Consider the following 57,671-nt stretch of genomic DNA (forward strand, 5'->3'; position numbering starts at 1 on the left):
CGAGGCGTGGCCCGAGCTGCTCGACCGGGCGCGCGCGCTCGCTCCCGACTGGTCGCTGTGGCAGGTCGACGGCGCCGCCGCCCGCGCGGCCGCGGTGATCGCCGAGGTGGCCCGGTGACGGGGCACCAGCCCGCGCCGACCGTCTCGACGGTCGCGGTCACGCTCTGCTCGGCCGCCCGTCTCGACCACCTCCTGCCGCAGCGCGAGGCCTTGGCGCGCCTCCGGCCGCCGGTTCCCCACGTCGTCGTCTGGCTCGACGAGGCACCGGCGCCCGCGCTGCCCGAGCTGTCGGACGCGCACGTGCTGCACGTCCCGCCGGGGCCCGACGGCCTGCGCCTCGCGGCCGGTCGCAACGCCGGTGCCGAACAGGCGATCGCCCTCGGCGCGTCGCTCGTGGTGTTCCTCGATGCGGACTGCGTGCCCGGCCCCGACCTGGTCGCCCGGTACGAGGCCGCGGCGTCGGCACACCCCGACGCGCTGCTCTGCGGGCCGGTGACGTACCTGCCCGAGGACCACGTCGGCCTCGACGACGACTCGCTCGACGCCGCGACGCGGCCGCACGCGGCGCGCCCCTCGCCCGAGGCCGGCGAGACGGTCGTCGCGGGGCCCGACCAGTACCCGCTGTTCTGGTCGCTCTCGTTCGCCCTCGCGGCCGACACCTGGGCGCGGACGGGCGGCTTCGAGCCCGGCTACGAGGGCTACGGCGGCGAGGACACCGACTTCGCCTTCACCGCCCGGTCGCTCGGCCTCCCGCTCGTCTGGGTCGGCGGTGCGCACGCCTACCACCAGTGGCACCCCACGACGTCGCCGCCCTGGCAGCACCTCGACGACATCCTCCGCAACGGCCGTCGGTTCGCCGAGCGGTGGGGCGAGTGGCCGATGGGCGGCTGGCTCGAGGCGTTCCGCGAAGGAGGCGCCGTGCGCGTCACCGAGGACGGCGGCTGGGAGCGCGTCACGGCCTGAGGCGTCGCAGCCTCCCTCGTCGCACGACCCGCTCCTCCTCGTCACGTGTCGCGTACCCCTCCCGGACCGCCCCCGTCCAGGGGCCACGGAGAAAGGTGACACCAGGCCCGGGGGGACGCCCGGCCACGACGCAAGGAGGAACCATGTACTTCCACGCACAGACCTGGATCAACGACATCGCCGACGGCGAGCCGGACCCCGCGGCCGCCAACGCCCTGCAGGAGGGCCTCGGCGGGCAGTTCGGCGAGATGCGCACCATGATGCAGTACCTCTTCCAGGCCATGAATTTCCGCGGGCCGGCGGCGAAGCCGTACCGCGACCTCATCCAGGGCATCGGCACCGAGGAGATCAGCCACGTCGAGCTGATCGGCACGACCATCTCGCGGCTGCTCGACGGCAGCCCCGACTACACGGGCAAGCTGACCGACCCGCTCGACACCCCGGGCGCCGGCGGGGCCACGCCGTCGAACATCGCCCTGGACACGGGCAACATCCACCACTACCTCGTGGGCGCCCAGGGCGCGCTGCCGGTCGACTCGGTCGGGAACCCCTGGTCGGGCAGCTACGTCTACAACTCGGGCAACCTGCCGCTCGACCTGCTCTACAACCTCATGCTCGAGTCGACGGGCCGGCTACAGAAGAGCCGCATCTACGAGATGACGGACAACCCCGTCGCCCGCAAGACGGTCGCGTACCTGATCGTCCGCGACCAGGCGCACGAGAACGCCTACGCCAAGGCGCTCGAGACGCTCGGCGTCGACTGGGGCAAGCTGCTGCCGATCCCGAAGACCAACGCGGAGGCGTTCCCCGAGGTCAAGGAGCTGGTCGACCTGGGCCTGCAGAGCAAGCAGTACACCTTCGACCTCGACGGCAAGTCGGAGGCCGGCAAGATCTTCCAGGGCACGTCGCCGTCGGGCGACGGCACCGATCTGTCGTCGACGGAACAAGCGCCGAAGGGCGCGCCCTCGACGATCTCGCCCGAGCGACTCGAGGAGTTCTCCCCCGGCCTCGACAAGGACCTGCTGGCCCTGATCCAGCAGACCGCCGAGATGGAGCTCGCCGACATCGAGAGCTTCTACGGCCCGACCGGCAAGTAGCTGACGGGCACGTAGCCGCCCGTCCACCGTCACGGGGAGCCCCGGGGAAGCCCGGGGCTGGCCGCCGTGCCGGCGCCCGGCCGAGTCGTCAGAAGACGGCGACCGTCATCCCGGCCGTCGCCGCCGGACGGTCCATGGCGGCCAGGGCGCCGGGCAGGGCGTCGAAGCCGATCGTGACACCGATCGACTCCTCCGGCCGCAGCCGACCCGCGACGACGTCGGCGATCATCGCGGCGTACTCGCCGACCGAGATGCCGTGGCTGCCCAACAGCTCGAGCTCGTCGGCGATGACCCGGCCCATCGGGATGACGGGGGCGGCCTCGTCGTCGAGGAGGAGCCCCACCTGGACGTGCCTCCCCCGGGGCCGGAGGGAGCGGACCGAGGCGGTGGAGGTGGCGCGGCTTCCGTAGGCGTCGAGCGCGACGTGCGCACCGCCTCCGGTGAGGGTCCGGACGGCGTCGACGGCCTGCTCGTCCATCGGGACGACCTCGGCGCCGAGGGCGGCCGCCCGCTCGAGTGCGGCAGGCGAGATGTCGACGGCGATGACGCGGGCACCGGCGGCGACCGCCACCGCGATCGTCGAGAGGCCGACCCCGCCGCAGCCGAAGACGGCCACCTGTTCGCCCGGCTGGACCCTGGCCCGGTCGTGCAGCGCGTGGTAAGCCGTCCCGAAACGGCAGCCGAGCGCGGCCGCGGCCTCGAACCCGACGGCGTCCGGCAAGGCGATCACGTTGACGTCGGCGTGCGGCACGACCACGGACTCGGCCCACGAGCCGGCGAGGGTGAAGCCGGGCTGCTCCTGACGCGTGCACACCTGCGTTGCGCCCGCGCGGCACTCGTCGCAGGTGCCGCAGGCGAAGACGAAGGGCGCGGTCACGCGGTCCCCGACCGAGACCCGGGTGACGTCCGGGCCCACGGCCCTGACGACGCCGGCGAACTCGTGACCGGGGACGTGTGGAAGGTGCACGGAGTCGTCGTGCCCCTTCCAGGCGTGCCAGTCGCTGCGGCAGACGCCGGTCGCGGCGACCCTGACGACGACGCCGTCGGCCGGCGGGACGGGCTCGGGGAGCTCGACGATGGTCGGGACGGACCCGAAGTGGTCGTACAGGACGGCGCGCATCCCCTGATCCTGGCACCGTCGGGCGACGGCGACCGCGACGGGCGCCGGACACTCGACGCCACCCGCACTCCACGCCACTCGGCCCTCTCCTGCGAGGCGCCGCGAAGCGGGTCAGGATCAGCTCGTGGGCATCTCCCTCGTCGTTGCTCGCTACTCCACGACCTGGAACGTGCTGCTCGGGCCGGCACAGCTCCCGGTGTCGTCGCAGTCGCCGAGGTCCCAGTTCGTGACCGCTGCACAGGCCTCGCCGAGGGGGAACTCGGTGGGCAACGTCAGCTCGACCTGGAAGGACCCGTCGAAGGTCTCCGTCGTGGTGACTGACGACAAGGGGTCGCCGTCTCCTCCGCGACCCGCCCCGACCTTCCATCCGTCGGTCGGCGGCGCGGTGTCGCAGGTGTCCTCCGAGGAGATGGTGACGGTCCCACCAGGGACCGCCCTCACCGGACTCACCTCGATGCGAGGGACGCACGGGCCGTCCCCGAGATGAGCCTGCGGGGACGGGCATGCTGCCCCGCTGGCGAGCACGACGAGGACCAGGGCTGCGGTGACGGGCGTCCTCGGGTGCATGGCCCCGAGCTAGGGTGCGCGTGTCCTCGTCGGCCAGGGCTCGCGACCCGTCCGCCCCAGACCCGCTGCCCGACCCCGCACGGTTCGTCGGCACGGATGACACAGGGGACGTGACCGCTGGGCAGGTCGTCGACGCCGTCACGCGGCGTGGGGACTGCCGGGGCGTCGGTACGGAGGTGTGCCGGGGGCTACCAGGGCTTGCTGCGCCCGATGAGACTCCCGAGGAGAGCCAGGCCGGAGACGGTCGGAAGGAACCAGAGGAATGCGACGAACCCCTCTGTCCCGGTCATGCTCAGGCCTGACGTCCCAGCTGCCAGGAGGGCGAGTCCGACCACGGCCCGCCAGAGGGTCGGGTGCGGTCGCCGTGGCTGGTCCGTCGACGGGTGGAACATCCGTCGTGCGCCCTCTCTCGGGTCGACAGGCCGCCCCGCAGGCAGGCCGGGGCCGTCCACCTCGGTGGCCCGTCCGTCGATCCAAGGGCCAGCACCGACTTCGGGACAGCGGTCGTTCACTGCTCGCTCGACGGACGAGTAGTCCGCTGGCGCGCCTCGGTACATCGTGTCGACGAGGCTGACGTCGAACTCGACGTGGCCGTCCGGCCACAGGGCGTCGTGACGGACCCTCCGGACGGGTCGCCCGGACCGACGCGCGGGCACGGTGAAGGCCGCGGCGCGAACGGCGACAGGTCGCGGGGTCATGGGACGATCTTGGTCCATCACCGAGGCGCCGGCGATGTCCGGCTGAACGCCTCAGCGCCGACTGAGGCCGGTGGGAGGTCACTGCCTGGTCCGCGAGAGCCGGGTGGTCCGGAGGACGAAGAAAGCCCCGGCAGGCCGGGGCTTCGTCGTGCTGGGGGAAGAACGTGGTGGGCGATACCGGACTCGAACCGATGACCTCTTCCGTGTGAAGGAAGCGCGCTACCAACTGCGCCAATCGCCCCTGATCGGGACTCGTCGATACTAGTGGATCTTCTGGCCCGGACGCCATTCGAGGAGGCCGGCAGCGCCTCCGGCAGCGCCTCCGGCGAGGTGTCGAGGAGGCGGCCAAGACACGAACATCTCTCGATTTGTTTTCTGTCCGGGGTCTGGGTAGTGTTCTTCTTGTTCGCAGCGATGCGAAACGAAAGAAACATCGCAGCAATGCGAAACGAAATGCGGATGTGGCGCAGTGGTAGCGCATCACCTTGCCAAGGTGAGGGTCGCGAGTTCGAATCTCGTCATCCGCTCGAGTGTACAGCTCACCAGAGGGAGTCCACCGATGGTGGCTCCCTCTGGGAGTATCTCATCTGGTGGAGTGGCCGAGAGGCGAGGCACCGGCCTGCAAAGCCGTTCACGCGGGTTCAAATCCCGTCTCCACCTCCATGGACCACCCTCTGGGTCTATGATCGATTCGTCTCCTCGAGACGATGACAACTGAACAAGCATGAGCGATTGGCGCAGCGGTAGCGCGCTTCCCTGACACGGAAGAGGTCGCTGGTTCGATCCCAGTATCGCTCACACAGAGAAGGCCCCCGAGAGATCGGGGGCCTTCGTCGTTCCCAGGCTCGTGCCGTCATCGGGCTCCTGTCCTTCGTCGACCCGGTCCACGCTGCCGACGGCTCCCCCGCGTACCCGGCCCGCGCCTCCTCGGTTGCCTGCACCCCTGAGAACCGCGCACACCCTGCGGCGCGCTCGAGGGTGTGCGCGGGTTCGGCGGGTGCGGACGCCTCCGCGCCCGCGCGCGGCCCGTCGGCGACCGCGCGAGCGGCGCGCAGGGGCAGCAGGAGCAGCGCCACGCCCTCCGGACGCACAGGACGGCCCCGGTCGCGAGGACCGGGGCCGCCTGGGAGGTGCGGTGAGGCGGAGCGCTAGGCGCGCGCGTTCTCGAGCACGTAGCCCTCCTCGCCGTGCAGGGCGAGGTCGATGCCGGCCACCTCGTCCTCGTTCTTGACGCGGAAGCCGATGGTCTTCTCGATCACGAAGCCGATGACGAAGGCGAGCACGAACGAGTAGAGCATGACGGCCACGGCCGAGAGGGCCTGGATGCCGAGCTGCGTGAAGGTGCCGGAGAAGATCAGGCCGGTGTCGTTGGCGAAGATGCCCAGGTAGAGCGTCCCGAGCAGGCCGCCGACGAGGTGGATGCCGACGACGTCGAGCGAGTCGTCGAAGCCGAGCTTGAACTTGAGGTCGATGGCGAGGGCGCAGACGGCACCGGCGACGACACCGAGCACGACCGCCCAGCCGGGCGTCAGGGCGGCGCAGGCCGGGGTGATGGCGACGAGTCCCGCGACGGCGCCCGAGGCGGCGCCGACCGACGTGGCCTTGCCGTCCTTGAGCTTCTCGACGACGAGCCAGCCGAGCACGGCGGCGGCAGGGGCGGCGATCGTGTTGAGGAACGCGAGGGCCGCGACGCCGTCGGCGGCGAGCTCCGAGCCGGCGTTGAAGCCGAACCAGCCGAACCAGAGCAGTCCGGCACCCAGCAGCACGAAGGGCGGGTTGTGCGGCTTGTCGGCGCCCTTGGCGAAGCCGACGCGCTTGCCGAGCACGAGCGCCAGGGCGAGCGCGGCAGCACCGGCGTTGATGTGGACGGCCGTGCCGCCGGCGAAGTCGATGACGCCCATGGCGGCGATCCAGCCGCCGACGACGTTGCCGTCGTCGTCGGTGGTGAAGTTGAAGACCCAGCTCGCGACGGGGAAGTAGACGACGGTGGCCCAGACGCCGGCGAAGATCATCCACGCGCCGAACTTGGCGCGGTCGGCGATGGCGCCGGAGATGAGGGCGACGGTGATGATCGCGAAGGTCGCCTGGAAGGCGGCGAAGGCGATGGTCGGGTAGTCGCCGGCCGGGGCGAGGCTGTCCTGGAACGCGGAGTCGAGGCCGAGCGACGCGGTGTCGATGCCGAACCAGCCCTGGATGCCGACGAACGCGTCGGAGCCGCCGGGGATCGAGGTCGGGTTGCCGAACGCGATCGCGTAGCCGTAGAGCACCCACAGCACGCCGATCAGGCCCATCGCGCCGAAGCTGAGCATCATCATGCTGATGACGCTCTTGGCCTTGACGAGGCCTCCGTAGAAGAACGCCAGTCCGGGCGTCATGAGCAGCACGAGGGCTGCGCAGATCAGCATGAACGCAGTGTTGCCTTGATCCATGGGTGGTACCTCTCGAGTTCGGGAGCCAGGGGCGCACCGGTCCCGACCCGTCCGCGTGGGTGAGCGGGCTGTGAGCACGGGGCTCGGGCGGTGCGGTCCCCAGTGTCGCGGCGCCTCGTTTCGGACCGTGTGCACCCGTGTTTCGGCGATGTAACAGGATCCGGCCCCGTGTGAACAACGCGTTTCCCGAGGCACCCCGGCAGCCGGGACGACGCCCCGGAACTGCTCGGAGAGGTCTAGGAGGAGGTCAGCGCGACGAGCCGCGACGTGGCACGGAGGTACTTCTTGCGGTAGCCGCCGGCGAGCATCTCCTCGCTGAACACCTCGTCGAGCGGCGTCCCGGTCGCGACCACGCGCACCTGCGCGTCGTAGAGACGGTCGACGAAGGCGACGAAGCGCAGGGCGTCGGTCTGGCTCGTGAGGGGCGTGACGTCGCGCAGGCCAACGGCGTCGAGGCCGCCGATGAGCTTGACGTAGCGACTGGGGTGCACGGTCGACAGGTGCTGCACGGCAGCGCCGAAGTCGTCGAGGGAGGCGGTGCCCGCGACCGCGGCGACGGCCGCGTCCAGGTCGTCCACGACGTGCGCCCGCGCCTCGACCTCGCGGCGCCGGTAGTCGTTCCCGTCGATGCGGAGGGTGCGGAACCGGTCGGAGAGCCCCTGGATCTCGCGGAGGAAGTCCGCCGCGGCGAAGCGCCCCTCGCCGAGTGCGCCGGGCGGCGTGTTCGAGGTCGCCGCGATGCGGGTGCCCGCGTCCGCGAGGTCGCCGAGCAGGCGCGTCATCATCATCGTGTCGCCCGGGTCGTCGAGCTCGAACTCGTCGATGCAGACCAGCGCGGCGCCCCCGAGCTGCTTCGCCGCCCCCGCGTAGCCGACCGCGCCGACGAGGGCCGTGTACTCGATGAAGGTGCCGAAGTAGCGCCGGCCTGCCGCGCGGTTGTACGCCGCGGCCAGCAGGTGCGTCTTGCCGACGCCGAAGCCACCGTCGAGGTACAGGCCGGGAGGCGCCTCCTCTGTCTCCGGACGACGCCGGAACAGCCCGCGCCGGGCCGGGCGCTCGGCCGCGGCCCAGAACGAGGCGACGGCCTCGACCGCCTCCGCCTGCGACGGGAACGCGTCGTCCGGCCGGTAGTTCTCGAGCGACGCCTCGGCGAACTGACGCGGCGGCACGAGCTCGGCCACGATCTCGGCGCCCGTGATGGTCGGGGCCCGGTCGACGAGCGACACGACGGTGCGGAGGGGATCGGTGGACATCGGTGCGACCTCGCAGGCGTCGGGACGGGCGCCCGCGGGAATGTCCGGGACGCGATCTGTGTCAGAGTCAGAGGGACCCGGCCGGGGCACACCGTGGGTGCGTAGCCTCGACGGGGCCGCGCGGCGATCCTATCCGCCGCCCCCACGACACCGCCCAGCCCCTCGGGGCCGACCCAGGAGGTACAGCAATGGTCGTCGAGCACGACACGTCCGCACGGTTCAGCGAGTACGCCCACCCCGAGCGCCTCGTCAGCACCGACTGGCTGCAGCAGAACTTGGGCACGCCCGGCCTCGTGGTCGTCGAGTCCGACGAGGACGTGCTGCTCTGGGACACCGGCCACATCGCGGGCGCCGTCAAGATCGACTGGCACCTCGACCTCAACGACCCCGTGCAGCGCGACTACGTCGACGGCGAGGCGTTCGCCGCCCTGATGTCGCGCAGCGGCATCTCCCGCGACAGCACCGTCGTGATCTACGGCGACAAGAACAACTGGTGGGCCGCCTACGCCCTGTGGGTCTTCTCCCTCTTCGGCCACGACGACGTGCGCCTGCTCGACGGCGGACGAGCCGCGTGGGAGGCGGAGGGCCGTGGCTACACGACCGACGCACCCGAGCCGGTCGCCACCGACTACCCCGTCGTCGAGCGGGACGACAGCCGCATCCGCGCCTACAAGGACGACGTCCTCGCGCACCTCGGCTCGCCGCTGATCGACGTCCGCTCCCCCGAGGAGTACTCGGGCGAGCGGACCACCGCGCCGGCCTACCCCGAGGAGGGCGCGCTGCGCGCCGGCCACATCCCGTCCGCCCAGAACGTCCCCTGGGGCAAGGCGGCGGCCGAGGACGGCCGTTTCCGAAGCCTGGGCGAGCTCGACGCGATCTACCGCGACGGCGCCGGCCTCACCGACGGCGACGACGTCGTCGCGTACTGCCGCATCGGCGAGCGGTCGAGCCACACGTGGTTCGTGCTGCACCACCTGATGGGGTTCGAGAACGTCCGCAACTACGACGGCTCGTGGACCGAGTGGGGCAGCGCGGTGCGCGTGCCGATCGTGCAGGGCGTGGAGCCCGGCACGGTCCCGGGGCGCTGATCGTGGTGTCGGCCCCCGAGCCCGGGGCGCTCCCCCGAGTCCTGGCCGAGACCCGCGAGGACTTCCTCGCCCTCGACGTGAAGGACCGGCTGCAGCTGCTGCTCGAGTTCTCGGACGAGCTGCCGTCTCTGCCCGCCGAGTACGAGGGGCACCCCGACCTGCTCGAGCGCGTGGAAGAGTGCCAGTCGCCCGTGTTCATCTTCGTCGAGGTGTCCGACGACGTCGTGACGATGCACGCGACGGCTCCTCGCGAGGCGCCGACCACCCGCGGCTTCGCCTCGATCCTCGCCCAGGGGCTGAGCGGCCTCTCGGTGCGCGAGGTGCTCGAGGACGTCCCCGACGACTACCCGCAGACGATCGGCCTCGGCGTGGCGGTCAGCCCGCTCCGCGTGCGGGGCATGACGGCGCTGCTCGCCCGGGCCAAGCGCCAGGTCCGAGAGAAGTCGGCGGCGTGACCCTGCGGGTGCTGCACCCGGCTCCTGCGCGGGGTGCGGGCACCGGCACGCTCGTCGAGGCAGACCCTGTCGTCGAGGCAGGCGCGGTCGTGGAGGCAGGCACCGACGAGGGGCGGGCGCGTCTACGGGAGCTCTACGCACCTCCTGCGGCCGACTGGCTGCGCCTCAACCTGATCGCGGCCGTCAGCGGCGACGCGGCGGGCGAGGACGGCACGTCCGACACGCTCAGCAACGCCGACGACCGCGCCGTGCTGGCGGCGATCCGCGACCTCGCCGACGGGGTGCTCGTCGGCGCCGCGAGCGTCCGCGCCGAGGGCTACCGGGTGCCCCGGTCCGCCCAGCTCGTCGTGCTCACGGCCAGCGGCGACCTCAGCGGACACCGGATGGACCCCGACCGCGCCGACCGTGTCGTCGTCGTCTGCCCCGCCGCGGCGGTCGACCGCGTCACGGAGACCCTCGGCGCGGACGTCGCGGCCCGCGCGACCGTCCTCGTCGTCGACGACGACCACGGCGTGGTCGCCCCCGCGACGCTGGTCGACCGGCTGCGGGGCCACGGCCTGCGCTCGCTCGTCTGCGAGGGCGGGCCCTCGCTCGCCGGGCAGCTGCTGCACGACGGCCTCGTCGACGAGCTCTGCCTCTCGACCTCTCCGGTCGTCATCGGGAGCGGTCTGCCCGTCTTCGGCCGGGAGCGCTTCGACCCGTCGCGGCTCTCGCTCAGCCAGCTGATGATGGACGACCAGAGCGCCCTGTACGCACGCTGGCTCGTGGCAGACGGCCCAGCCACTCGTCGATGACCGCCTCGAAGCGCTCGGGGTCGTAGTTCCAGATCTTCGTGTGCCGGGCGACCTCGAACACCTCGAGCTGCACGATGTCCGGCCGGGCGGCGGCGAGGGCGTGCGAGGCCGTCGACGGCACGAAGCCGTCGTCGTCGCTGTGCAGCACCAGCACGGGAACGCGCAGCTCGCCGGCCCGCTCGACGAGGTCGAGCCGGTCGAGGTCGAGGGGCTCCGCCCTGCCGCTCAGCCGTGACGCCCGAGGGGACTGCAGGAGGCGCATCGCCAGCTCCTGCACGACCCGCGGCACGCGCATGGCCGTCCCCTGGTAGCGGAGCGTGGTGCGCCAGTCGACGACGGGCGACTCGAGCACGACGCCGACGACGCGGTCGCGGTGCTCGGCCCGGGTCACCGCCTGCAGCACGGTGGCGCCGCCCATCGACCAGCCCATCAGCACGATCGACGTCGCGCCGTGGTCGACGGCCCAGCGCATCGCGGCCTCGACGTCGGCCCACTCCGCGTCGCCCAGCGCATACCGGCCGTCGGGCGACCGGGGCGCCTCGGCGTCGTTGCGGTACGACACGAGCAGCGAGGTCAGCCCGGCCCGGTGGAAGACCGGCGCCGCGCGCACGGTCTCGGCCCGGGTCACGCCGCGCCCGTGCACGCCGATCATCCACGGTCCGTCGGTGCCGTCGGGGCCCGGCACGAGCCAGGCCGGAGCCGGGCCGACGGGCGTGTCGACCTCGACGTCCTCGACCGTGAGGCCGGCGTCGCGAGGCGACCGCCAGAGCCAGCCGCCGATGCGGCCCGCCCTGGCCGTCGCCAGGTCGCCCTCGTCGACGGCCTCGACACGACGCACGACGCGACCCCGCTCCTCCTGCACCACCTCACCGAGGCGGGCGTGCCCCCTCCCGTGGTCGAACCAGAAGCTGTAGCGGCCGGGCAGGCGCGTGTCGGCGTTCGCCGCGAGGGTCACCGTCGCCGCCACGGGGTCGTGCCCGAGCACCCGGACGTCGTCAGGGCGGCGTCGCGCCGGAGTGACGACCTTCCGCGCCATGGTGACCGCGCCCGCCGCGAGGGCCAGCGACGCCGCGACCACGGTGCCGCCGACGGAGACGGAGACGACGAGGCCGGCGACGGCCGCCGGGGTGCGGCGAAGGCGCGTGCGTGGGCGTCGGGACATCGAGACCTCCGGGCGGACGGGGCGGAGCAACGGGGGCACGTGCGCGAGAGCACCTGCGGCGTGCCGCTCGGCTGTGAGCCGGGTGGGAGCCTAGTCTGCTGAGGTGTCCGACACCTCCTCGCCGCCGGTCCCGGCCGCGTTCGCCGCCGCGTCGGCCGCCGTCCGCGAGGCCCTCTCGCGCGACGACCTCGCCGTGTCCGAGATCCCTGCCCCCGGCGGCCTCGCCCCGCACGCGCTCGCCCTCGCCGGCGACGTGGTGGGCGCTTCCGGGCGGGCCGACGCCGAGCTCGGCACAGGGCGCTTCGTCCTGCTGTACGACGAGAGCGCGCCCGAGGCGTGGGGCGGCGTCTTCCGCGTCGTCTGCTTCGCGCAGGCCCCGCTCGAGACCGACCTGGCCCTCGACCCCTTCGTCGCGGACGTCGCGTGGTCCTGGCTGGTCGACTCGCTCGACGCAGGAGGCGCCTCCCGGCACTCCGCCTCGGGCACCGCCACGAAGGTGCTCTCGTCCGGCTACGGCGAGCTCGCCGCCCAGGGCGACGGGGCGCAGCTCGAGCTGCGCGCCTCGTGGACCCCCACCAGCACCGACCTCGCCCCCCACGTCGCGGCGTGGAGCGAGCTGATCTGCACCCTCGCGGGCCTGCCGCCGACCGTCGAGGGCGTCACGCTCCTCGCGTCGCGTCGCGTGGGCCGCGACTGACCCCCCGGAACGACGGAGACATGAGCGCCCCCACACCCGAGTCATCCCCGGTCGACGAGTCGTCGCCCTCCTCCCCCGCCGTCACGGTCGTCCCTGCGACGATCGTCCCGCGCGCCGCGACCGCCGACTCCGTGCACGGCGAGGTGCACGTCATCGCCGACCGCGAGGCTTACCTCGAGGCCGTGGAGGCGATCGCCGCGGGGCACGGACCGGTCTCGATCGACGCCGAGCGCGCCTCCGGCTACCGGTACTCGCAGCGCGCCTACCTGATCCAGGTGTTCCGCCGGGGCAGCGGCGTGTTCCTCTTCGACCCCCCGGCCATCGGCTCGTTCGACGAGCTGCAGGCCGTCATCGGGCACGAGGAGTGGGTGCTGCACGCCGCGAGCCAGGACCTCGCGTGCCTGCGCGAGGTCGGGCTCGACCCCGATCTCGTCTTCGACACCGAGCTCGGCGCCCGCCTCGCGGGCCTGCCCAAGGTCGGCCTCGGCGCCGTGGTCGAGCAGCTGCTCGGGGTCCACCTCGCCAAGGAGCACTCGGCCGCCGACTGGTCGACGCGGCCCCTGCCGCAGAGCTGGCTCGTCTACGCCGCCCTCGACGTCGAGCTCCTCGTCGACCTCCGCGACGCCATGGCCGAGCTGCTCGAGCGCGACGGCAAGCTCGACATCGCTCGCCAGGAGTTCGCGGCGACGGTGGCCCGGGAGGCCAAGCCGGCCAAGGCCGAGCCCTGGCGGCGCCTGACCGGCCTGCACACCGTCCGCGGCGCCCGCTCGCTCGCCGTCGCCCGCGAGCTCTGGCAGGCCCGGGACGACTACGCCCGCCAGGTCGACACGGCCGCCGGCCGCCTGGTCCCCGACCAGTCGCTCGTCGCCGCGACGAAGGCGCAGCCCGCCGACAAGCGCGCCCTCGCCGGCGTCAAGGAGTTCGTCGGTCGTGCCAGCCGCAGCGAGCTCGACCGCTGGTGGGCCGCGATCGAGCGCGGCATGGCGACCCGTGACCTGCCCTCCTCCCGCGGGCCGGCGGGCGACACCCTGCCGCCTCCCCGCAGCTGGGCCGACAAGAACCCGATGGCTGACGCGCGCCTCCGGCACGCACGCCCCGCGGTGGCCGAGATCGCCGAGGGACTCGACCTGCCCGTCGAGAACCTGCTCACGCCCGAGCTGCTGAGGCGCCTCTGCTGGGAGCCGCCGATCCCGTTCGACACCGAGACGCTGGCCGCGGCCCTCGTCGAGCTCGGCGCGCGCCCGTGGCAGGTCGACGCCGTCGCCGAGCGGCTGGCCGAGGCCTTTGTCGACGCCCACCAAGAGCCCGAGAGCGACCCCGCCGACGCTTCGTAGCAATCCGCCAAGGATTCTCCCGGCAGCAGGCCCCTCCCTAGGATCGGAGCAGTTCCGAGCACTGGAGGCACTGTGGCCGACACGACAGACGTGGTCTTCGTCGACGGGGTACGCACCCCGTTCGGCAGGGCCGGAGAAAAAGGCATGTACTGGGGAACGAGGGCCGACGACCTCGTCGTGAAGGCCATGAAGGGCCTGCTCGAGCGCAACCCGTCGCTCCCCCGCGACCGCGTCGACGACGTCGCGATCGCCGCCACGACGCAGCAGGGCGACCAGGGCCTGACCCTCGGCCGCACCACGGCCCTCCTGGCGGGGCTGCCCCGGTCGGTGCCCGGCTTCGCGATCGACCGGATGTGCGCCGGTGCCATGACGAGCGTCACGACCCTCGCCGGCGGCATCGCGTTCGGCGCCTACGACGTCGTCCTCGCGGGCGGCGTCGAGCACATGGGTCGGCACCCGATGGGCTTCGCGGCCGATCCCAACCCCCGGTTCCTCACCGAGAAGCTGGTCAGCGGCGACGCCCTGAACATGGGCTCGACCGCCGAGCGGATCCACGACCGGTTCCCGCAGCTCACCAAGGAGCGCTCCGACCGCTTCGCCCTGCGGTCGCAGCAGAAGCTCGCCGCCGCCTACGACGCGGGCCACATCCAGCCTGACCTCGTGCCGGTCGCGGTGCAGACGCCCGAGGGCTGGGGCCTGGCCACGCGCGACGAGGCGCCACGGCCCGAGACCACGATGGAGGGGCTGGCCGGGCTCCGCACGCCGTTCCGCCCCCACGGGCGGGTCACCGCCGGCAACTCCTCGGGGCTGAACGACGGTGCGACCGTCAGCCTGCTCGCCTCCCGCGGAGCCGCCGACGAGCTCGGCCTCGGCGTCAAGATGCGCCTCGTCAGCTTCGCCTACGCCGGGGTCGAGCCCGAGATCATGGGCATCGGCCCGGTGCCCTCGACCGAGAAGGCCCTGCGCAAGGCGGGGCTGACGATCGACGACATCGGCCTGTTCGAGCTGAACGAGGCGTTCGCCGTTCAGGTCCTCTCGCTGCTCGACCACTTCGGCGTCGACGACGACGACCCCCGGGTCAACCCCTGGGGAGGCGCCATCGCCGTGGGCCACCCGCTCGCGTCGTCGGGCGTCCGCCTGATGATCCAGCTGGCCCGCCAGTTCGAGCAGCACCCGGAGGTCCGCTACGGGCTCACGGCCATGTGCGTCGGCCTCGGCCAGGGCGGCAGCGTCATCTGGGAGAACCCCCACTACTCACGGAAGGCGGCTCGATCGTGAGCAGCGCAGTCGACCAGCTCACCGCCCTCAGCGCCGACGAGGTGGTGACGCACTCGTTCGTCCGCGACGTGCCGCTGCCCTCGGGCGGCGTCCTCGCCCTCGTCACGCTCGACAACGGCCGCGACCACAAGCGGCCGAGCACGCTGGGGCCCGCGACCCTCGTCGAGCTGTCCGAGACCCTCGACGGCCTCCGGGCCCGCGCCTCCCGCGGCGAGGTCCAGGCCATCGCGGTCACCGGCAAGCCGTACTTCCTGGCGGCCGGTGCGGACCTCAGCAAGGTCAGCCAGATCCCGAGCCGTGACGTCGCCCGCGAGCTGGCCCGTCTGGGCCACTCGACCCTCGGCAAGCTGCACGACGCCGGGGTCCCCACGTTCGTCTTCGTGAACGGCCTGGCCCTGGGAGGCGGTCTCGAGATAGCCCTGCACGCCGACTACCGCACGGTCGACTCGTCCGCCGCGGCCATCGCCCTGCCCGAGGTGTTCCTCGGCATCGTCCCCGCGTGGGGCGGCGCCTGGCTGCTGCCGAACCTGATCGGGATCGAGAACGCGCTGAAGGTCGTGCTCGAGAACCCGCTCAAGAACAACCGCACCCTCAAGGCCGCGCAGGCCCTCGAGCTCGGCATCGTCGACGTCGAGTTCGGCCCGGCCGCGTTCCTCGAGGACTCTATCCGCTGGGCCGACGGCGTCGTGGCGGGTCGCACGAAGGTCGCCCGGCCGAACGTGCCCGGCAAGATCGAGCGCGCGGTGAAGTGGGGCGCCGCGATCTCGATCGCCCGCAAGTCGCTCGAGTCGAAGATCGGCCGGGTGGCGCGGTCGCCCTGGGTGGCCCTCGACCTGCTCGAGGCAGCGCGGAACACCGACCGGGCGACGGGCTTCGTCGCTGAGGACGAGGCCCTCGCCGAGCTCGTGTCGGGCGACCAGTTCCACGCCAGCATGTACGCCTTCGACCTGGTGCAGAAGCGGGCGAAGAAGCCCGCGGGGGCTCCGTCGCCCGACGTGGCTCGCAAGGTCGGCAAGGTCGGCGTCGTCGGGGCCGGCCTGATGGCCAGCCAGTTCGCGCTGCTCTTCGTCCGGAGGCTGCAGGTCCCGGTGGTCATCACCGACATCGACCAGGCCCGCGTGGACGCCGGGGTGGAGCGCATCCGCCGCGAGATCCTGCAGCTGGCCGAGAAGGGGCGCATCTCGGGCGACGAGTCGAACCGGCTCACCGCGCTCGTGACCGGCACGACCGACCTCGCCGACTTCGCCGACGCGGACTGGGTCATCGAGGCCGTCTTCGAGGAACTGGGCGTCAAGCAGGAGGTCTTCGCGAACGTCGAGGCCGTCGTCTCCGAGACGACGGTGCTGGCCACGAACACCTCGTCGCTCAGCGTCGAGCAGATCGGGGCCCGCCTCGCGCACCCCGAGCGCCTCGTGGGCTTCCACTTCTTCAACCCGGTCGCGGTGATGCCGCTGATCGAGGTCGTGAAGGCACCGGCGACCGACGAGGCGACCCTCAGCACGGCCATGGTGACGGCAGCCGCACTGCGCAAGAACGCCGTGATCACCGCCGACACGCCCGGCTTCGTGGTCAACCGCATCCTGGCCAAGCTGCTCGGCGAGGCCATGCACGCCGTCGAGACGGGCACCCCCTTCGAGACGGTCGAGCGGGCCACCGCGCCGTTCGGCCTCCCGATGACTCCCTTCGAGCTGCTCGAGCTCGTCGGCCTCACCGTCGGGGCGCACGTGCTCGACACGCACCACGCGGCGTTCCCCGACCGCTTCTTCGCCAGCGACGGCCTGCACCGGCTCGCGGAGCACGGCCGCGTCTTCGAGCGCGACGCCAAGGGCCGGCGCAAGGGCTTCGACAAGAAGGCCGTCGCGCTCGTCGCCGGCGAGGGCACTCCCCTCACGGACGACGAGCTGCGGCGCCGCATCGAGGACGGCCTCGCCGACGAGGTGGGCCGGATGCTCGACGACGGAGTGGTCGCGGCAGCCGAGGACATCGACCTCTGCCTCGTCCTGGGCGCCGGCTGGCCGTTCCAGATGGGCGGCGTGACGCCCTACCTCGACCGCGTAGGAGCCTCCGAGCGGGTGCGGGGACGCACGTTCCACGACCCCCTCGTGGTCGGCCCGGAGCACGCGGTGCGCGTCCCGGCCTGAGCCGGACGTCCGGCGTCCGCCGAGGAGGCGCTCGTCCCGTCACGAGGCAGGGCCCCGACGACCTGGTCGTCGGGGCCCACCCTCGTCGTGCTCCGTGCGGCGCACGGACGCCCTAGTCCTGCTGCGCGTCCACCCGACGCGACGAGGCGTCGTCGAGCGGCCGGGCCACGGGGATCTTGCTGCCGAGGACCTGGGCCACCACGTCGCGCGCGATGTGCTGGGGGGTGAGGCCCGCCTCCTCGAGGATCTCTGCCCGCGAGCCGTGCTGCAGGAACTCGACGGGGAGCCCGAGCTCGGTGAGCGCGGTGTCGACGCCGGCCTCGCGCAGGTCCTGACGGACACGGGTGCCGATGCCGCCGACGCGCACGCCGTCCTCGATGGTGACGACGAGGCGGTGCTCGGCGGCGAGCTCGATGATCGACCGCGGCACGGGGACGACCCAGCGCGGGTCGACGACGGTCGCCCCGATCCCCTGAGCCGCGAGGCGCTCGGCGACGTCCAGGCCGACTGTGGCCATCGGCCCCACGCAGACCAGCAGCACGTCGCGCCGCTCGTCGCTCGCCAGCACGTCGACGCCGTCCGGGAGGCGCGACTCGGCTTCGTGCTCGGTGCCGACGCTGCCCTTCGAGAAGCGCACCACGGTCGGCGCATCGGTCACGGCGACGGCCTCGCGGAGCTCTTCGCGCAGACGGGACGCGTCCCGCGGGGCGGCGAGGCGGATGTGCGGGACGATCTGGAGGAGCGCCAGGTCCCACATGCCGTGGTGGCTGGGCCCGTCAGGTCCGGTGACGCCTGCCCGGTCGAGCACGAACGTCACGCCCGCGCGGTGCAGGCCGACGTCCATGAGGACCTGGTCGAAGGCGCGGTTGACGAAGGTGGCGTAGAGGGCCACGACGGGGTGCAGGCCGCCGAAGGCCAGGCCGGCCGCGCTCGTCACGGCGTGCTGCTCGGCGATGCCGACGTCGAGGACACGGCTCGGGAAACGCTCGGCGAGCTTGTGCAGCCCGACGGGCCGGAGCATGGCGGCCGTGATGCCCACGACGGTCTCGTCGCGCTCGGCGATCGAGACGATCTCGTCCGCGAAGACGCTCGTCCACGAGGGGGCGTTGGTCGTCTCGAGCGGCTCGCCCGTCTCGGGGTCGATCTGGCCGACCGCGTGGAACTGGTCGGCGACGTCGGCGCGGGCAGGGTCGTAGCCGCGGCCCTTCTCCGTGATGGCGTGGACGATGACGGGGGCGCCGTAGTCCTTCGCCTGGGTGAGCGCCTCCTCCATCGCCTTCTGGTCGTGGCCGTCGACGGGGCCGAGGTACTTGATGTCGAGGTTCGAGTAGAGGGCCTCGTTGTTCGTGAACCGGCTGAGGAAGCCGTGCAGGCCACCCCGCACGCCGCGGTAGAGCGCACGGCCGGGGTGCCCGAGGTGGTCGAAGACGGCCTCGGAGCCGCGGTGCATGTCGCGGTACGTGCTGCGGGTCCGGACGGTGTTGAGGAACCGCGCCATGCCGCCGATCGTCGGCGCGTACGAGCGGCCGTTGTCGTTGACGACGATGATCAGCCGGCGACCGTTGTCGTCGCTGATGTTGTTCAGGGCCTCCCACGTCATGCCGCCGGTGAGGGCGCCGTCGCCCACCACCGCGACGACGTGGCGGTCCGACTGCCCCGTGAGCTGGAACGCCCGCGAGATGCCGTCGGCCCACGACAGGCTGCTGGAGGCGTGGGAGCTCTCGACGATGTCGTGCTCCGACTCGGAGCGCTGCGGGTAGCCCGCCAGGCCCCCTCGCAGCCGCAGACCGCTGAAGTCCTGGCGCCCGGTGACGAGCTTGTGCACGTACGACTGGTGGCCGGTGTCGAAGACGAAGGCGTCGTGCGGCGACTCGAAGACCCGGTGCAGGGCCAGCGTCAGCTCGACGACGCCGAGGTTGGGCCCCAGGTGCCCGCCGGTCTTGGACACCTCGGTGACGAGGAAGCGGCGGATCTCGGCGGCCAGCGCGATCATCTGCTGGTCGGTGAGGTGATCGAGGTCGCGGGGACCCTTGATCGTCTCGAGGATGCTCATCGGGATTTCCTTTCCGGCAGCCCGGAGGCGGCGATCCTCAGTTTAGGCGCGGACCGCCGGGAACGCCGGGAGGCCCCCGGCGCCGTGCGGACACGACGTCGAGGGCCTCGGGGTGCGGCTAGACCAGGCTGCGGAGGACGTACTGCAGGATGCCGCCGTTGCGGTAGTAGTCCGCCTCGCCCGGCGTGTCGATCCGGACGACGGCGTCGAACTCGATCGTGCGGGCGCCGTCGGCCGAGTGCTCGGTCGGCTCCGCGGTGACGCGCACGGTCTTGGGCGTCGTGCCCTCGTTCAGCTGCTCGAGCCCGTGGATGCTGAGGGACTCGGTGCCGTCGAGGCCCAGGGACTCCCAGGTCTCGCCCGCCGGGAACTGCAGCGGGACGACGCCCATGCCGATCAGGTTCGAGCGGTGGATGCGCTCGAAGCTCTCGGTGATGACCGCCTTGACGCCCAGGAGGCTCGTGCCCTTGGCCGCCCAGTCGCGCGACGAGCCGGAGCCGTACTCCTTGCCGCCGAGGATGACGAGGGGCGTGCCCTGCTCCTGGTAGCGCGCGCTCGCGTCGTAGATGAACGACTGCGGGGCATCGGCCTGGGTGAAGTCGCGCGTGTAGCCGCCCTCGACGCCGTCGAGCAGCTGGTTGCGCAGCCGGATGTTGGCGAACGTGCCGCGGATCATGATCTCGTGGTTGCCGCGCCGCGACCCGTAGGAGTTGAAGTCCTTGCGGTCGACGCCGTGCTCGGCCAGGTAGTGGCCGGCGGGGCTGTCCGACTTGATCGACCCGGCGGGGCTGATGTGGTCGGTCGTGACCGAGTCGCCGAGCTTGGCGAGGACGCGGGCGCCGACGATGTCCGTGACCGGCGTCGTCTCGAGGGTCATGCCCTCGAAGTACGGGGGCTTCCGGACGTAGGTCGACTCCGGGTCCCACTCGAAGGTCGCACCCGTAGGCGTCGGCAGCGACCGCCAGCGCTCGTCGCCGTCGAACACGCCGGCGTACTCGTGCGTGAACATGTCGGTGTCGATCGACGAGTCGATGGTCGACTGGACCTCGGCCGCGTCGGGCCAGATGTCGCGCAGGTAGACGTCGCTGCCGTCCGGCGACGTGCCGAGCGCGTCGGCCTCGAAGTCGAAGTTCATCGACCCGGCCAGCGCGTACGCGATGACCAGCGGCGGGCTGGCCAGGTAGTTCATCTTGACGTCGGGGTTGATGCGGCCCTCGAAGTTGCGGTTGCCCGAGAGGACGGCCGTGACGGCGAGGTCGTTGTCCTGGACGGCGCTCGAGATCTCGTCCAGCAACGGGCCCGAGTTGCCGATGCAGGTCGTGCAGCCGTAGCCGACGGTGTAGAAGCCCAGGTCCTCGAGGTAGGGGGTGAGACCGGCCTTCTCGTAGTAGTCGGTGACGACCTTCGAGCCCGGCGCCAGGGTCGTCTTGACCCAGGGCTTGGCCTTGAGGCCCTTCTTGCTCGCGTTGCGGGCGAGCAGGCCGGCCGCGAGCATGACGGACGGGTTCGACGTGTTCGTGCAGGACGTGATGGCGGCGATGGCGACCGCGCCGTGGTCGAGCGTGAACGAGGATCCGTCGTCGAGGGCGACCTGGGTCGGCTTCGACACCGTCGACGGGGCGTGCGAGGTGTGCGTGTGCGAGTGGGCGTGCGACGACTCTTCGTCCTGCGCGGTGAAGCCCACGGGGTCGGACGCAGGGAACGTGCCCTCGACCGCGGCGTCGACCATCGAGTGGTCCGTCGTGGCGTAGTTGTCGAGGTCGACCCCGAACTGGCTCTTCGCGTTGGTCAGCTCGATGCGGTCCTGGGGACGCTTCGGGCCGGCGATCGACGGGACGACGGTCGCGAGGTCGAGCTCGAGGTACTCGCTGAAGACCGGCTCGACCGACGGGTCGTGCCAGAGGCCCTGGAGCTTTGCGTACTCCTCGACGAGCTCGATCTGCTCGTCGCTGCGGCCGGTGAGGCGGAGATAGTCGAGGGTGACGTCGTCGATCGGGAAGATCGCCGCGGTCGACCCGAACTCCGGGCTCATGTTGCCGATGGTGGCGCGGTTCGCCAGGGGCACCTCGGCCACGCCGTCGCCGTAGAACTCGACGAACTTGCCGACGACGCCGTGGCGACGCAGCTGCTGCGTGATGGTCAGCACCACGTCGGTCGCGGTGACGCCGGTCGGGATCGAGCCGCTGAGCTTGAAGCCCACCACCTTGGGGATGAGCATGGAGACGGGCTGGCCGAGCATGGCCGCCTCGGCCTCGATGCCGCCCACGCCCCAGCCGAGCACGCCGAGGCCGTTGACCATCGTCGTGTGCGAGTCGGTGCCGACGAGGGTGTCCGGGTAGGCCTGGAGGACCCCGCCGACCTCGCGGCTGTAGGTGACGCGAGCCAGGTACTCGATGTTGACCTGGTGCACGATGCCCGTCCCCGGCGGCACGACCTTGAAGTCGTCGAAGGCCGTCTGGCCCCAGCGGAGGAACTGGTACCGCTCGCCGTTGCGCTCGTACTCGATCTCGACGTTGCGCTCGAGGGCGTCGGCCGAGCCGAACAGGTCGGCGATGACCGAGTGGTCGATCACGAGCTCGGCCGGGGCGAGGGGGTTGATCTTGGTGGGGTCGCCGCCGAGGGCCGAGACCGCCTCGCGCATGGTCGCGAGGTCGACGATGCAGGGCACCCCCGTGAAGTCCTGCATGACGACGCGCGCCGGCGAGAACTGGATCTCGGTGTCGGGCTCGGCCGTCGGCTGCCACGAGCCGAGCGCGCGGATCTGGTCGCCCGTGACGTTCGCGCCGTCCTCGGTGCGGAGCAGGTTCTCGAGCAGGACCTTGAGGCTGAAGGGCAACTTCTGCGAGCCGTCCACCGCGTCGATGCGGTAGACCTCGTAGTCGGTGCCGCCGACCGTCAGGACGTCTTTCGAGCTGAAGCTGTTGATTGCAGACACGTGCCGTCTCCCTTGCTGGACTTCGCCCTCATCATGACCCGACGACGAGGGACCGCACCAGCGAGGTCAGCCTAAGTCGTCGACGGGCTGCGGGCGCATGTCGTCGAACTGTCTTGATGTCGAGACAAACCTAGCACCGGAGGCGGTGGGCTAGCTGACGGTGCCCTGCGCGTCGACGACGTCGTCACCGGAGGCGCGGCCGCGGTAGACGGTCCGGACGAGCAGCCACGTGACCCAGAGGAGACCGGCGTACAGGGGCACGCCCATGAGGAGCTTGAGGGTCGCGAGCGCGGTGATCTGCCCGCTCAGCAGGAGCGGGAGCTGCACCGCGAGGCGAGCCGCGAACAGCCCTGCCCAGAGCCAGGTGACCAGCACGAGGACGCGGCGCTTGGCGCGGTCCTGCCGCCACGCGCCTCCCTCGTTCGTCAGGAGGCCGACGACGACGCCGACGAGCGGCCAGCGGACCGCGATGCTGACGAGCATGGCGAGCAGCGAGATCGCGTTGATGACGACTCCCGGGACGAAGTTGCCCTCGGCCCTGCCGCTCAGCAGGGCGATGCCGGCAGAGAGCGCGATGCCGAGCACGCCGGCCAGCGCCTGCGCGACAGGACCACGCTGGACGGCCCGCGCGACGACGAACAGCACGGCGAGGCCGACCGGGATCAGGACGGACGGGAGCAGCTGGCCGGTGATCGTGAAGACGACGACGAAGCCGAGTCCCGGCACGATCGACTCGACGAGGCCCCGCACGCCGCCGATCGCCGAGAGCAGCGCGGACGCGGTGGGGACCTCGCCGGGCGCCACCTGCCCGATCCCGGCCTTCTGCGCCGCTGCCCGCAGCTGTGCGGCCAGCGACACGCGCGGGTCGTCGAGCGGCGACTCCTCCGCGGGCAGGGGTCGCTCGTCGTCGGGCCGGGCCGTCGCCCCGTCGTGCTCCACGAGGGTCAGGCCTGGTCGGCGGCGCCCGAGGACGCGTCGACCGCGCTCGGCTTGGGCATGCTGAGCGGGATGAGCTCGCGAGGAGGCATCGGGGTGGTGCCCCGGACGACGACGATGCTGCGGAACAGCTCCTCGATCTTCGCGGCGGCCTCGTCGTCGACGGTGGCGTCGCCGGCGATCACGCCGCGGAGGAACCAGCGCGGGCCGTCGACGCCGATGAACCGCGCCAGGCGCGTGCTGCCCGGGTCGCCGCCCATCAGCGGGATCTCGGCGCGGACCTCGGGGCCGAACGGGCCGTCGACCTCGGTCGTCGTGCCGCCCTGCTTCTGGATCTGCTCGCTGATCTGCTCGCGGATCTCGTTCCAGAGGCCCGTCGTGCGGGGAGCCGCGAAGGGCTGCACCTGCAGCGTCGACTTCGCGAAGTCGAGGCCGACCGCGACGACGCGCTTGCTGCCCTCCTCGACCTCGAGTCTCAGGTGCAGGCCGTCGCGCGGGACGATCTTGACGCCGCCGAGGTCGACGTACGGGCGGACCGGATTGGCCTCGGTCTCGTCGAGCGGGCCCTCGTCGGCCCGGTCGGCGGGCGCGGACTTCGAGTCGTCGAAGACCTCGACCTCGGCGTCGTCCAGGGCCTCGATGTCGACCTCGACGTCGGCCAGGTCGGCTGTCTCGACCTCGATCTCGGCCAGCTGCTGCGCCTCGCGCTTCGACTTCCTCATGATGCGGTGCCTCCGGTGGTGTGTGCGTAGCCCGTCGAGCCGAAGCCGCCCGTGCCCCGGCTGCTCTCGGGCAGCTCGTCGACGGGGACGAAGACGGCCCGGACGACGGGCACGACGACGAGCTGGGCGATCTTGTCGCCCACCTCGATCTGGTGGTCCGACTCGAGGTCGGTGTTCAGGAGCGTGACCTTGATCTCGCCGCGGTAGCCCGCGTCGACCGTGCCCGGGCTGTTGACGACGGTGATGCCGTGCTTGGCCGCCAGCCCGCTGCGCGGGACGACGAAGGCCGCGTGGCCCTCGGGCAGGGCGATCGACACGCCGGTGCCGACCAGGGCCCGGTGGCCCGCCCGGAGGACGAGCGCCTCGGACGAGAGCAGGTCGGCCCCCGCGTCGCCGGGGTGCGCGTACTGCGGGGCCAGGTCGTCCGGGGACGAGGAGGCGCCGGCTCGGTCGGCCGTGAAGAGGACGTCGAGGGTCGGGGTCACGTGTCGAGGCTAGTGCAGAAGTCTGGTCGAATGGACCCATGAACCCGTACCGCGAACGGCTCACGCCGCCGGCCACCGTCTTCGTCGCGACCGCCCTGGTCATCCCTGCGACGCTGCTCGTCTTCCTGCCCATCGACCAGCTCGTCGGGGTGGTCGTGGCGGTCCTCTTCTACGCGGCCACGGTGCTCGCCCTCGTCTTCACCTCGCCGGTGCTCCGCATCGACGACGAGGGGTTCTCCGCCGGCCGCGCCCGTCTCTTCCCGCACGAGATCGGAGAGGTGCGGGGCTTCTCGGGTGCCGAGGCCACACAGCAGAGAGGGCCCAGGCTCGACGCGCGAGCCTGGACCCTCTTCCGTGGCTGGGTGAAGCCGGTGGTGAGGATCACCCTCACCGACGAGACGGATCCCGCACCCTACTGGTTGGTGTCGACGAGACGACCCGACGAGGTCGTCCGTCTCCTTGAGGCGCTCAGGCAGCGCACTCCCGGCAGATAACGCCCAGCTTGGTCTCGTGGTCGAGCTGCGAACGGTGCTTCACGAGGAAGCACTCGACGCAGGTGAACTCGTCGACCTGCGGGGGCAGGACGACGACGTCGAGGTCGAGGTCGGAGAGATCCTGGCCGGCGAGCTCGAACGAGCCCGGGTTGTCCGCATCGTCGTCGATCACTCCGGTGGTCTTGTCGGGGGTGCGCTCCTTGAGCCCCTCGATCGACTCCGAGCCGTCGTCGTCGTTCTTGCGAGGTGCGTCGTAGTCGGTGGCCATGCCCATCCAGTTCTTCAATAGTTCGTGTACCGAAGTTCGTGTACCGAATTCGGCGGGCACAGTTTGCATCACTCGTTGTCGAATAGCAAACCCGCCGAAGGGGCCTCTCGGCCGCTCTGGAGGAACTCGCGGCACGCCCGTTCCATTCCCGGGAACACGCCCCTGACGTGGGACGCTTCTGGCCAGGACACGACGGTGGAAAGGCGTGCGAGATGCAGGATCTGAGGGTCATCGGGGTCGAGAGCGGAGCGCTCGTCGTCGCCGCCGACGGCGGTGCCGAGTACCGGCTCCCCGTCACCCCGTCGCTGAGGTCGCAGCTGCGCGCTGCGGCCCCCGACAGCACCCCGGTCGAGCGCAAGGCGCCGCCGCGCGAGATCCAGTCGCTCATCCGCTCGGGCCTCTCGCCCGAGCAGGCGGCGGAGCGCACGGGAGCGGACCTCGCCTACGTCCGGCGCTTCGAGGGCCCCGTCCTCGCCGAGCGCTCGCACGCGCTGCGCACCGCCCTCGGCGTCGCGGTCACCGTCGCCTCCGACGTGCAGCCCGACGACGACTCGTCCTCCTTCGGGGGCGTCATCGAGTCGCGTCTCGACACTGCCGCCGCGACCGACCGTCACTGGACGAGCTACAAGGACGCCGAGCACGGCTGGCTCGTCTCCGTCTCGTACGTGACGCAGGAGGTGTCGCGAGACGCCACCTGGCGCTTCGACCCCAAGGCCCTCTCCCTCGTCCCGCACGCGGGCGACGCCCGCACCCTCTCGCAGCACTCGGCCGACGTCGGCCCCCTCGTCCCGCGTCTCCGGGCCGTCGGCCTCCGCCCCGCAGACGACGAGCCCGTGACGGGGCGCTTCGACAGCGGCGCGTTCCTCGTCGAGCCCGAGGACGGGCACCTGGACGACGCCGCCCCGGACGAGCACCGTGCGGACCGCCCCGCAGCGGTCGCGCGACGGGACGTCCGCTCCCCCGCCTCCCTCGCGGCCACGAACCGCGACCCCGACGCCGCCGCCGGCGACCCGCACGCCCAGACCGCCGACCTGCTCGAGGCCCTCCGTCGCCGCCGAGGCGAACGCGAGGCGGCGCGCTTCTCGGACGACTCCTCACGGGACGACCTCGCGACCAGCTCGATCCGGGTCATCGACGTGCCCCTCGACGACTTCGACCTGCCTGAAGGCGAGACGACGCCGCCGCCTCTCCTCCCTGGTGCCTCCTCGGCACAGGGAGACGGTGGGCAGCGCCCGCGCACCGTGGGGCAGGCCCGGGGCGGTCGACGCCCGATGCCCGGACCGGACGGCGTCGTGCCCGGTCAGGGTGGCCCGAAGAAGGCCCGCGGCCGCGCCTCCATGCCGAGCTGGGACGAGATCGTCTTCGGGGCCCGCTCGGACGACGACCCCGCCTGACGCCCGTCTGAGTCCTCGCGCGGACGACGTGAGCGCGGATCAGCGGGCGAAGGCGCCGAACCGTCGCAGGGGCACCTGCGTCTCGTCACCGGACCACGAGCCGTGCTGGCCGATCATCGACCCGGCCTGCCCTCCGGAGTTCCTGCCGTCGTACCAGACGACGCCCTTCCGTGCAGCGACCAGGACGTCGCCGATGCGGGGCGCCACGACGGGATCGACGGGGCCGAACCACCCGGCCTGCACCGCCTCCTCGCGGGTGACGACCCAGGCGCGGTCCGACTCCGCCGCGCGCCAGGCCTCCAGGGTGGCGGCGCGGACCGCCTCCGACGCGTCCGGCTCGAAGTGCAGCTGCAGGCACCGGGGCTCGCCTGCCACGTGACGCACGCCGTCCACCAGCGCGGCGCGGTGCCCGAAGACGATGCGTCCCCTCTCTCCGACGTCGAGCACACCGTGGTCGGCCGTCACGAGGAGTCCCTCGTCGGGCCCGAGGGAGGCGGCGAGCCGGCCCACCTCGCCGTCCACCTCCTCGAGAGCGGCCGTCCACTCGTCGCTCTGCCAGCCGAGGCGGTGCGCGATCATGTCGAGCTCGGGCACGTAGAGGTAGACGATCGTGTCCCCGGGGGCGGCGACGAGGTCGCGCGCGCGACGGAACCTGTCCGCGATCGACTCGGCCACCTCGTAGGCCGCGCCGCGCAGGATCGCCTCCGTCAGCCCTGACCGGGCGTAGCGCGCAGGGCCGACGGCCGCGCTGCGGACGCCCCGGGCGGCGGCGTCCTCGAACACCGTGCCGCTGAGCTGCCACGTGTCGGGCCGCATGCCGGCGTCCCAGCCGGACAGCTGCTTGACGACGCGGTCGCGCTCGGCGTCGAGCACCGAGTAGCCGACCAGGCCGTGCTCGCCCGGCAGGCGGCCGGTGGTGAAGGTCGTGAGAGCGGAGGCGGTGGTCGTCGGGAATCCGGAGAAGAGGCTGCCGGAGGCGCCCGCCAGGTGGCGAGCGTGGCCACGGCGGGCCCCGAGGGCGGCGGAGCCGAGCCCGTCGACGAGCAGGACGACGGCCGATCGGGCAGGCGGGAGCGGGAGGGCCCCGACGCCGCCGGTCAGCGCGGCGAGGACGGACGGGAGGACGTCGGCCAGGCTCACCGCGCCGGGGGGACGCGCCGGTACGATGGTCGTCATCGGCACCAGTCTGGCACAGCGGGTCCGCGAGCGGACCGCCCTCCCGCCGCTGCCGCCTCCTCGCGTCGACGACCGCCCGCCCAGGTGCCTCCCGCACCTCCTGTCCCAGAGAAGTGCATGACGACGACCGAGAACACGACCGGCCCGACCGACTCCGGAGAGCGCATCGAGGACATCGACGTCTCGCTCGAGATGCAGGGGTCGTTCCTCGAGTACGCCTACTCGGTCATCTACTCCCGGGCCCTGCCCGACGCCCGCGACGGCCTCAAGCCGGTGCAGCGACGCATCCTCTACCAGATGTCCGAGATGGGGCTCCGCCCCGACCGGGGCCACGTCAAGAGCGCGCGCGTCGTCGGCGAGGTGATGGGCAAGCTGCACCCCCACGGCGACACCGCGATCTACGACGCGATGGTGCGGCAGGCGCAGTCCTTCACGATGCGCGTCCCACTGATCGACGGGCACGGCAACTTCGGCTCGCTCGACGACGGGCCGGCCGCGCCGCGGTACACCGAGGCCCGGCTCGCCGAGGCCTCGCTCGCGATGACGCGCAGCCTCGACGAGGACGTCGTCGACTTCGTGCCCAACTACGACAACCAGCTCATGCAGCCCGAGGTGCTCCCCGCGGCGTTCCCGAACCTGCTCGTGAACGGCGCGAGCGGCATCGCCGTCGGCATGGCGACGAACATGGCCCCGCACAACCTCGTCGAGGTCGTCGGCGCCGCCCGCCACCTGATCGACAACCCCGACGCGAGCCTCGACGACCTGATGGCCTTCGTGCCGGGCCCCGACCTGCCCACCGGCGGCACCATCTCCGGCCTCGCCGGGGTCCGCGACGCCTACGCGACCGGACGCGGGTCGTTCAAGACCCGCGCGCGCGTGCAGGTCGAGAGCATCACGGCGCGGAAGTCCGGCCTCGTCGTGACCGAGCTGCCTTACCTCGTCGGCCCCGAGAAGGTGATCGAGAAGATCAAGGACGGCGTCCAGGCGAAGAAGCTCACGGGGATCACCGACGTCACCGACCTGACGGACCGCACCCACGGCCTGCGCCTCGTCATCGGCATCAAGACGGGCTTCAGCCCGGAGGCCGTGCTCGAGCAGCTCTATCGCTACACCCCCCTCGAGGACGGCTTCAGCATCAACGCGGTCGCGCTCGTCGAGGGCCAGCCGCGGACCCTCGGCCTCAAGGAGATGCTCGAGGTCTACGTCGGCCACCGTGTCGAGGTCGTCACCCGTCGCACTCGGCACCGCCTCGGCAAGAAGGAGGCGCGCCTCCACCTGGTCGAGGGGCTCCTGATCGCCATCCTCGACATCGACGAGGTCATCCAGGTGATCCGCTCGAGCGACGACACGGCCGCCGCCCGCGCCCGCCTCCGCGAGGTCTTCGACCTGAGCGAGATCCAGGCCGAGTACATCCTCGACCTGCAGCTGCGGCGCCTCACCAAGTTCAGCCGCGTCGAGCTCGAGACCGAGCGTGACGAGCTGCGCGCCGCGATCGCCGAGCTGCAGGCGCTGCTCGGCGACCCGGCTCGGCTCCGTGCGCTCGTCTCGAGCGAGCTCGCCGACATCGCCGAGCAGTTCGGGACGCCGCGCCGCACCCTCCTCACCGAGGCCGCCCCGAGCATCGCGAAGCAGGGCCGCGGCAAGAACGCCCCGGTGCTCGAGATCGCCGACACGCCCACGCGGGTGTTCCTGTCCACGACGGGGCGCCTCCTGCGGGTCGACCACCAGGACCCGTCGGCGGCCACGCCCGCTCCCCCGTCGCGGCGGACTGCGCACGACGCCGTGCTGTCGTCGATCGACACGACGACCCGCGCCGAGATCGGTGCGGTGACGACGACCGGGCGGCTGCTGCGGTTCACGCCGGTCGACCTGCCGGCCGTGCCGCCCACCTCGGTGCAGCTCGGAGCAGGCGTCCCCGTGCGCGACTACCTCGGCCTCGCCGACAGGTCCGAGCGGGTGCTCGCGCTCGTCTCGCTGACGGCCGACCGCCCGATCGCCCTCGGCACCGCCCGGGGCGTCGTGAAGCGCGTGGTGACGGGACAGTACCCGCCCAAGCCCGAGTTCCCGGTGATCACGCTGAAGAAGGGCGACTCCGTCGTCGGGGCGGCCCAGGGCGCCGACGACGACGAGCTCGTCTTCGTGACGTCGAGCACGCAGCTGCTGCGGTTCCCGGCGTCGTCGGTGCGCCCCCAGGGGCCCGCCGGCGGCGGTGTCGCCGGAGTCTCCGTCGCCCCGGACGCCCGCGTCGTCTTCTTCGGCGCCGTCCCCGAGGGGCAGGAGGCGGTGGTCGCCACCATCTCGTCCGCCGCCGGCGCGCTCGAGGGCACCGACCCCGGCCGTGCCAAGGTCAGCGCGTTCGCCGAGTTCCCGGCCAAGGGCCGCGCCACCGGGGGCGTCCGGTCACATGCGCTGCTGAAGGGCGAGTCGGAGCTGTCGCTCGCCTGGGTGGGCCCTGCCCCTGCGCGAGCGGTGGCGGCCGACGGAGGCGTCCGGTCGCTCCCCGAGACGCTCGTGCGTCGCGACGCGTCCGGCACGCCCCTGGAGGCGGTCGTCGCCGCGGTGGGCGCGTCGCTGGCCCACGTCACCGACGCCGCGACGGGAGCGCCCGCGGGCACCGAGCCCGAGTGAGGACGGCCCGCCTGCCCGGCCAGCTGCCGGGTGGCCAGACACGCGGGGCGGCCTGACCGCGGGTCCGGCGGGCGGTCTGGCCGCACGGGCGGTCAGGCCGGACGGGCGGTCAGCGCAGGTCAGACGTCGATGCGCTCCCGGCTGAGCCCGGCGCCGTCGATGATGAACTCCTTGCGCGGCGCGACCTCGTTGCCCATGAGGAGCTCGAAGACCCTGGCCGCGGCCTCGGCGTCGTCGACCCGCACCCGGCGCAGCATGCGCCCCGAGCGATCCATCGTGGTCGTGGCGAGCTGCTCGGCGTCCATCTCGCCGAGGCCCTTGTAGCGCTGGATCGGGTCCTGGAACTTCTTGTTCGAGCGACGCAGCTTCGCGAGGAGCGTCTGCAGCTCTTTCTCGGAGTAGGTGTAGATCGTCTCGTTCGGCTTGCTTCCGGGGTTGATGACGACGACGCGGTGCAGGGGCGGCACGGCCGCGAAGACGCGACCCTGCTCGATCATCGGGCGCATGTACCGGAAGAAGAGCGTGAGGAGCAGGGTGCGGATGTGGGCCCCGTCGACGTCGGCGTCGCTCATGATGATGACCTTGCCGTAGCGAGCGGCGTCGATGTCGAACGACCGGCCCGACCCTGCTCCGAGCACCTGGATGATCGAGGCGCACTCGACGTTCGAGAGCATGTCGCTCACCGACGCCTTCTGCACGTTGAGGATCTTGCCCCGGATCGGCAGCAGCGCCTGGTACTCGCTGTTGCGGGCGAGCTTCGCCGTGCCCAGGGCCGAGTCCCCCTCGACGATGAAGAGCTCGCTGTTGCCGACGTCGTTCGACCGGCAGTCGACGAGCTTCGCCGGCAAGGACGAGTTCTCGAGGGCGTTCTTGCGCCGCTGCGTCTCCTTGTGGGCTCGCGCGGCGATGCGCGACTTCATCTCGGAGACGACCTTGTCGAGCACGAGGGCCGTCTGGGCCTTGTCCTCGCGGCGGGCGGACGCGAAGAGCTCGGCGAAGCGCGTCTGGACGACGTTCGCGACGATCGCCCGGACGGCGGGCGTCCCGAGGATCTCCTTCGTCTGGCCCTCGAACTGCGGCTCCGGGAGGCGGACGGTCAGCACGACGGTCAGGCCCGCCATCACGTCGTCCTTCTCGATCTTGTCCGTGCCGACCTTGAGCCGCCGCGCCGCGAGCTCGACCTGCTGGCGCATGAACTTGAGCAGCCCCGCCTCGAAGCCCGTCTGGTGCGAGCCGCCCTTCGGGGTCGCGATGATGTTCACGTAGCTGCGGAGGACCGTCTCGTAGCCGCCGCCCCACCGGAGGGCGATGTCGACCTCGCACTCGCGCTCGAGCTCGGTGGCGACCATCGCGCCGCCCTCGGTGAGGACGGGCACCGTCTCCGTGTACGTGCCCGTGCCGGTCATGCGCCAGGTGTCCGTGACCGGGGCGTCGGGGGCGAGGAACTCGACGAACTCGCTGATTCCCCCGTCGAAGCGGTAGGTGCTCTCGTGCGGGAAGCCCCCGTCGGTGAGCGACCCGGGCCGCTCGTCCCGGATGCGGAGCGTGAGCCCGGGGATGAGGAACGCGGTCTGACGGGCACGCCCCGACAGCTCGTCGGGCTGGAACGACGCACCACGGGTGAAGATCTGGCGGTCGGCCCAGTACCGGATGCGCGTGCCGGTCACGCCGCGCTTGACCTTGCCCACCTCGCGCAGCACGCTGCCCGAGACGAACGGCGTGAACGGCGCGTCCGGGGTGGGCGCGCCGTCGTCGGCGAACGTGCCGGGTTCGCCCCGGCGGAACGACATCGCCCACGTCTTGCCGCCACGGTCTACCTCGACGTCGAGCCGCTCGGACAGCGCGTTGACCACGGACGCCCCGACGCCGTGCAGGCCGCCCGACGAGGCGTAGGAGCCACCGCCGAACTTGCCGCCCGCGTGCAGCTTGGTGAAGACGACCTCGACGCCCGTCAGCCCCGTCTTCGGCTCGATGTCGACGGGGATCCCGCGGGCCGTGTCGCGCACCTCGACGCTGTCGTCCGCGTGCAGGACGACGTCGATGGCGTCGCCGTGCCCGCCGAGGGCCTCGTCGACCGAGTTGTCGATGATCTCCCACAGGCAGTGCATGAGGCCTCGCGAGTCGGTCGACCCGATGTACATGCCGGGACGCTTGCGGACGGCCTCCAGCCCCTCGAGGACCGAGAGGTGGCGAGCCGAGTAGTCCGACGTGGCGATGGTGTTCTCCTGACGCGAGGCAGAGCCGACCGGCGGGAATTCCGGAGGCGGGGATCTGGTTCCATCCTACGAGCGCCCACGGACAGTCCCGGGAGGCGCTCGCCCCCCTCCGTCACTACGCGATGAGCGAAATCGGCTCGGATCGCACCCGATACCCGGGAGCGCGTGTTTTGATGAGGACTTCACATCCGCAGCACCACCGTCAGGAGGAGCATCACATGACTCAGATGGCCACCGACCACACCGCCGTCGACGAGCTCGGCTCCCGCTACCAGCTCTCCGCCGCCGACCGATGCGACAGCTGCGGGGCCCAGGCCTACGTCCGCGTGACCATGGCCAGCGGCGAGCTGCTGTTCTGCGCGCACCACGGTGCGAAGGTCAAGGACAAGCTCCAGCCCACCGCCGTCGAGTGGCTGGACGAGAGCTCCAAGCTCCACGAGCACTGAGCTCGACGACCACGAGGCCGTCCGGGGAGCAGCACTCCGGCGGCACGACGAAGGGCCCGCATCCTCACGGAAGCGGGCCCTTCGTATGTCCGGCGACGGACACCCGGTCACATCGCCTTGAACGACCGCTCGAGGTTCTCGCGGATGACGCGCTGCGACTGCTCGGCGTACTCGTCGAGCTTCGCGTGCGCCTCCCCTGCGTGGTACGAGATGCTGCGACGCGTCAGCGCCGCCCGGAGCACCCGGTCGCTCAGCGCCGGGTTGAGGGGCAGCAACGGTCCCTTCAGCTGCGTCCCGAAGGAGGCGCCGCGCACGACGCCCTCGGCGCCGTCGGTCCCGTTGCCCCCGCCGTGCACCACACGGCCGAACGCCTCGACGTCGGCGCCGAGCTCGAGGTGGGCGGCGTGGTCCTCGAAGCCGAAGAGGGTCAGCTCGTCCCCGCCGTAGGTCGTCGTGACCTGGAAGTAGTTCGTCCGGCGGGGTGCGCCGCGACGGACCGTGGCGTCGAAGAACCCGATGCCGGGGACGGTCTCGCCCTGCTCGGTGACCACGCCCTTCGTCAGCAGCTCCATGCCGCCGCCGACCCCGATCACGGGGACGCCCGACGCGGCGAAGCCCTCGAGGGCCGGGAGGAGGCGCTGGGCGTCGGCGCTCACCGAGCGGACCCCCGAGAGCGGGCCGTGCCCGAGGAGGACGACGTCGGCCACGGTGGGCACGTCGTCGCCGACCCGGTACTCGACGACCTCGGTCTCGAGGCCGGCGCGCCGCGCACGGGCCACCAGCGTCGTGACGTTGCCCCGGTCGCCGCTGACCCCGAGCTGCTCGGGGTAGAGGTGGACGAGGCGGAGGGTGTCGGCGCTCACGCGGTCTTCTCCAGGTCGGGGTGGCCGAGGATGCGACGGGCCAGCATCATCTGCTCGTAGTTGGTCACGAAGTGCTTCGTGTGGTCGCGGGGCGAGGGCAGCGCACGCATCAGCTTGATCGCCTTCGCGATGTCCTCCTCGATCACGTGCACGGGGATCCCCTCGTGCTCGAGGCGCAGGGCGAGCTGCCAGGCCTTGGCGCCTGCGAGGACGTCGACGTGGTCGAGGCGTGAGAAGTCGATGTCGTAGATCCACGAGATGTCGGGCGTGCCCTCGTCGATCGCGAGCATGACCTGCTCGGCGCCCTGCGGCAGCGCGTCGAGGTTCAGCTGCAGGCTGGCCGCGTTCTTGAACATGATGAACTCGGCCTCGTCGGCGCCGAGCGACATGCGCTCGCCCCGACCGTAGGCCGGCTTCATCGTGTCGAAGGCACGAGCCACCGCCTCCTGGTCGACGGGCTCGCCGAGCACGACCGACGCAGTCTGCAGAGCCGCCGCCGCGTCGACGGCGTAGTGCAGCCCGCGGGCGGGGAGCCGCACGTCGACGGTGGTCTCGCCGACCCGGATGCTCGCCCGGTCGCCGTCCATCGCGACGACCTCGGCCTCGACGGGACGGGTGGAGTCCGCCTCGCGGGAGAAGTCGTTCGCGTTCTGCAGCCCGTTGGGCGCGGCGGCGACGACGTCGGGGGCGGCGCCGAAGCGCGTGACCGTCTGGCCGGGCCTCGCCTCGTAGGGCGCCAGGTGCTGGTCGTCGCGGTTCGTCACGACGGCGCGCGTGGCCAGGGCCGCGGTGTCCGTCATCATCGTGCCGACGCGCTCGGTCTCGAAGAAGCGGTAGAGCTGGTCGACCTGCACGTTGAGCATGAGCACGGTCGACGGGTGCAGCGACCGGGTCAGCTCGACCGCGAAGGCCTCGTCGACCTCGATCACGCCGATGTCGTGCTTCACGCGGCCGAACGGCGTCACCTCGCGGAGGAACGCCGAGGCGATGCCCTGCGGGAGGTTGGCGCCGGTGGGGTTCGTGAAGACGCGGAGGCCGTGGGCCCGGAGCGTCTCGGTCAGCATCATGGTGGTCGTCGACTTGCCGTTCGAGCCGAGGACGAAGACGACGCCCTGCTCGAACTGCGACGAGACGTGGGTGAGGAAGTCGGGCGCCAGCGCGAGGACGGTGCGGCCCGGGTAGGCCGAGCCGCCGCCACGGAGGCGGGCGACCGCGCGGACGAGCCGGCCCGCCAGGACGGGCACGAGGTATCGCACGGGCCTACTCGAGGTAGTCGCGGAGCGACTGCGACCGGGACGGGTGGCGGAGCTTGGCCATCGTCTTGGACTCGATCTGGCGGATCCGCTCGCGGGTCACGCCGAACGTGTCGCCGATCTGGTCGAGCGTCTTCGGCATGCCGTCGCCGAGGCCGAAGCGCATGCGGATGACGCCGGCCTCGCGCTCGGACAGGCTGTCGAGGAGCGACTCGAGCTGCTTCTGGAGCATCGTGAAGCCCACGGCGTCGGCCGGGACGACCGCCTCCGTGTCCTCGATGAGGTCGCCGAACTCGCTGTCGCCGTCCTCGCCGAGGGGGGTGTGCAGCGAGATGGGCTCGCGGCCGTACTTCTGGACCTCGACGACCTTCTCGGGCGTCATGTCGAGCTCGCGGCTGAGCTCCTCCGGCGTGGGCTCGCGGCCCAGGTCCTGCAGCATCTGGCGCTGGACGCGGGCGAGCTTGTTGATGACCTCGACCATGTGCACGGGGATGCGGATGGTGCGGGCCTGGTCGGCCATGGCGCGCGTGATCGCCTGGCGGATCCACCAGGTGGCGTAGGTCGAGAACTTGAAGCCCTTGGTGTAGTCGAACTTCTCGACCGCACGGATGAGGCCCAGGTTGCCCTCCTGGATGAGGTCGAGGAACTGCATGCCCCGCCCCGTGTAGCGCTTGGCGAGGCTGACGACGAGTCGCAGGTTGGCCCCGAGGAGGTGGCTCTTGGCCCGCTGGCCGTCGCGGGACACCCAGCGGAGCTCGCGCTCGAGCTCCTTGCTGAGGCCCGTGCTGTGGGAGAGCTTGTCCTCGGCGAAGAGACCGGCCTCGATGCGCATCGCGAGCTCGACCTCTTCTGCGGCGTTCAGCAGGGCGACCTTGCCGATCTGCTTCAGGTAGTCCTTGACCGGGTCGGCGGTGGCGCCGGTGATCGTCGTCGAGTAGACGGGCATCTCGTCGTCGTCGTCCTGCGAGATGACGAGGGCCCCTGCGGGCAGCACCTCGGGGGTCGTGGGCTTGCCGCCCTCGCCGTCCGCGTCGGTGTCGGCCGCGTCGGCGTCGACGGGCTCGGCCTCGTCGTCGCCCTCGGGCTCGGCGGCCTTCGCCGCCTTCGCGGGGGCGGCCTTCTTCGCGGCGGGCGCCTTGGCAGCCGTCGCCTTCTTGGCAGGCGCCCGCTTGGCAGGGGCCTTCTTGGGCGCCGCGGGCGCCTCCTCGGTCGTCGCGGGCTCGGTCTCGAGCACCACGCCGTCGGTCACGGTCTCGTCGACGACCGTGGTCGCCTTGCTGCGAGTAGCCATGCGAACACCTTCCACTTCATCTGCACTCGGTCTTTCGGGCAGTACTAGGACCCATGTCAAGTCCCCATGGCTGAGCGCGCCGACGAGAGTCGAGCACCTGCACGGGACATGAACGGGTCCGACTCCGATTATTGCACGTCTGATCGGCGGCGCCGACCACGGGCCGCCCTCGGCGTCAGGAACTCCGCCGACGGCGGGTCTGCCATCTCCTGTTCAGTGCAACCCACAGGGGGGCCACCTGGATTCCCTCCTCGAGGTGCAGGAGGCGCCGGGTGCGTCGGCGCTCCAGGACCAGGCAGACGACGCCTCCGCCGACGACCACGTACTGGACGAGGAACGCGACGCGGAACGACTCGAACGAGAAGAGGTCGCTCGGCGCCCCGCCGGCCACCCGTGCCGCGTCGAGCTGGTCGAGCACGACGCCGATGAGGAACATCATCACGAAGCTCGCGAGGAAGCCCCCGACGTTGACGATGCCGTTGGCCACGCCGAGGCTGCGCATCGGGTTGAACGACCGGGCGAAGTCGAAGCCGATGAGGCTGCCGGGGCCCCCGACGCCGAGCACCACCACGAGGACGACCGCGAGCCACTGCGGGGGCTGCCCCGGCCAGGCCAGCAGGACGGTCCACGTGGCCCCCAGGGCCGTGACGATGCCGAGGACGAGGTTCGAGCGCCGGAGCGGGAAACGGGCCGTGAGCAGGCCGAGGACCGGGCCGGCCACGACGCCGGAGGCGACGAGCAGCGTGAGCATGCCGGATGCCTGCGTCGCCGTGAAGCCGAGCGCCCCGACGAGGAACGGCACTCCCCAGAGCAGGCTGAAGACCGTCCCGGACGACTGCGTCACGAAGTGCGACCAGAAGCCGAGGCGGGTGCCGGGTCGCCGGATGCTCTCCCCGAGCTGACGACCGGCGTCGCGCCAGGTCGTCCCGGCCGACTCGGCGGGGCGTCCGAGCGGGGAGTCCCGCACGACGACGACCACGAGGACGACGGCGACGACCGAGAGGCCCGCCGCGCCGAGGAAGGCCGGCTGCCAGCCGCTGCCGTGCAGGACGACGGAGAGGGGCACCGCCGAGAGCACTTGGCCGAGCTGGCCGACGTTGCCGGTCCACTGCGAGATCTGGGGCAGGATCGGCCCTCGGAACCAGGCGGGCAGCAGGCGGATGACGCTGATGAACGTCATCGCGTCGCCCGCGCCCACGAGCACGCGCCCGACGATGGCGACGCCGATGTGCGGGGGCGCGAGCGCGACCACCGACTGCCCGACGACGAGCAGGACCCCGCCCGCGACGATCAGGGCCCGAGGGCCGACGCGGTCGAGCAGCACGCCGACGGGGATCTGCAGGCCCGCGTAGACGATCAGCTGCACGACGGCCAAGGTCGACAGCGTCGACGCGGAGATGCCGAAGATGTGCTGGGCCTCGACCCCGGAGACGCCGAGCGAGGACCGCTGGAGGACGGCGACGACGTAGGCCACGACGGCGGCGCCCCAGACGAGCCAGGCGCGCGACGAGTTCACTCGACGACCCTAGCTGGCGTCGTGCACCCTCGACTCCTGGCCGTGCGCGACGGACGTGGAGCGGTCGCGGGTCAGGACTCGTCGTCGCTGCGCCGGCCGGCGAGGAAGCGCTCGAGCTCGGCGGCGAGGACGTCCGCAGAGGGGACCTGGCCGTCCTGGTCGGTGAGCGGCGAGGGGAGCGGGTTGCCCTCCATGTAGGTGTCGTGGCGTTCCTCGAGCGTGGAGACGAGTCGCGAGAGCTCGTGGTTGCCCTGCACCTGCTCGTCGACCTTGGCGAGGAAGTCGCGCCCCTCCGAGCGGAGCCGGTCGGTGGGGAAGATGAGTCCCGTCGCCGCGCTGATGCTCGAGAGCGCCGCGACGGCGGCGTCCGGGAACTCGGTGTCGGCCAGGTAGTGCGGCACCAGGAGGACGAAGCCCGCGGTGGGGTGACCTGAGTCGCCGAGCCGCTGCTCGACGAGGTGCAGCGCGTTCGCGGGCGCCTGGGTCACGGGTCGCCACACCGACAGCGACTCGACGAGGTCGGACCGATTGCCGCTGACCGTGACCCCGATCGGACGCGTGTGGGGCACGGGCATGGGGATCGAGTGGACCCACGTGGTCGTCGACACCCGGTAGCGACGCACGAGGTCGACGACGGCGGAGGTGAACCGCTGCCACTGGAAGTCGGGCTCGAAGCCGGACAGCAGGAGGAAGGGCTGTCCGATGTCGTCCCTCATCAACCGGAGCGAGAGGGTCGCCGTCGCGACCTCGGAGATGTGGTCCTGGTCGAACGTGAAGACGGGGCGACGGGCGCGGTAGTCGAGGAGCTCGTCGGCGTCGAAGGAGGCGACCATCGAGTGGTCGAGCTCGCCCACGAGGAACTCGGCGAGCTGCCCCACCGCGCCCCCCGCGTCGGAGGAGCCCGTCAGGCCCGCCACGAGCGGCAGCCCCTCGGGCACGTCGGAGGAGTCGGGAGCGAGGTCGTAGAGTCCGGCGGGGTCGTGCATGTCGTCAATGCTAGGCAACCCGCCCGGCACCGGCCGCCTCCGGCGACGTGCCGAGAGCGAACACCCGCGGTGGCTACGATCGGGGGATGACCGAGCTCTTCCTGTCCACCACCCGTTCCCCCGCAGCCGAGGTCGAGGCCGACGTCCTCGTCGTCGGCGTCGTCACGGGGGCCGATGGCCCCTCGGTCACCCGCGACGTGCCCGGCCTGCCCTCGGACCTGCGTGCGCTCGGGGTCAGCGGCGCGCGCGACGAGCTCGTGAAGCTGCCGAGCACGGGCGCGGCGACGGTGACGGCCCTCGTGGGGCTCGGCGACGCCGTCGACACCGAGGCGCTGCGCTACGCGGCCGGCGCCGCCGTCCGCCAGCTGACCGGCGTCGACCGAGTCGTGCTCGACCTGCCCGTCTCGACCGAGGCGGAGGCGCTGGCGGTCCTCGAGGGCGCGGCCCTCGCCTCCTACGAGTTCGATGCCTTCCGCGGGTCGTCGGCCTCCGAGTCGCGGCGCCACGCCCGCACCCTGGTGCTCGCGACCGACCTCGACGTCGAGGAGGCGACGGTGCGGCAGGCCACCGTGGTCGCGCAGGCCGTCCACACCGTCCGCGACCTCGCCAACACTCCCCCGCAGCAGATGTTCCCCCAGGCGCTCGCCGACCACGCCGTCGAGCTCGCCACGGACCTGCCGCTCGACGTGACCGTCCTCGCCGAGGACGAGCTGCGCGCGGGCGGCTTCGGGGGGATCCTGGGCGTCGGCCAGGGGTCCAGCCGTGGTCCGCGGATGGTCAAGGTCGTCTACGCGCCCGAAGGCGCCTCGAAGCACCTCGCCCTCGTCGGCAAGGGCATCACCTACGACACCGGCGGGCTCTCGCTGAAGCCGGCCGGCAGCATGCTGGGGATGAAGGACGACATGACGGGCGCCGCCACGGTCCTCGCCGTCGTCGTCGCCGCGGCGCGGCTCGAGCTGCCCGTCCGCCTCACGGCCTGGCTGTGCGTCGCCGAGAACATGCCGAGCGGCACGGCCATCCGGCCCGACGACGTCCTCACGATCCGCGGCGGCACCACCGTCGAGGTGACGAACACCGACGCCGAGGGCCGCCTCGTCATGGCGGACGGCCTGGTCGCGGCCAGCGAGGAGCAGCCCGACGCGATCGTGGACGTCGCGACGCTGACCGGCGCCCAGGTCGTCGCGCTCGGCACCCGCACCGTCGGGGTCATGGGCAACGACGACCTCGCGAGCCGCGTGGTCGAGCTCGCCGACCGCGCCGGCGAGGCGGCGTGGCGCATGCCGCTCCCCGGCGAGCTGCGCAGCCGGCTCAAGTCCGACGTCGCCGACCTGGTCAACGCCACCCCGGGGAACACCGCCGCCGGCATGCTGCTCGCGGGCGTGTTCCTGAACGAGTTCGTGGGCGAGAAGAAGGGCACGGGAACGCCGCTGCCCTGGGCGCACCTCGACATCGCCGGGCCGTCGAACAACAAGGGCGGGGGCTGGGGCTTCACCGGCAAGGGCTCCACGGGCGTTTCCGTGAGAACGCTGCTAGAGCTGGCCCGCGACTTTTCGGCCGCGTAGTAGGGTCGAGGCGGCGGGAGCGACCCGCCGAGATCGGTCCCCCGGGCGACGCCGCCTCCTCCTCACCGAGGTGGACGCGGACGCGACGCCGACGTCACCACGACGGCGCCTCCCCCGCCTCGGGAACCTCCGAACGCACGAGGGAGTTGCTGGGTGTCGGAACAGAATTTTGACCTGGTGGTGCTCGGCGGCGGCAGCGGCGGCTACGCCGCGGCCCTGCGGGCCACCGAGCTGGGGCTGAGCGTCGCGCTGGTCGAGAAGGACAAGCTCGGCGGCACCTGCCTCCACCGGGGCTGCATCCCGACGAAGGCGCTGCTGCACTCCGCCGAGGTCGCCGACGTCTCGCGCGAGTCCGCGAAGTACGGGGTGTCGACCGACTTCCACGGCATCGACGTCCCCGCCGTGACGGCCTACCGCGAGGGAGTCGTCGCCAGCAAGTACAAGGGCCTCCAGGGCCTCGTGAAGGCCCGCGGCATCACCGTCGTCGAGGGCGAGGGTCGTCTGACCTCGCCCACGACCGTCCAGGTGGGCGAGACCACGCTGACGGCGAAGAACGTCGTCCTGGCGACCGGCTCGTACTCGCGCAGCCTCCCCGGCCTCGAGATCGGCGGCAAGGTCATCACCAGCGAGGCCGCCCTGGCCCTCGACCACGTGCCGGCACGCGTCGCCATCCTCGGCGGGGGCGTGATCGGCGTCGAGTTCGCCAGCGTCTGGAAGTCGTTCGGCTCCGACGTCACGATCGTCGAGGCCCTCCCCCACCTCGTGCCCAACGAGGAGGAGTCGATCTCGAAGCAGTTCGAGCGTGCGTTCCGCAAGCGCGGCATCGGCTTCTCCCTGGGCGTCCGGTTCAAGAGCGTGACGCAGAGCGACGACGGCGTCGTCGTGACCCTCGAGGACGGCAAGACGATCGAGGCCGACCTGTTGCTGGTGGCCGTGGGGCGCGGACCCTCGACCCAGGGACTCGGCTTCGAGGAGGTGGGCGTCACCATCGACCGCGGCTTCGTCATCACCGACGAGCGACTGCACACCAGCGTCCCCGGCGTGTTCGCGATCGGCGACATCGTCCCCGGCCTGCAGCTCGCGCACCGCAGCTTCCAGCAGGGCATCTTCGTCGCCGAGGAGATCGCGGGCCTGGCGCCCCAGGTCATCGAGGACACCAACATCCCCAAGGTCACCTACTCCGACCCCGAGGTCGCGTCCGTGGGCCTGACGGAGGCCAAGGCGGCCGAGAAGCACGGTGCCGACAAGGTGACGAGCTACGACTACAACCTCGCCGGCAACGGCAAGAGCCACATCATCGGCACCAGCGGCTCCGTCAAGGTCGTCCGCGTCGTCGACGGTCCGGTCGTCGGGGTCCACATGATCGGCGCCCGTGTCGGCGAGCTCATCGGCGAGGCCCAGCTGGCCGTCAACTGGGAGGCCTACCCGGAGGACGTCGCACCCCTCGTGCACGCCCACCCGACCCAGAACGAGGCTCTCGGAGAGGCGATGCTGGCCCTGGCCGGCAAGCCGCTCCACGCGATGTAGTCGCGTCCCCCGTCAGACCCGTACCACCCGCACACTTCCGCATCACCCGATCACACAGACACACGATGTCTTCGAAGGAGTCCCCCGCATGAGCGAATCCGTCAACCTCCCGGCACTCGGAGAGAGTGTCACCGAGGGCACGGTCACCCGCTGGCTGAAGAACGTCGGCGACCGGGTCGAGGTCGACGAGCCCCTGCTCGAGGTCTCGACCGACAAGGTCGACACGGAGATCCCCTCCCCCGTCGCCGGCGTCATCGAGGAGATCCTCGTCCCCGAGGACGAGACCGTCGAGGTCGGGACCGCGCTGGTCCGCATCGGCGACGGCAGCGCCCAGGGCGGCGACTCCTCCGACGACGCTCCTGCCGAGGAGACGCCCGAGGCCTCGCAGCCCGAGAGCCCGGCCGAGGGCGGCCAGGACGAGGCGGACGACGCCGTCGTCGCGTCGTCCGCGGCACCGGCACCCGGCGAGGAGTCGGACGCCGACGCCCCCGCGCCGGCCGACGACGTCGACCCGGCTCCGGCGGCCGAGCAGCCTGCCGACCAGGCCCCGGCCGTCCCCGCCACCGCCCCGGCGGCCGCGGCGGCCCCCGCGGCGGCAGCTCCCCCCGCAGCAGCAGCTCCCGCTCCGGCTGCGGCCGCTCCTGCAGCTGCTGCCCCGGCAGCTGCTGCCCCGGCAGCTGCTGCCCCGGCAGCCGCCGCACCGGCAGCTGCTGCCTCGGCCGACTCGTCGTCGGCTCCGACCGGCTACGTCACGCCGCTGGTCCGGAAGCTCGCGAACGAGAAGGGCATCGACATCTCGACCCTGACCGGGAGCGGTGTCGGCGGCCGCATCCGCAAGGAGGACGTCCTCGCTGCCGTCGAGGCCGCCAGCTCGGCCTCCACGACGTCCGCCCCGGCGTCGGCTCCCGTCGAGGTCTCGCCGCTGCGCGGCACGACCGTGCCCATGACGCGTCTGCGCAAGGTCGTCGCCGAGCGCGCCGTCCAGTCGATGCAGGCCATGGCCCAGCTCACGAGCGTGGTCGAGGTCGACGTCACGGCCGTCGCGACGTTCCGCGACGCGAACAAGGCGGCGTTCCTCGAGAAGACCGGCAACAAGCTGTCCTTCCTGCCGTTCTTCACCCTGGCGGCCGCCGAGGCGCTCAAGGCGCACCCGAAGCTGAACGCGACCGTCGACGGCGACTCGATCGTCTACCCGGACCACGAGAACGTCAGCATGGCCGTCGACACGGAACGTGGTCTGCTCACGCCCGTCATCAAGGACGCGTCCGACCTCGACCTGGCCGGCATCGCCGCCCAGATCGCGGACCTGGCGCAGCGCACGCGCGACAACAAGCTGAAGCCCGACGAGCTGGCCGGCGGCACCTTCACGGTGACGAACACGGGCTCGCGCGGCGCGCTGTTCGACACCCCGGTGGTGTTCCTCCCCCAGGTCGCCATCCTCGGCACCGGCGTCGTCGTCAAGCGTCCCGTCGTCGTCCAGGTCGACGGCGCCGACGCGATCGCGGTCCGGTCGATGGTCTACCTGGCCCTCTCGTACGACCACCGCATCGTCGACGGTGCGGACGCCGCCCGGTTCCTCGTGGCGGTCAAGGCCCGCCTCGAGGCCGGCGACTTCGCCGGGGTGCTGGGCATCTGACCTCGCCCTCGTGATCGCGCACGTCAGCGGCGCAGCACTTCTCTGAGACGCCAGCCGGCCTCGGTCCTCACCACGAGGACCGAGGCCGGTTCGTCGTCCGCCGTGCGGCAGGCGAGGAGCACGGTCTCCCCCAGACGCTGCACCTCCGACTCGACGACCGTGGGCAGGACCAGGTCGCCCGCCGATGCAAGGTCGGCCAACGTCAGGGAGTCTGCTGACGCCACGGGCGATCCTGCCTGGTCGACGGCCGCCAGGCACGACGTCGACGGTTCGCGGAGGCACCCGACCCGGGCCCTGAGCAGGACCGCCGCCGCCGCGACCGCGTCGTCGCCCCGCACCGCCGCCTCCTCCGTGCTCACCGGGTCGTCAGGGGCACGCTCCGGGACGGGGACGACGGTGACCGGGGTGGGCGCCGAGACGGCCGGGCCAGAGAGCGCGTCGACAGGGGACGTCGCCACCGGCCGTGCCGAGTCGGACCTGGGCACCTCGGAGCCGCCGCTCCGCGGGACGCCGGTCGCACCCACGACGAGAGAGACCGCCACGAGGCCGGCGAGGACCCAGAAGCGTGGCCTCACCGACCGCAGCCGGTCGACGACCGACACGGCCGCGACCGCCTCCCACCAGTCCGCGACGCCGTCGAGGAGCGCGGACTCGGGCAGGACGCTGGTCCAGCCGGATCTCGGCGGGTCTCCCGGCGGTGGTCGCCAGGCGACCGCCGCCCCCTCGACGCCGGTGCTCGGCACGACGGTCGGCAAGGGGACGGCAGGAGCCAGGTCGTGGACCCGCTCGACGAGCTCGTCCAGGCACGTGCCGGCGCCCGCCGGGCCCCGCAACCGGGCCCGGTCGCGAGGAGACAGCTCACGCGCCACGGCCTCGACGAGGGCCTGAGCCCCCTCCGTCGCCGTCCCGGGCTGCGTCGCCCCCGGCAGCGCCGTCCTGCCGCCGACGAGGACCGGTGCGCCTCGGTCGTCGAGCACGACGTCCTCGAGGCCGACGCCGCCCAACGCCGTCCCCCGCCGGTCCAGGTGGGCGACCGCGGAGAGCACGGGGAGCAGGACCGTGACGGCTTCCCCTGCGGACAGGGTGCCGCGACGTCGAGCCCACCTGTCGAGTCGTTCCCCGCCCACATCGTCCGAGACGACCACCAGCGCGCCCTCGTCGTCGACCAGCACGTCGACCGGGCGGAGGAGGTGCGGGTGCGGCGACGAGCTCGCCGCCGCGACGAGTGCCGGCGACGAGCGGCGCAGCACCACCCGGCCGCCGTCGGGCGCGGTGCCCTCGACGGCGCCGTCCGGACCGGGGGGCCAGGAGGACCCCGGCGCGAGCTCGTAGGGGCCGAGCGAGGAGGTGACCATGGGGTCATCGTGCTGCTCTCCGAGGGTCGGACGCGCGCCTCCTCGTCCCGGCCGGGGACGACCGACGACGGCGAGCCCCCGGGGAGGACCCACGGCGGCTCCCGACCCCGTATCCTGGTCTGCATGGCACGACGCACGTCACCGGAGAACACGTCCCCGAAGCCGCCCAGGGAACCGGGCCGCTTCACGCAGATGTGGCAGGTGTTCAAGATGACCCGCCGCGTCGACAAGTCGGCGCTGCCGCTGATGCTCCTGGCGCTGCTGCTGCCGGTCGCCGCCGGCGTCCTCGCGGGTCTCTTCCTCTCGGCAGGCAACGTCCTGGCGCTCGTGCTGTACATCGTGGTCGGCCTGATGCTCGGCATCCTGCTGCTGCTGATCGTCCTCGGACGCAAGGCCGAGAGGGCCGCCTACTCGCAGATCGAGGGGCAGCCCGGCGCCGTGGGCGCCGTCATGAAGAGCGGACTCCGTCGCTCGTGGCGCGCCGCCGAGATGCCCGTCGCGGTCCAGGGCCGTTCCCAGGCAGCCGTCTACCGCGCCGTCGGCAAGGGCGGCGTCGTGCTGATCGGCGAGGGCTCGGTCGCGCAGACCAAGAAGCTCGTCGACGAGGAGCGCCGCAAGGTGGCGCGCATCCTGCCCAACGTCCCCATCACGGTGCTGCACGTCGGACCCGACGCCGAGTCCGTGCCGCTGCACAAGATCGCCGGCCGCATGAACAAGATCAAGTCGTCACTGAACCGGAACGAGGTGCTCGCCGTGAGCAACCGCCTCCAGTCGCTCGGCAAGAACGGCCTGCCGATCCCCAAGGGCGTCGATCCGTTCAAGGTGCGGGCCGGACGACCGCGCTGACGGTCGACGCGACCCGCTGATCGAACCGGCAACGCACGGAGGCGCCNCCGCCACGCGGTCGTGCAGGCCCCTCTGGTCCTGGTCCCAGACCACCGCGGGGATGACGACCGCGAGCAGCAGGGTCCGGACGACCGGGCGCCAGAGACCGGTCCGGCCGCCGGCCATCGGGACGAGGCGCATGCCGAGGACCAGATGGCCGACGGTGCCGCCGAGGGTGACCAGGAAGAGGATCTGGACGACGCTGAAGACGACCGTGATGGCGAGCCCCTGGCCGTCGAAGAAGGCGAAGGCGACGACGTAGGCGAGTGCCCAGTCGATCGTCACCCCCGCGATCCGGCGACCGACGCGGGCGATCGAGCGCGGGCCCGTGCGCGGCAGGCCGAGGCGCTGGCCCGGCCAGTCCTGCCGGGGCGCCGCACCGCCGTCGACGGGGTCGGACGGAGGGCGGGATCGGTCGTCGTGCATGCCGCCGAGCCTACCGACGCGGCACCCGTAACATCTCTGAAACAATGGGGACACCGCGACGAAACGGCCCCGCCATAACGTCGTCGAAGGCTGCGTCCGGCAGTCTGACCGATCTGAGCCCATTGGAGAGACACCTAGATGTTCACCGATTCTTCCGAGGTGCTGAAGTTCATCACGGACACCGACGTCAAGTTCCTCGACATCCGGTTCACGGACCTGCCCGGCGTCCAGCAGCACTTCAACATCCCCGCGTCCACCGTCGACGAGGAGTTCTTCTCCGTCGGCCAGCTCTTCGACGGGTCCTCCATCCGCGGCTTCGCGTCGATCCACGAGTCGGACATGCAGCTCATCCCCGACGTCACCACGGGCTACGTCGACCCCTTCCGCGCCGAGCGCACCCTCGTGCTCGTGTTCGACATCTTCAACCCGCGCAACGGCGAGCTCTACAGCCGCGACCCGCGCCAGGTGGCCAAGAAGGCCGAGAAGTACCTCGCCTCCACCGGCATCGCCGACACGGCGTTCTTCGCCCCCGAGGCCGAGTTCTACATCTTCGACGACGTCCGCTACGAGGTGAAGCAGAACGCCAGCTTCTACAGCGTCGACAGCGAGGAGGGCGCCTGGAACACGGGCCGCGTCGAGGAGGGCGGCAACCTCGCCAACAAGACCGCCTACAAGGGCGGCTACTTCCCGGTCAGCCCCGTCGACAAGACGGCCGACCTGCGCGACGACATCAGCCTCAAGCTGATCGACTCGGGCCTCGAGCTCGAGCGCGCGCACCACGAGGTGGGCACCGGCGGCCAGCAGGAGATCAACTACAAGTTCGACACGATGGTCCACGCGGCCGACGACATCCTCAAGTTCAAGTACATCGTCAAGAACACGGCCGAGCAGTGGGGCAAGGTCGCGACCTTCATGCCCAAGCCGCTCTTCGGCGACAACGGCTCGGGCATGCACACCCACCAGTCGCTCTGGAGCGACGGCAAGCCCCTCTTCTACGACGAGAACGGCTACGGCGGGCTCTCCGACCTCGCTCGCTGGTACATCGGCGGCCTGCTGAAGCACGCACCCGCCGTGCTCGCCTTCACGAACCCCTCGATCAACTCGTACCACCGACTGATCCCCGGCTTCGAGGCCCCCGTCAACCTGGTCTACTCGGCGGGCAACCGCTCGGCGGCCATCCGTATCCCGATCACGGGCACCAACCCCAAGGCCAAGCGCATCGAGTTCCGCGTCCCGGACGCCGCGTCGAACCCGTACCTCGCGTTCGCCGCGCAGCTGATGGCGGGCCTCGACGGCATCCAGAACCGGATCGAGCCGCACGAGCCCGTCGACAAGGACCTGTACGAGCTGCCCCCCGAGGAGGCGAAGGGCATCCCCCAGGTGCCCGCGTCGCTCGACGGCGCCCTCGACGCGCTCGAGGCCGACCACGCGTTCCTCACCAAGGGCAACGTCTTCACCGAGGACCTCATCGAGACCTGGATCGCGTACAAGCGCGAGAAGGAGATCCTGCCGATGGCACAGCGCCCGCACCCCTTCGAGTTCGAGCTCTACTTCGGCGTCTAGCCGAGACCGGACGGGGCGCGACCGAGTCGGTCGCTCCCCGTCCGCCGTCGTGGCCGCCGGACGAGACAAGGCCCGCACCCTGAGGGGTGCGGGCCTTCTCCCGTCGTCGGCGGGCGTCAGGCGGGGATGCTGCTCCCGGTGAGGACGCGTCGCTGAGCCGGGGTCCGGCGACCGCCGAGGGGCCGCACCTCCCAGCCGCCGCTCGACCAGACCTCGGCGTCGAGCACGTTCCGGGCGTCGATCACGACGGGGTTGGCCGCGAGCTCGGCGAGGGCCGAGGGCTCCGCGCTGACGAACTCGGGCCACTCCGTCAGCAGCAGCACGGCGTCGGCGTCCGAGACCGCCTCCTCGATGCTGTCGGCGAAGGACAGGGTCGGGAAGCTGCGCTGGGCGGTCTGGGTCGCCTCCGGGTCCACGACCAGCACCTGGGCGCCGCGCAGGTGCAGCGCCGCGGCCACGTTGAGGGCCGGCGAGTCGCGGACGTCGTCGGTGTGCGGCTTGAACGCCGCGCCGAGGACGGCGATGCGCCGGTTCAGGACCGACCCGCCGCAGGCGTCGATGGCCTGGTCGATGACGCGCTGGCGCTGGGCCATGTTGATCTCGTCGACCTGCTGCATGAGACCGACCGCGCGGTGGGCGCCCAGCTCGTTGGCCCGGAACATCAACGCTCTGATGTCCTTCGGCAGGCAGCCGCCCCCGAAGCCCAGGCCGGCATTGAGGAACTTGCGGCCGATCCTGTCGTCGAAGCCGAGGGCGTCCGCGAGCGTCGAGACGTTCGCGCCGGCGGCCTCGCAGAGCTCGCTGATCGCGTTGATGAACGAGATCTTCGTCGCCAGGAACGCGTTCGCGCTGACCTTGACGAGCTCGGCCGTCGGCAGGTCGCACGAGATGACGGGCGTGCCCGTCGAGATCGGCTCGGCGTAGACCTCGCGGAGGATCGCCTCGCTGCGGACGTCGGTGCCGCCGAAGACGATGCGGTCGGGACGCAGGGTGTCCTCGACGGCGTGGCCCTCGCGGAGGAACTCCGGGTTCCACACGACGTCGGCCGACACCCCGGCAGGCAGCACGCTGGCCACGATCTCCCGGAGACGGGCCGCGGTGCCGACCGGCACGGTCGACTTGCCGACGATCAGGCCGTCGTGGCTGAGCGACTCGGCGACCTTGCGGGTGGCCTCCTCGACGTAGCTCAGGTTGGCGGCGTGGCTCCCCCGGCGCTGCGGCGTGCCGACGCAGATGAAGTGCACGTCGGAGAGGGCCACGGCCTCGGCGATGTCCGTCGTGAAGAGCAGTCGACCGGACTCGACGTGGCGGAGGATCAGCTCGGGCAGCCCCGGCTCGAAGAAGGGGACTCGGCCCTGGCTGAGCGCCTCGACCTTCGCGGGGTCCGTGTCGACGCCGATGACGTCGAAGCCCATCTCGGCCATCGCGGCGGCGTGGGTCGCCCCGAGGTAGCCGGTGCCGATGACGCTGATGCGGGGCTTCGTCGAGGCGGACGTCACCGCGGCGTCGACGGACTGGGGGTCGGTGCCGGCGCCGTCGGCCGGGCTGGTGTTCTTTCTCATGATGCGCTCCTCGCGATCTGGGGTGCTGCAGTCAGTGGGGCGGAGGGGGTGGGGAGGGACGAGAGCCGCGAGTCGTCGGCCGTGGTCACGGCAGCGTCCTCAGGGCGAAGTCGGTGTCGGTGCGGGCGATGCCGCGGCGGAATGCCTCGAGGGAGTCCTGCCGGGAGACGATCCGCCAGTCGTTCGTGAGGTACGAGCCGCTGGACACGGTCGTGGCCGTGAGGTTGAACCAGGAGAACCCGAGGATGTCGTCGTTCTCCGGCTTGGCGAGCTCGCTGAAGAGCGAGTCGATCCACTTCGGCTTCTGGGCGTCCTTCGTCGTGCCGAGCTCGGCCGCGCCCATCTCGGCGAGGATGATCGGCTTCGTCGTGATCTGCCGCAGCTGCGCCAGCGTCCTGCCGAAGGTGCCCTGGAAGTCGCCCGCCTGGGGCGTCTCGGGGCTGTTCCGGAGGTAGCCGGTCATCCCCACCCAGTCGACGTAGTCGTCGCCGGGGTAGAGGCTCGCCGTGTACTCGACGCCCCTGTTCTTGGTGGGCACGCCCTCGACCCGGGTGGGGGCCCAGACCCAGGCGACGAGCTCGTTCGCGCCGCGTGCCTCGAAGAGGTCGTGCACGTGCTGCCACATCTGCACGTACTCGGTCTTCTCGTTCCCGTTCACGCCCTCGGCCCACGGGTACCAGTTGCCGTTCATCTCGTGGTCGAGACGGATGGCCATCGGCAGGCCGTTGGCCGCGAGTGCGTCGGCCCAGCGCGTGAGGTACGCGTCGAAGTCGCCCTCGATGATCTTGCTCAGCTCGTAGTCCGGGTCGACGACCGCCTCGTTGCCGGCGGCGATCGGTCGGGACTCCCAGGTGAGGAACGGGAGGTCGCCCTTGGCCCACGAACGGTTCACCGCCGTGGCGTTGAACTCCTGGTCGAAGCCCTGGAAGTAGCCCGACATGTTCGGCTGCGCGCCGATCTTCGTGCTCACGTCGTCGAACTCGGACCAGCTGAAGGGCGACTGGGTCGTGTAGAGGCCGAAGTAGCGCGACTCGGGCGAGACGATGTCCGCGAGGGACGGCGCGGTGATCGGCACAGGGCCGGTCGTCCCGCCCCCGCCTGAGCCGTTGCCGCTGCCGCTGCCGCTGCCGGAGCCGCCTGAGCCGCTGCCGCTGCCGCTGCCGGAGCCATTGCCGCTTTTGGGCCCCGTGGCCACGGCCCCGGAGCCTCCGCTGCCGTTGCCGCCGCCGCTGCCGCCGGACGACGAGCCGGCGCCGGTCGCGGTCTGGGCGTCACGGAGGGCGTCCTGCGCCGACGCGAGGCGAGCCTGTGCGTCGGTGAGCTGCCCCTCGGACGTCCAGGCCTGCTGCTGCACGTCCGCCAGCTCGGTCTTGCTCGCGGCGAGCTGCCGCTTGGCCGCGACGAGCTGGTCGAGGAGGGCCGAGCGGTCCTCCTTGAGGGTGGTGACCTGGGCAGGGGACGTGCCGACCGCCTCCTGCACGGCGGTGCGGACGGGGTTGTCCGTCGGCGAGATCCAGATGAGCCACGAGATCATGGCCAACAGGACGACGGTCGCGGTCGCGCCGAGGGCCGTGCGGCGGGCGTTGCCGTGGGACGAGGCCCACCAGGCTCCCGACTGCACGTGCAGCGGGGCGACGAAGGTCTGCGGGGACTCAGACAATGAACCACACCTCCAGGGCGATGATGACGGCACCGATCAGGTACGGGAAGCCGGCTTTGGGGTTGAGGCGACGACGAGGAGGCGCGACGGCGGCCACGGGGGCCGTGGCCGCGGCGAAGGCGGTCGCCGACGAGGTCGTCACGGCGTCGTCCTGGGGCGACGGCGCGGTCTCGACGGCCGTCTCGGCGCGGTGGCTGCGCACCAGGACCACGCCCGTGTCGTCGCGTCGGACGGTGGTCGCATCCGAGGTGGGGCCTGCCGGGGTCGAGGGACCGCCGAAGTCGAAGAGGGCGTCGACGCCGGGATCGGTCTCGTCGTCGAACTCGCGCTCCAGGACCTGCAGCGAGTCGTCGCCGGTCGCCTGGTGGGCCATCTGCTGGGCCGCGTCGTCCGCGGCTCCGCCGGCGTAGGCGCCGGCACGGGTCCCCCAGCCGCTGGCGTGCCCCATGCGGAAGAACCCGATGACGCGGATCGGCATGAGGAAGAAGGTCGACACGATGATGAAGACCGGCAGGCGGAGGAAGTCCGACGGCTTCTCGGCCAGGTGCCGCATCTGTCGGATGGCCATGCTGAGCACGGACGACAGCACCATCAGGACCACGATGCTGATCAGCCCGGTGGAGACCCCGTACTCGGCCAGGATGCCGCGGTACAGGTTGACGCCCTGGCCGGTGATTCCCCGGTAGATCCAGCCGCCGATGACGCCCATCAGGAGGAAGGGCAGGACGATGTCCATCGCGAAGAAGAACGCCAGCATCGGAGCGTGCCCGAGCATCCACGGCATCATCCGGAACGTGTTGTACTGGCTGCCGCGGGCCCAGCGGAGCTGCTGCTTGAACAGCTTCTTCACCTCGAGCGGGGCGTCCGTGTAGACCAGGCTCGTGTGCTGGTAGACGGTGCGGTAGCCCTCCTTGAGCGTGAGGTTCGTCAGGGTGCGGTCGTCGCTGACCTCGAGGAAGACGCCCATGAACTTCTCCGTCATGAACCGGTCCATCACCCGCACGAGGATCTCGCGGCGGAACGCGATCGTCCGGCCGGGGAGGCAGCCGATCTGCCCCAGGACGCTCTGCGCGGGCATCGAGTAGAGCGCGCGCGAGTTCTCGAGCCAGTCGGCCCAGCGGGTGATCCAGCTGCGCTCGGGCTCCAGGATGCGCTGACGCGTGGTGACGCCGCCGACGTTCTCGTGGGCGAAGGGACGGACGAGCTCGGAGAGCGTCCCCGGCGTCCACACCGTGTCGGAGTCGACCAGCACGGTGATGTCGCCGCGGCTGAGCTCAGTGCCGATCATGACGGCGTTGCGCTTGCCGGGGATGGGCGTGTGCACCCAGCGGACGAGAGGGGCGTACTCGTCGCAGACGGCGGCGAGCTCCGGGTTCGGCTTGCCGTTGATGACCACGATGATCTCGCCCGGCTGCTGCTCGACCATGCGGCCTATGACGTCGCGGAACAGGTCGAGGGGCTCGTCGACCACGGGGACGACGACGCTCGTGGAGCCGGAGAACTCCCCCGTGAAGGGGCGGTACCGCCTCGAGAGCAGCACCTTGATGATCCACAGGATCCAGATGAAGGCCGAGTAGACCGCGAACAGGTACAGCTCGGCGTGGCCGCCTGCCATCGATCGGATCTGGAGGATGAAAGTCAACACGAGGGCCGCCTCACGGGGATGGGAAAAGGATGATTCCGCGTCTTCGAGGAAAGGGGTCTGTCGGGTCGGTGCAATCTTGCGGCGGTTCGGAGGGGACTCACAACCGACCACCCGTTCGGGGACTCGGCCCGACCGGGCGGGGTACGCCCGTGTCCTCCCATCGGTGTCGCACGAAATGCCGACAGGGCCGAGTGCCTGTCGGAGGCGCGGCGGCACCCGCCGGGCATGACCCTTTCCTGCCTTCCTGAGCGCACGGAGGCAACGAACGAAAAGCCAGGTCAGAGCGCGGTCCTGGCCATCCCGCACCGACTCGGCCCGCGGTGCGGGAGGTGAGGAAAGCCCAGGGCACTGCGGGGCCGTGCGTGCGGGGCGGTCATGCGTCCGAAACACGGCAGACATCTCGACCGGGGTACGCACCCCCTTTTCGGGGTACGACAAAATCACCCGTGACCAATTCAGGCGTCACCCCCCGGGTGAGTGCATCCCGGGCGTGTCGCACCTCGTGGCCGCGACGTCGGTCGCGCCGGGCGAGGTCAGGCGGTAGGCTCCGGCGCCTCGTCCAGACCGTAGAAGCCCCGCTCGAACACCGCACGCGCCCGACGGGTCACCGCGAGGTAGTCCTCCTCGAGACGCGTGGCCGACCCCGGCGGGTACTCCATCAGGCGGGCGACGCCCTCCAGCTGGCGACGGTCGGTCGGCAGGACGTCCGAGGTGCGCGAGGTCCAGAGGACGACGGCGGAACGGGCACGGGACGCCATCAGCCAGGCGTCGTGCAGCTTGGCTGCGTCGTCGACGTCGACGAGCCCGGCGGCGGCCGCCGCCTCGAGGGCGGTCAGGGTCGAGGTCGTGCGGAGACCGGGCACGTCGTGCGCGTGCCGGAGCTGCAGCAGCTGCACGAACCACTCCACGTCGCTCAGGGAGCCGCGGCCGAGCTTGAGGTGACGCGACGGCTCGGCGCCCTTGGGGAGGCGCTCCGCCTCGACCCGCGCCTTGATGCGCTTGACCTCGCGCACCTCCTGTTCGGAGAGGGACACCGGGTAGCGGACCTCGTCCGCCAGCGCGGTGAACTCGGCCCCCAGGCCGGCGTCGCCCGCCACCACGCGGGCGCGCAGCAACGACTGGGCCTCCCAGGTGAGCGACCACCGTGCGTAGTAGGCCCGGTAGGAGGCGAGGGACCTGGTCACCGGTCCGTTCCCGCCCTCGGGACGCAGGCCCGTGTCGAGGTCGAGCGGCACGAGGGCGTCCGAGGTGAGGCGGCCCATCTCGGCCACCACGCCGGCGGCCCGGCGCTGCGAGGTGTCGTCGCCCTCGGCCCCCCGGTGGACGAAGAGCACGTCGGCGTCCGACCCGAACCCGAGTTCGCGTCCGCCGTAGCGGCCCATGGCGACGACGGCCATCTCGATGTCGGGCACGTCCCGACGGGCCAGGGCGAGGGCACCCGTGATCGTCGCGGTCGTGACGTCCGTGAGCCCCTGAGCCAGCTGGTCGATCGTGACGAGGCCCAGGATCCCCGAGATGGCCAGCCGGAGGACCTCGCGGCGGCGGGCCTGCCGCAGCACGCCGGCCGCCCCCTCCTTCGACTCGTGCCGCGCCACGGTGGCGCTCGTCTCGTCGAGCAGGCTGGCGAGCGTCCGTGGTCGGAGCTCGGCGTCGGACTCGAACCAGGCCGCCGCCTCCGGGGACCGGTCGAGCAGGTCGGCGACGAACGTCGACGACGAGAGGACGGTCGTGAGCCGGTGGGCAGCCCCCGACGAGTCGCGCAGCATGCGGAGGAACCAGTACGACTCGCCGAGCCCGTCGCTGAGCCTGCGGAAGGCGAGCAGTCCGAGGTCGGGGTCGGTGCCGTCGGCGAACCACTGCAGCATCGCGGGCAGCAGGTGCCGCTGGATGCTCGCCCGCCGGGAGACTCCCCCGGTCAGGGCGGCGATGTGCCCGAGGGCACCGCGCGGGTCGGAGAAGCCGATCGCGGCCAGCCGGGCGGCGGCCTGGTCGCTGCTGAGCGCGAGGTCCTCCTCGGGACGGGCCGCGACCGCCGAGAGCAGGGGCCGGTAGAAGAGGCGCTCGTGCAGGGTGCGGACGCGCCGCTTCACCTCGCGCCACGCCTCGACGAGCCCCGTGCCCGACGAGCTCAGCCCGGAGGCGCGCGCGAGCACCCGGAGCGCGTTCTCGTCCCTCGGCATCAGGTGGGTCCGCCGCAGGTGCGCCAGCTGCACGCGGTGCTCGAGCACGCGCAGCACCCGGTAGTCGCGGTCGAACTCGGCGGCCTCGGCGCGCCCCACGTAGCCCCGCCTCGCGAGGGCGGCCAGCGCCTCCAGTGTCGACCGCTGCCGCACGCCGTCGTCGGCCTGGCCGTGCACGAGCTGGAGCAGCTGGATCGTGAACTCGACGTCGCGGAGGCCGCCGGGCCCCAGCTTGAGCTGACGGTCGACCTCGTCGGCGGGGAGCAGGTCGGTGACGCGTTCGCGCATCGACTGCACCGACTCGACGAAGGCCTCGCGCTGCGCCGCGGACCAGACGAACGGGGCGATCCGCTCGGCGTACCGGTCGCCGAGGTCGGAGTCGCCCGCCAGCGGACGCGCCTTGAGCAGCGCCTGGAACTCCCACCCCTTGGCCCAGCGCTCGTAGTAGGCGACGTGCGACTCGAGGGTGCGGACGAGGGCGCCGTCCTTGCCCTCCGGCCTCAGGTTGGAGTCGACCTCCCAGAGCTCGGGCTCGAGGGCGAGGTCGGTGATCGCCCGAACGGTGTGCACCGCCAGCCGGGTGCCGATCTCGACCGCCCGCCCGTTCTCGAGGCCGTCGGCCCCCTCGGCGACCCACACGACGTCGACGTCGCTGAGGTAGTTCAGCTCGCGGGCCCCCGCCTTGCCCATCCCGATCACCGCGAGACGCGTGCGCGACACGTCGTCCGCGGGGAACGGCACCTCGCGCCGGGCCACGTCGAGGGCGGCGTGCAGAGCGGCACCGGCCAGGTCGGCGAGGGCCGCGGCGACGACGGGGAGCGCCTCGACCGGGTCGGGCCGGTCGAGGTCCCAGCCGGCGATCTCGACGAGGTGACGGCGGTAGCCGACGCGGAGCGCCACCCGCGCCTCCTCGTCGACCAGCCCGGCCACGCGCGACACCAGGTCGTCCACGTAGGCGTCGCGACTGCGGGGAACGGGCGCGGGCCGCAGCAGCAGCTCGAGCTCGGCCGGTCGCCGCACCAGGAACTCGGCGAGCCCGGACGACGACCCGAGCAGGCGCAGCAGACGCTCCCCCGCGCCGGCCTCGAGCAGCGCGGCGACGCCGTCGGGCGACCGCTCGAGCAGTCGCTCGAGGTGCAGCAGGCCCTGGTCCGGATCGGGGCTGCGGGCGAAGGAGGAGACGGCCGCCGCGAGCGACGGGGTCGCCTCGACGAGGCGGTCCAGCCGCTCACGCGCGGTGCCGAGCTCGGCGAACCCGAGCCGTGCCAGGTCGGACAGCGCCGTCGCGGCTCGGGGCATGGTGGAGCCGGCCCGCTAGAGGATCTCGAGGTTGGAGCGCAGCTCGAACGGCGTCACCTGGGCACGGTAGGACTTCCACTCCTGCCGCTTGTTTAGCAGCACGTAGTTGAAGACCTGCTCGCCGAGCGTCTCGGCGACCAGCTCGCTGTCCTCCATGATCGAGAGGGCGTGGTCGAGGCTGGCGGGCAGCTGCTTGTAGCCGAGGGCGCGACGCTCGGCGTCGCTCATGCCCCAGACGTTGTCCTCGGCCTCGGCGGGGAGCTCGTAGCCCTCCTCGATGCCCTTGAGACCGGCGGCGAGCATGAGCGAGAAGGCGAGGTACGGGTTCGCGGCGGAGTCAATCGCGCGGTACTCGACGCGGCTCGAGTTGCCCTTGTTCGGCTTGTACAGCGGCACGCGGACGAGGGCCGACCGGTTGTTGTGGCCCCAGGTCACGAAGCTGGGCGCCTCGTCGCCGCCCCACAGGCGCTTGTAGCTGTTGACGAACTGGTTCGTGACCGCGGTGATCTCGGGCGCGTGGCGCAGGAGGCCCGCGATGAACTGCCGGCCGATGCGGGAGAGCTGGTACTCGGCACCGGCCTCGTAGAAGGCGTTGCCGTCGCCCTCGAAGAGCGACATGTGCGTGTGCATCCCGGAGCCGGGGTGCTGGCTGAAGGGCTTGGGCATGAACGTGGCGTACACGCCCTGCTCGATCGCCACCTCCTTGATGACGGTGCGGAACGTCATGATGTTGTCCGCGGTCGTCAGGGCGTCGGCGTAGCGCAGGTCGATCTCGTTCTGGCCGGGACCCGCCTCGTGGTGGCTGAACTCGACGGAGATCCCGAGATCCTCGAGCATGCGGACCGAGCGGCGGCGGAAGTCGTGGGCCGTCCCGCCGGGCACGTTGTCGAAGTAGCCGGCGGAGTCGACGGGCTGGGGGCCGTCCGGCCCGCCCTGCGCGTCCTTCAGGAGGTAGAACTCGACCTCGGGGTGCGTGTAGAACGTGAAGCCGCGTTCGCCGGCCCGCGCGAGCGTGCGCTTGAGGACGTTCCGCGGGTCGGCGACGGCCGGCTGCCCGTCGGGCGTCGTGATGTCGCAGAACATGCGCGCGGTCGGGTCGATCTCGCCGCGCCACGGCAGGATCTGGAAGGTGGTCGGGTCGGGCTGCGCGAGCACGTCCGCCTCGTACGACCGGGTGAGGCCCTCGATCGCGGAGCCGTCGAAGCCGATCCCCTCGGCGAACGCGCCCTCGACCTCGGCCGGGGCGATGGCCACGCTCTTCAGGGTGCCGATCACGTCCGTGAACCAGAGCCTGATGAACTTGATGCCGCGCTCTTCGATCGTCCGGAGGACGAAGTCCCTCTGCTTGTCCATCGACAGCCTTTCTGCTCTGCGTCGAGGCTAGTGGACGCGCCCGTCGGCCACGGTCACGCCCGCGCAGGATCCGTCAGTCGTCGGCCGCGTCCTCGGCGTCGAGGCGGGCGTTGCGCTCCTGGATCGTCCTGATCGCGGCTGCAGCCTCCTCGCGCGTCGCGTAGGGCCCGGCGCGGTCGACCGCGGGCGAGACCTTGCCCTCCTCGACCTCGTGCGTGCGGGTGTTGAACCAGAACTCAGTCGTCATGGGGCGAGGGTACCGCGCCCGGGCGAGGCCGTC

General features: G+C 71.8%; 44 protein-coding genes and 4 tRNA genes (1 of these 48 cut by a window edge). 22 read left to right on the forward strand and 26 right to left on the reverse strand.

Annotated features, from left to right (window positions below):
• From IFT90_RS07995 to IFT90_RS08005, 3 genes are all read left to right on the forward strand, one after another.
• Positions 1-118 carry the 3' portion of a glycosyltransferase gene (locus tag IFT90_RS07995; protein ID WP_192041741.1) on the forward strand. Its footprint begins 947 nt before the window's first position, so the window shows 118 of its 1,065 coding nt (coding positions 948-1,065); the start codon falls outside the window, past its left edge; it ends in the stop codon at positions 116-118.
• Positions 115-963: a galactosyltransferase-related protein gene (locus tag IFT90_RS08000; RefSeq protein WP_192041742.1), complete on the forward strand. Its 849-nt coding sequence runs from the start codon at positions 115-117 to the stop codon at positions 961-963. The genes IFT90_RS07995 and IFT90_RS08000 overlap by 4 nt, the downstream gene beginning before the upstream one ends.
• 143 nt (positions 964-1,106) lie before the next feature.
• Positions 1,107-2,060, forward strand: a complete 954-nt coding sequence (locus tag IFT90_RS08005) for a manganese catalase family protein (RefSeq protein ID WP_192041743.1) — start codon at positions 1,107-1,109, stop codon at positions 2,058-2,060.
• An 88-nt stretch (positions 2,061-2,148) separates the two neighbouring features.
• Here the strand turns inward: IFT90_RS08005 and IFT90_RS08010 are convergent, their stop codons facing one another.
• The 3 genes from IFT90_RS08010 to IFT90_RS08020 form a co-directional block, all read right to left on the reverse strand.
• The gene (locus tag IFT90_RS08010) at positions 2,149-3,180 is read right to left on the reverse strand and encodes an alcohol dehydrogenase catalytic domain-containing protein (protein WP_192041744.1); all 1,032 of its coding nucleotides are present in this window, start codon (positions 3,178-3,180) and stop codon (positions 2,149-2,151) included.
• Between the two features lie 150 nt (positions 3,181-3,330).
• A complete protein-coding gene (locus tag IFT90_RS08015) occupies positions 3,331-3,507 on the reverse strand; it encodes a hypothetical protein (protein ID WP_192041745.1) in 177 nt (58 codons plus the stop codon).
• A gap of 1,103 nt (positions 3,508-4,610) precedes the next feature.
• A tRNA-Val gene (locus tag IFT90_RS08020) sits at positions 4,611-4,686 on the reverse strand.
• A 214-nt stretch (positions 4,687-4,900) separates the two neighbouring features.
• Between IFT90_RS08020 and IFT90_RS08025 the strand changes: the two genes are divergently transcribed.
• The 3 genes from IFT90_RS08025 to IFT90_RS08035 all read left to right on the forward strand — a co-directional run bounded on the left by IFT90_RS08025 (position 4,901) and on the right by IFT90_RS08035 (position 5,243).
• Positions 4,901-4,972 (forward strand) — tRNA-Gly (locus IFT90_RS08025).
• A 62-nt stretch (positions 4,973-5,034) separates the two neighbouring features.
• Positions 5,035-5,108 (forward strand) — tRNA-Cys (locus IFT90_RS08030).
• Between the two features lie 63 nt (positions 5,109-5,171).
• A tRNA-Val gene (locus IFT90_RS08035) sits at positions 5,172-5,243 on the forward strand.
• 350 nt (positions 5,244-5,593) lie between these two features.
• Here IFT90_RS08035 and IFT90_RS08040 read toward each other — a convergent pair.
• A complete protein-coding gene (locus IFT90_RS08040; RefSeq protein WP_192041746.1) occupies positions 5,594-6,874 on the reverse strand; it encodes an ammonium transporter in 1,281 nt (426 codons plus the stop codon).
• Between the two features lie 236 nt (positions 6,875-7,110).
• Entirely contained in the window at positions 7,111-8,127 is a 1,017-nt protein-coding gene (zapE, locus tag IFT90_RS08045; protein WP_192041747.1) for a cell division protein ZapE, read from the reverse strand.
• Positions 8,128-8,315: 188 nt separating this feature from the next.
• On the opposite strand from zapE, the gene IFT90_RS08050 reads away from it, so the two are divergent.
• The 3 genes from IFT90_RS08050 to IFT90_RS08060 are packed head-to-tail and all read left to right on the forward strand — an operon-like array spanning position 8,316 to position 10,464.
• Complete coding sequence (locus IFT90_RS08050; protein WP_192041748.1) at positions 8,316-9,215, forward strand: sulfurtransferase; 900 nt, start codon at positions 8,316-8,318, stop codon at positions 9,213-9,215.
• Positions 9,216-9,217: 2 nt separating this feature from the next.
• Complete coding sequence (locus IFT90_RS08055; RefSeq protein WP_371740883.1) at positions 9,218-9,670, forward strand: SufE family protein; 453 nt, start codon at positions 9,218-9,220, stop codon at positions 9,668-9,670.
• Positions 9,667-10,464, forward strand: coding sequence for a dihydrofolate reductase family protein (locus IFT90_RS08060; protein WP_192041749.1), 798 nt, complete (start codon positions 9,667-9,669; stop codon positions 10,462-10,464). Before IFT90_RS08055 ends, IFT90_RS08060 begins: the two co-directional genes overlap by 4 nt.
• Here IFT90_RS08060 and IFT90_RS08065 read toward each other — a convergent pair.
• Positions 10,385-11,626, reverse strand: coding sequence for a S9 family peptidase (locus IFT90_RS08065; RefSeq protein WP_244644836.1), 1,242 nt, complete (start codon positions 11,624-11,626; stop codon positions 10,385-10,387). The two genes, IFT90_RS08060 and IFT90_RS08065, sit on opposite strands and share 80 nt — an antisense overlap.
• A gap of 103 nt (positions 11,627-11,729) precedes the next feature.
• Between IFT90_RS08065 and IFT90_RS08070 the strand changes: the two genes are divergently transcribed.
• From IFT90_RS08070 to IFT90_RS08085, 4 genes are all read left to right on the forward strand, one after another.
• Positions 11,730-12,323: a DUF3000 domain-containing protein gene (locus tag IFT90_RS08070; protein WP_123545995.1), complete on the forward strand. Its 594-nt coding sequence runs from the start codon at positions 11,730-11,732 to the stop codon at positions 12,321-12,323.
• Between the two features lie 20 nt (positions 12,324-12,343).
• Entirely contained in the window at positions 12,344-13,657 is a 1,314-nt protein-coding gene (locus tag IFT90_RS08075; protein ID WP_192041750.1) for an HRDC domain-containing protein, read from the forward strand.
• 72 nt (positions 13,658-13,729) lie between these two features.
• Entirely contained in the window at positions 13,730-14,935 is a 1,206-nt protein-coding gene (locus IFT90_RS08080) for an acetyl-CoA C-acyltransferase (RefSeq protein ID WP_192041751.1), read from the forward strand.
• Complete coding sequence (locus IFT90_RS08085; RefSeq protein WP_192041752.1) at positions 14,932-17,076, forward strand: 3-hydroxyacyl-CoA dehydrogenase NAD-binding domain-containing protein; 2,145 nt, start codon at positions 14,932-14,934, stop codon at positions 17,074-17,076. The genes IFT90_RS08080 and IFT90_RS08085 overlap by 4 nt, the downstream gene beginning before the upstream one ends.
• Positions 17,077-17,188: 112 nt before the next feature.
• On the opposite strand, the gene dxs is transcribed toward IFT90_RS08085, so the two are convergent.
• The 5 genes from dxs to dut form a co-directional block, all read right to left on the reverse strand.
• On the reverse strand, positions 17,189-19,129 hold the full coding sequence (gene dxs / locus IFT90_RS08090) for a 1-deoxy-D-xylulose-5-phosphate synthase (RefSeq protein ID WP_192041753.1): 1,941 nt from the start codon (positions 19,127-19,129) through the stop codon (positions 17,189-17,191).
• Positions 19,130-19,247: 118 nt separating this feature from the next.
• Positions 19,248-22,064, reverse strand: coding sequence for an aconitate hydratase AcnA (locus IFT90_RS08095; RefSeq protein WP_192041754.1), 2,817 nt, complete (start codon positions 22,062-22,064; stop codon positions 19,248-19,250).
• 150 nt (positions 22,065-22,214) lie between these two features.
• Positions 22,215-23,003, reverse strand: coding sequence for a DUF3159 domain-containing protein (locus IFT90_RS08100; RefSeq protein WP_192041755.1), 789 nt, complete (start codon positions 23,001-23,003; stop codon positions 22,215-22,217).
• A 5-nt stretch (positions 23,004-23,008) separates the two neighbouring features.
• Entirely contained in the window at positions 23,009-23,722 is a 714-nt protein-coding gene (locus tag IFT90_RS08105; RefSeq protein WP_192041756.1) for a DUF3710 domain-containing protein, read from the reverse strand.
• Positions 23,719-24,207, reverse strand: a complete 489-nt coding sequence (gene dut / locus IFT90_RS08110; protein WP_371812190.1) for a dUTP diphosphatase — start codon at positions 24,205-24,207, stop codon at positions 23,719-23,721. Before dut ends, IFT90_RS08105 begins: the two co-directional genes overlap by 4 nt.
• Positions 24,208-24,245: 38 nt before the next feature.
• On the opposite strand from dut, the gene IFT90_RS08115 reads away from it, so the two are divergent.
• Positions 24,246-24,701: a DUF3093 domain-containing protein gene (locus IFT90_RS08115; RefSeq protein WP_192041757.1), complete on the forward strand. Its 456-nt coding sequence runs from the start codon at positions 24,246-24,248 to the stop codon at positions 24,699-24,701.
• On the opposite strand, the gene IFT90_RS08120 is transcribed toward IFT90_RS08115, so the two are convergent.
• Positions 24,676-24,969 (reverse strand): DUF4193 domain-containing protein, encoded by a 294-nt coding sequence (locus IFT90_RS08120; RefSeq protein ID WP_192041758.1) that lies wholly within the window; start codon positions 24,967-24,969, stop codon positions 24,676-24,678. The genes IFT90_RS08115 and IFT90_RS08120 overlap by 26 nt on opposite strands.
• A 212-nt stretch (positions 24,970-25,181) precedes the next feature.
• On the opposite strand from IFT90_RS08120, the gene sepH reads away from it, so the two are divergent.
• Positions 25,182-26,363 (forward strand): septation protein SepH, encoded by a 1,182-nt coding sequence (gene sepH, locus IFT90_RS08125; protein WP_192041759.1) that lies wholly within the window; start codon positions 25,182-25,184, stop codon positions 26,361-26,363.
• A 39-nt stretch (positions 26,364-26,402) separates the two neighbouring features.
• On the opposite strand, the gene IFT90_RS08130 is transcribed toward sepH, so the two are convergent.
• Positions 26,403-27,539, reverse strand: coding sequence for an alkaline phosphatase family protein (locus IFT90_RS08130; RefSeq protein WP_192041760.1), 1,137 nt, complete (start codon positions 27,537-27,539; stop codon positions 26,403-26,405).
• Between the two features lie 117 nt (positions 27,540-27,656).
• Here IFT90_RS08130 and IFT90_RS08135 point away from each other — a divergent pair, with 117 nt between their 5' ends.
• Positions 27,657-30,167: a DNA topoisomerase (ATP-hydrolyzing) subunit A gene (locus IFT90_RS08135; RefSeq protein ID WP_192041761.1), complete on the forward strand. Its 2,511-nt coding sequence runs from the start codon at positions 27,657-27,659 to the stop codon at positions 30,165-30,167.
• Between the two features lie 119 nt (positions 30,168-30,286).
• Here IFT90_RS08135 and IFT90_RS08140 read toward each other — a convergent pair whose 3' ends face one another.
• Positions 30,287-32,383 (reverse strand): toprim domain-containing protein, encoded by a 2,097-nt coding sequence (locus tag IFT90_RS08140; RefSeq protein ID WP_192042319.1) that lies wholly within the window; start codon positions 32,381-32,383, stop codon positions 30,287-30,289.
• Positions 32,384-32,601: 218 nt separating this feature from the next.
• Between IFT90_RS08140 and IFT90_RS08145 the strand changes: the two genes are divergently transcribed.
• Positions 32,602-32,829: a hypothetical protein gene (locus IFT90_RS08145; protein WP_123546019.1), complete on the forward strand. Its 228-nt coding sequence runs from the start codon at positions 32,602-32,604 to the stop codon at positions 32,827-32,829.
• A 107-nt stretch (positions 32,830-32,936) separates the two neighbouring features.
• On the opposite strand, the gene IFT90_RS08150 is transcribed toward IFT90_RS08145, so the two are convergent.
• The 5 genes from IFT90_RS08150 to IFT90_RS08170 form a co-directional block, all read right to left on the reverse strand.
• The gene (locus IFT90_RS08150; protein ID WP_192041762.1) at positions 32,937-33,692 is read right to left on the reverse strand and encodes a cobyric acid synthase; all 756 of its coding nucleotides are present in this window, start codon (positions 33,690-33,692) and stop codon (positions 32,937-32,939) included.
• On the reverse strand, positions 33,689-34,948 hold the full coding sequence (locus IFT90_RS08155) for a MurT ligase domain-containing protein (RefSeq protein ID WP_192041763.1): 1,260 nt from the start codon (positions 34,946-34,948) through the stop codon (positions 33,689-33,691). The genes IFT90_RS08150 and IFT90_RS08155 overlap by 4 nt, the downstream gene beginning before the upstream one ends.
• Before the next feature lie 4 nt (positions 34,949-34,952).
• The gene (locus IFT90_RS08160; RefSeq protein WP_133737583.1) at positions 34,953-36,236 is read right to left on the reverse strand and encodes an RNA polymerase sigma factor; all 1,284 of its coding nucleotides are present in this window, start codon (positions 36,234-36,236) and stop codon (positions 34,953-34,955) included.
• 175 nt (positions 36,237-36,411) lie between these two features.
• The gene (locus IFT90_RS08165) at positions 36,412-37,752 is read right to left on the reverse strand and encodes an MFS transporter (protein WP_192041764.1); all 1,341 of its coding nucleotides are present in this window, start codon (positions 37,750-37,752) and stop codon (positions 36,412-36,414) included.
• A gap of 71 nt (positions 37,753-37,823) precedes the next feature.
• Complete coding sequence (locus IFT90_RS08170) at positions 37,824-38,738, reverse strand: proteasome assembly chaperone family protein (protein WP_192041765.1); 915 nt, start codon at positions 38,736-38,738, stop codon at positions 37,824-37,826.
• 86 nt (positions 38,739-38,824) lie between these two features.
• Between IFT90_RS08170 and IFT90_RS08175 the strand changes: the two genes are divergently transcribed.
• The 3 genes from IFT90_RS08175 (at position 38,825) to sucB (ending at position 43,463) form a co-directional block, all read left to right on the forward strand.
• The gene (locus IFT90_RS08175) at positions 38,825-40,300 is read left to right on the forward strand and encodes a leucyl aminopeptidase (RefSeq protein ID WP_192041766.1); all 1,476 of its coding nucleotides are present in this window, start codon (positions 38,825-38,827) and stop codon (positions 40,298-40,300) included.
• 153 nt (positions 40,301-40,453) lie between these two features.
• Positions 40,454-41,827, forward strand: coding sequence for a dihydrolipoyl dehydrogenase (gene lpdA / locus IFT90_RS08180; protein WP_192041767.1), 1,374 nt, complete (start codon positions 40,454-40,456; stop codon positions 41,825-41,827).
• Between the two features lie 88 nt (positions 41,828-41,915).
• The gene (gene sucB, locus IFT90_RS08185; RefSeq protein WP_192041768.1) at positions 41,916-43,463 is read left to right on the forward strand and encodes a 2-oxoglutarate dehydrogenase, E2 component, dihydrolipoamide succinyltransferase; all 1,548 of its coding nucleotides are present in this window, start codon (positions 41,916-41,918) and stop codon (positions 43,461-43,463) included.
• Positions 43,464-43,486: 23 nt separating this feature from the next.
• On the opposite strand, the gene IFT90_RS08190 is transcribed toward sucB, so the two are convergent.
• A complete protein-coding gene (locus IFT90_RS08190; RefSeq protein WP_192041769.1) occupies positions 43,487-44,818 on the reverse strand; it encodes a hypothetical protein in 1,332 nt (443 codons plus the stop codon).
• 123 nt (positions 44,819-44,941) lie between these two features.
• Between IFT90_RS08190 and IFT90_RS08195 the strand changes: the two genes are divergently transcribed.
• Positions 44,942-45,664, forward strand: coding sequence for a DUF4191 family protein (locus IFT90_RS08195; protein ID WP_192041770.1), 723 nt, complete (start codon positions 44,942-44,944; stop codon positions 45,662-45,664).
• 603 nt (positions 45,665-46,267) lie between these two features.
• The gene (gene glnA, locus IFT90_RS08205; RefSeq protein WP_123546042.1) at positions 46,268-47,692 is read left to right on the forward strand and encodes a type I glutamate--ammonia ligase; all 1,425 of its coding nucleotides are present in this window, start codon (positions 46,268-46,270) and stop codon (positions 47,690-47,692) included.
• Positions 47,693-47,808: 116 nt separating this feature from the next.
• On the opposite strand, the gene IFT90_RS08210 is transcribed toward glnA, so the two are convergent.
• The 6 genes from IFT90_RS08210 to IFT90_RS08235 form a co-directional block, all read right to left on the reverse strand.
• On the reverse strand, positions 47,809-49,254 hold the full coding sequence (locus IFT90_RS08210; protein ID WP_192041771.1) for a UDP-glucose/GDP-mannose dehydrogenase family protein: 1,446 nt from the start codon (positions 49,252-49,254) through the stop codon (positions 47,809-47,811).
• Positions 49,255-49,339: 85 nt separating this feature from the next.
• Positions 49,340-50,914: a glycosyl hydrolase gene (locus tag IFT90_RS08215; protein WP_244644837.1), complete on the reverse strand. Its 1,575-nt coding sequence runs from the start codon at positions 50,912-50,914 to the stop codon at positions 49,340-49,342.
• Positions 50,907-52,559, reverse strand: a complete 1,653-nt coding sequence (locus IFT90_RS08220; RefSeq protein WP_192041772.1) for a glycosyltransferase — start codon at positions 52,557-52,559, stop codon at positions 50,907-50,909. Before IFT90_RS08220 ends, IFT90_RS08215 begins: the two co-directional genes overlap by 8 nt.
• A gap of 533 nt (positions 52,560-53,092) precedes the next feature.
• Positions 53,093-56,038 (reverse strand): bifunctional [glutamine synthetase] adenylyltransferase/[glutamine synthetase]-adenylyl-L-tyrosine phosphorylase, encoded by a 2,946-nt coding sequence (locus IFT90_RS08225; RefSeq protein ID WP_192041773.1) that lies wholly within the window; start codon positions 56,036-56,038, stop codon positions 53,093-53,095.
• A gap of 15 nt (positions 56,039-56,053) precedes the next feature.
• On the reverse strand, positions 56,054-57,391 hold the full coding sequence (locus IFT90_RS08230; RefSeq protein ID WP_123546050.1) for a glutamine synthetase family protein: 1,338 nt from the start codon (positions 57,389-57,391) through the stop codon (positions 56,054-56,056).
• A 73-nt stretch (positions 57,392-57,464) separates the two neighbouring features.
• Positions 57,465-57,638, reverse strand: a complete 174-nt coding sequence (locus IFT90_RS08235; RefSeq protein WP_123546052.1) for an SPOR domain-containing protein — start codon at positions 57,636-57,638, stop codon at positions 57,465-57,467.
• Between the last annotated feature and the right edge of the window lie 33 nt (positions 57,639-57,671).

This window comes from Frigoribacterium sp. CFBP 8766, from assembly GCF_014841435.1.
Lineage (GTDB): Bacteria > Actinomycetota > Actinomycetes > Actinomycetales > Microbacteriaceae > Frigoribacterium.

Excerpts from the sequence above, each read along its gene's own strand:
- glnA (WP_123546042.1), top strand. The coding sequence starts at position 46,268 with ATGTTCACCGATTCTTCCGAGGTGCTGAAGTTCATCACGGACACCGAC.
- IFT90_RS08130 (WP_192041760.1), bottom strand. The coding sequence starts at position 27,539 with ATGACGACCATCGTACCGGCGCGTCCCCCCGGCGCGGTGAGCCTGGCC.
- sepH (WP_192041759.1), top strand. The coding sequence starts at position 25,182 with ATGCAGGATCTGAGGGTCATCGGGGTCGAGAGCGGAGCGCTCGTCGTC.
- IFT90_RS08050 (WP_192041748.1), top strand. The coding sequence starts at position 8,316 with ATGGTCGTCGAGCACGACACGTCCGCACGGTTCAGCGAGTACGCCCAC.
- IFT90_RS08135 (WP_192041761.1), top strand. The coding sequence starts at position 27,657 with ATGACGACGACCGAGAACACGACCGGCCCGACCGACTCCGGAGAGCGC.
- IFT90_RS08115 (WP_192041757.1), top strand. The coding sequence starts at position 24,246 with ATGAACCCGTACCGCGAACGGCTCACGCCGCCGGCCACCGTCTTCGTC.
- IFT90_RS08230 (WP_123546050.1), bottom strand. The coding sequence starts at position 57,391 with ATGGACAAGCAGAGGGACTTCGTCCTCCGGACGATCGAAGAGCGCGGC.
- IFT90_RS08120 (WP_192041758.1), bottom strand. The coding sequence starts at position 24,969 with ATGGCCACCGACTACGACGCACCTCGCAAGAACGACGACGACGGCTCG.
- IFT90_RS08190 (WP_192041769.1), bottom strand. The coding sequence starts at position 44,818 with ATGGTCACCTCCTCGCTCGGCCCCTACGAGCTCGCGCCGGGGTCCTCC.
- dxs (WP_192041753.1), bottom strand. The coding sequence starts at position 19,129 with ATGAGCATCCTCGAGACGATCAAGGGTCCCCGCGACCTCGATCACCTC.
- IFT90_RS08160 (WP_133737583.1), bottom strand. The coding sequence starts at position 36,236 with ATGGCTACTCGCAGCAAGGCGACCACGGTCGTCGACGAGACCGTGACC.
- IFT90_RS08105 (WP_192041756.1), bottom strand. The coding sequence starts at position 23,722 with ATGAGGAAGTCGAAGCGCGAGGCGCAGCAGCTGGCCGAGATCGAGGTC.
- IFT90_RS08210 (WP_192041771.1), bottom strand. The coding sequence starts at position 49,254 with ATGAGAAAGAACACCAGCCCGGCCGACGGCGCCGGCACCGACCCCCAG.
- zapE (WP_192041747.1), bottom strand. The coding sequence starts at position 8,127 with ATGTCCACCGATCCCCTCCGCACCGTCGTGTCGCTCGTCGACCGGGCC.
- IFT90_RS08010 (WP_192041744.1), bottom strand. The coding sequence starts at position 3,180 with ATGCGCGCCGTCCTGTACGACCACTTCGGGTCCGTCCCGACCATCGTC.
- IFT90_RS08040 (WP_192041746.1), bottom strand. The coding sequence starts at position 6,874 with ATGGATCAAGGCAACACTGCGTTCATGCTGATCTGCGCAGCCCTCGTG.
- IFT90_RS08195 (WP_192041770.1), top strand. The coding sequence starts at position 44,942 with ATGGCACGACGCACGTCACCGGAGAACACGTCCCCGAAGCCGCCCAGG.
- IFT90_RS08170 (WP_192041765.1), bottom strand. The coding sequence starts at position 38,738 with ATGCACGACCCCGCCGGACTCTACGACCTCGCTCCCGACTCCTCCGAC.
- sucB (WP_192041768.1), top strand. The coding sequence starts at position 41,916 with ATGAGCGAATCCGTCAACCTCCCGGCACTCGGAGAGAGTGTCACCGAG.
- IFT90_RS08235 (WP_123546052.1), bottom strand. The coding sequence starts at position 57,638 with ATGACGACTGAGTTCTGGTTCAACACCCGCACGCACGAGGTCGAGGAG.
- IFT90_RS08075 (WP_192041750.1), top strand. The coding sequence starts at position 12,344 with ATGAGCGCCCCCACACCCGAGTCATCCCCGGTCGACGAGTCGTCGCCC.
- IFT90_RS08005 (WP_192041743.1), top strand. The coding sequence starts at position 1,107 with ATGTACTTCCACGCACAGACCTGGATCAACGACATCGCCGACGGCGAG.
- IFT90_RS08175 (WP_192041766.1), top strand. The coding sequence starts at position 38,825 with ATGACCGAGCTCTTCCTGTCCACCACCCGTTCCCCCGCAGCCGAGGTC.
- IFT90_RS08065 (WP_244644836.1), bottom strand. The coding sequence starts at position 11,626 with ATGTCCCGACGCCCACGCACGCGCCTTCGCCGCACCCCGGCGGCCGTC.
- IFT90_RS08145 (WP_123546019.1), top strand. The coding sequence starts at position 32,602 with ATGACTCAGATGGCCACCGACCACACCGCCGTCGACGAGCTCGGCTCC.
- IFT90_RS08225 (WP_192041773.1), bottom strand. The coding sequence starts at position 56,038 with ATGCCCCGAGCCGCGACGGCGCTGTCCGACCTGGCACGGCTCGGGTTC.